This is a genomic window from Streptomyces sp. NBC_00829, from assembly GCF_045161795.1.
Lineage (GTDB): Bacteria > Actinomycetota > Actinomycetes > Streptomycetales > Streptomycetaceae > Streptomyces.
Map to the genome: position 1 here is coordinate 6018413 of NZ_CP108867.1, position 56917 is coordinate 6075329.

The 56917-nt window shown below is 70.2% G+C and carries 54 protein-coding genes and 1 riboswitch (2 of these 55 cut by a window edge); of the genes, 36 read left to right on the top strand and 18 right to left on the bottom strand.

What is annotated here, in order from left to right; translation table 11 throughout:
* Both OG293_RS26715 and OG293_RS26720 read left to right on the top strand, forming a co-directional pair.
* Positions 1–44: the 3' portion of a spherulation-specific family 4 protein gene (locus OG293_RS26715; protein ID WP_406001317.1), read on the top strand. It extends 589 nt beyond the left edge of the window; 44 of the gene's 633 nt are visible here — the last part of the coding sequence; its start codon lies off the left edge, out of view; it ends in the stop codon at positions 42–44.
* A complete protein-coding gene (locus OG293_RS26720) occupies positions 41–832 on the top strand; it encodes an endo alpha-1,4 polygalactosaminidase (RefSeq protein WP_406001318.1) in 792 nt (263 codons plus the stop codon). Before OG293_RS26715 ends, OG293_RS26720 begins: the two co-directional genes overlap by 4 nt.
* A 66-nt stretch (positions 833–898) precedes the next feature.
* On the opposite strand, the gene cobS is transcribed toward OG293_RS26720, so the two are convergent.
* The gene (cobS, locus tag OG293_RS26725) at positions 899–1681 is read right to left on the bottom strand and encodes an adenosylcobinamide-GDP ribazoletransferase (protein WP_406001319.1); all 783 of its coding nucleotides are present in this window, start codon (positions 1679–1681) and stop codon (positions 899–901) included.
* 68 nt (positions 1682–1749) lie between these two features.
* Between cobS and OG293_RS26730 the strand changes: the two genes are divergently transcribed.
* The gene (locus OG293_RS26730) at positions 1750–2505 is read left to right on the top strand and encodes a hypothetical protein (protein ID WP_406001320.1); all 756 of its coding nucleotides are present in this window, start codon (positions 1750–1752) and stop codon (positions 2503–2505) included.
* Here OG293_RS26730 and OG293_RS26735 read toward each other — a convergent pair.
* The 4 genes from OG293_RS26735 to OG293_RS26750 all read right to left on the bottom strand — a co-directional run bounded on the left by OG293_RS26735 (position 2454) and on the right by OG293_RS26750 (position 7330).
* The gene (locus OG293_RS26735) at positions 2454–3158 is read right to left on the bottom strand and encodes a hypothetical protein (protein WP_406001321.1); all 705 of its coding nucleotides are present in this window, start codon (positions 3156–3158) and stop codon (positions 2454–2456) included. The two genes, OG293_RS26730 and OG293_RS26735, sit on opposite strands and share 52 nt — an antisense overlap.
* The gene (locus OG293_RS26740; protein WP_406001322.1) at positions 3155–4930 is read right to left on the bottom strand and encodes a phosphatidylglycerol lysyltransferase domain-containing protein; all 1776 of its coding nucleotides are present in this window, start codon (positions 4928–4930) and stop codon (positions 3155–3157) included. Before OG293_RS26740 ends, OG293_RS26735 begins: the two co-directional genes overlap by 4 nt.
* A gap of 81 nt (positions 4931–5011) precedes the next feature.
* A complete protein-coding gene (gene cobT / locus OG293_RS26745) occupies positions 5012–6073 on the bottom strand; it encodes a nicotinate-nucleotide--dimethylbenzimidazole phosphoribosyltransferase (RefSeq protein WP_406003720.1) in 1062 nt (353 codons plus the stop codon).
* A gap of 54 nt (positions 6074–6127) precedes the next feature.
* Positions 6128–7330 carry a bifunctional adenosylcobinamide kinase/adenosylcobinamide-phosphate guanylyltransferase gene (locus OG293_RS26750; RefSeq protein WP_406001323.1) on the bottom strand — a complete coding sequence of 401 codons (1203 nt, stop codon included), beginning with the start codon at positions 7328–7330 and terminating at the stop codon, positions 6128–6130.
* A gap of 98 nt (positions 7331–7428) precedes the next feature.
* On the opposite strand from OG293_RS26750, the gene OG293_RS26755 reads away from it, so the two are divergent.
* Positions 7429–7638: a hypothetical protein gene (locus OG293_RS26755; RefSeq protein ID WP_406001324.1), complete on the top strand. Its 210-nt coding sequence runs from the start codon at positions 7429–7431 to the stop codon at positions 7636–7638.
* Between the two features lie 246 nt (positions 7639–7884).
* Here the strand turns inward: OG293_RS26755 and OG293_RS26760 are convergent, their stop codons facing one another.
* The gene (locus OG293_RS26760; protein ID WP_406003721.1) at positions 7885–8637 is read right to left on the bottom strand and encodes a class I SAM-dependent methyltransferase; all 753 of its coding nucleotides are present in this window, start codon (positions 8635–8637) and stop codon (positions 7885–7887) included.
* 41 nt (positions 8638–8678) lie between these two features.
* Positions 8679–9275: a DUF3043 domain-containing protein gene (locus OG293_RS26765; RefSeq protein ID WP_406001325.1), complete on the bottom strand. Its 597-nt coding sequence runs from the start codon at positions 9273–9275 to the stop codon at positions 8679–8681.
* Positions 9276–9568: 293 nt separating this feature from the next.
* On the opposite strand from OG293_RS26765, the gene OG293_RS26770 reads away from it, so the two are divergent.
* The 5 genes from OG293_RS26770 to OG293_RS26790 all read left to right on the top strand — a co-directional run bounded on the left by OG293_RS26770 (position 9569) and on the right by OG293_RS26790 (position 15990).
* On the top strand, positions 9569–10363 hold the full coding sequence (locus OG293_RS26770) for a PspA/IM30 family protein (protein ID WP_406001326.1): 795 nt from the start codon (positions 9569–9571) through the stop codon (positions 10361–10363).
* Positions 10364–10395: 32 nt separating this feature from the next.
* On the top strand, positions 10396–10674 hold the full coding sequence (locus OG293_RS26775; RefSeq protein ID WP_406001327.1) for a hypothetical protein: 279 nt from the start codon (positions 10396–10398) through the stop codon (positions 10672–10674).
* A gap of 122 nt (positions 10675–10796) precedes the next feature.
* Complete coding sequence (locus OG293_RS26780; RefSeq protein ID WP_406001328.1) at positions 10797–12017, top strand: sensor histidine kinase; 1221 nt, start codon at positions 10797–10799, stop codon at positions 12015–12017.
* Positions 12014–12700 carry a response regulator gene (locus OG293_RS26785; RefSeq protein WP_406001329.1) on the top strand — a complete coding sequence of 229 codons (687 nt, stop codon included), beginning with the start codon at positions 12014–12016 and terminating at the stop codon, positions 12698–12700. The genes OG293_RS26780 and OG293_RS26785 overlap by 4 nt, the downstream gene beginning before the upstream one ends.
* Before the next feature lie 158 nt (positions 12701–12858).
* A complete protein-coding gene (locus OG293_RS26790) occupies positions 12859–15990 on the top strand; it encodes an efflux RND transporter permease subunit (protein WP_406001330.1) in 3132 nt (1043 codons plus the stop codon).
* A gap of 248 nt (positions 15991–16238) precedes the next feature.
* On the opposite strand, the gene nadA is transcribed toward OG293_RS26790, so the two are convergent.
* Entirely contained in the window at positions 16239–17420 is a 1182-nt protein-coding gene (nadA, locus tag OG293_RS26795) for a quinolinate synthase NadA (protein WP_406001331.1), read from the bottom strand.
* A 252-nt stretch (positions 17421–17672) separates the two neighbouring features.
* On the opposite strand from nadA, the gene OG293_RS26800 reads away from it, so the two are divergent.
* The gene (locus OG293_RS26800; RefSeq protein ID WP_108148255.1) at positions 17673–18029 is read left to right on the top strand and encodes an iron-sulfur cluster assembly accessory protein; all 357 of its coding nucleotides are present in this window, start codon (positions 17673–17675) and stop codon (positions 18027–18029) included.
* Positions 18030–18185: 156 nt separating this feature from the next.
* On the opposite strand, the gene OG293_RS26805 is transcribed toward OG293_RS26800, so the two are convergent.
* Both OG293_RS26805 and OG293_RS26810 read right to left on the bottom strand, forming a co-directional pair.
* Complete coding sequence (locus OG293_RS26805) at positions 18186–19664, bottom strand: hypothetical protein (RefSeq protein ID WP_406001332.1); 1479 nt, start codon at positions 19662–19664, stop codon at positions 18186–18188.
* 166 nt (positions 19665–19830) lie between these two features.
* Positions 19831–20037 carry a hypothetical protein gene (locus tag OG293_RS26810; protein WP_406001333.1) on the bottom strand — a complete coding sequence of 69 codons (207 nt, stop codon included), beginning with the start codon at positions 20035–20037 and terminating at the stop codon, positions 19831–19833.
* 137 nt (positions 20038–20174) lie between these two features.
* Here OG293_RS26810 and OG293_RS26815 point away from each other — a divergent pair, with 137 nt between their 5' ends.
* A complete protein-coding gene (locus tag OG293_RS26815; RefSeq protein WP_406001334.1) occupies positions 20175–21149 on the top strand; it encodes a carbohydrate kinase family protein in 975 nt (324 codons plus the stop codon).
* Positions 21150–21282: 133 nt separating this feature from the next.
* Here OG293_RS26815 and OG293_RS26820 read toward each other — a convergent pair whose 3' ends face one another.
* Complete coding sequence (locus OG293_RS26820) at positions 21283–22665, bottom strand: cysteine desulfurase/sulfurtransferase TusA family protein (protein WP_406001335.1); 1383 nt, start codon at positions 22663–22665, stop codon at positions 21283–21285.
* Between the two features lie 249 nt (positions 22666–22914).
* Here OG293_RS26820 and coxB point away from each other — a divergent pair, with 249 nt between their 5' ends.
* From coxB to OG293_RS26840, 4 genes are all read left to right on the top strand, one after another.
* Positions 22915–23871: a cytochrome c oxidase subunit II gene (gene coxB, locus OG293_RS26825; RefSeq protein ID WP_406001336.1), complete on the top strand. Its 957-nt coding sequence runs from the start codon at positions 22915–22917 to the stop codon at positions 23869–23871.
* Positions 23868–25604: a cytochrome c oxidase subunit I gene (gene ctaD / locus OG293_RS26830; RefSeq protein WP_406001337.1), complete on the top strand. Its 1737-nt coding sequence runs from the start codon at positions 23868–23870 to the stop codon at positions 25602–25604. Before coxB ends, ctaD begins: the two co-directional genes overlap by 4 nt.
* Entirely contained in the window at positions 25601–25999 is a 399-nt protein-coding gene (locus OG293_RS26835) for a cytochrome c oxidase subunit 4 (RefSeq protein WP_406001338.1), read from the top strand. The genes ctaD and OG293_RS26835 overlap by 4 nt, the downstream gene beginning before the upstream one ends.
* Before the next feature lie 120 nt (positions 26000–26119).
* Complete coding sequence (locus tag OG293_RS26840; protein WP_406001339.1) at positions 26120–27373, top strand: Ig-like domain-containing protein; 1254 nt, start codon at positions 26120–26122, stop codon at positions 27371–27373.
* 17 nt (positions 27374–27390) lie between these two features.
* Here OG293_RS26840 and OG293_RS26845 read toward each other — a convergent pair whose 3' ends face one another.
* A complete protein-coding gene (locus OG293_RS26845; protein WP_406001340.1) occupies positions 27391–27792 on the bottom strand; it encodes a hypothetical protein in 402 nt (133 codons plus the stop codon).
* Positions 27793–27970: 178 nt separating this feature from the next.
* Between OG293_RS26845 and OG293_RS26850 the strand changes: the two genes are divergently transcribed.
* The 6 genes from OG293_RS26850 to OG293_RS26875 all read left to right on the top strand — a co-directional run bounded on the left by OG293_RS26850 (position 27971) and on the right by OG293_RS26875 (position 35185).
* Positions 27971–28591 carry a heme-copper oxidase subunit III gene (locus tag OG293_RS26850; RefSeq protein ID WP_406001341.1) on the top strand — a complete coding sequence of 207 codons (621 nt, stop codon included), beginning with the start codon at positions 27971–27973 and terminating at the stop codon, positions 28589–28591.
* 80 nt (positions 28592–28671) lie between these two features.
* Entirely contained in the window at positions 28672–29481 is an 810-nt protein-coding gene (locus tag OG293_RS26855; RefSeq protein ID WP_406001342.1) for a c-type cytochrome, read from the top strand.
* Complete coding sequence (locus OG293_RS26860) at positions 29478–30533, top strand: Rieske 2Fe-2S domain-containing protein (protein ID WP_406001343.1); 1056 nt, start codon at positions 29478–29480, stop codon at positions 30531–30533. Before OG293_RS26855 ends, OG293_RS26860 begins: the two co-directional genes overlap by 4 nt.
* The gene (locus OG293_RS26865; protein ID WP_406001344.1) at positions 30530–32155 is read left to right on the top strand and encodes a cytochrome bc complex cytochrome b subunit; all 1626 of its coding nucleotides are present in this window, start codon (positions 30530–30532) and stop codon (positions 32153–32155) included. The genes OG293_RS26860 and OG293_RS26865 overlap by 4 nt, the downstream gene beginning before the upstream one ends.
* Positions 32156–32281: 126 nt before the next feature.
* Positions 32282–33346 carry an anthranilate phosphoribosyltransferase gene (gene trpD, locus OG293_RS26870; RefSeq protein WP_406001345.1) on the top strand — a complete coding sequence of 355 codons (1065 nt, stop codon included), beginning with the start codon at positions 32282–32284 and terminating at the stop codon, positions 33344–33346.
* A 97-nt stretch (positions 33347–33443) separates the two neighbouring features.
* A riboswitch (SAM riboswitch) is annotated at positions 33444–33561 on the top strand.
* 205 nt (positions 33562–33766) lie between these two features.
* The gene (locus OG293_RS26875; RefSeq protein WP_406001346.1) at positions 33767–35185 is read left to right on the top strand and encodes an aminotransferase class V-fold PLP-dependent enzyme; all 1419 of its coding nucleotides are present in this window, start codon (positions 33767–33769) and stop codon (positions 35183–35185) included.
* 119 nt (positions 35186–35304) lie between these two features.
* Here OG293_RS26875 and OG293_RS26880 read toward each other — a convergent pair whose 3' ends face one another.
* Both OG293_RS26880 and OG293_RS26885 read right to left on the bottom strand, forming a co-directional pair.
* Complete coding sequence (locus OG293_RS26880; protein ID WP_406001347.1) at positions 35305–35586, bottom strand: Lrp/AsnC family transcriptional regulator; 282 nt, start codon at positions 35584–35586, stop codon at positions 35305–35307.
* Positions 35583–36305 carry a rhomboid family intramembrane serine protease gene (locus OG293_RS26885; RefSeq protein WP_406001348.1) on the bottom strand — a complete coding sequence of 241 codons (723 nt, stop codon included), beginning with the start codon at positions 36303–36305 and terminating at the stop codon, positions 35583–35585. Before OG293_RS26885 ends, OG293_RS26880 begins: the two co-directional genes overlap by 4 nt.
* 160 nt (positions 36306–36465) lie before the next feature.
* Between OG293_RS26885 and OG293_RS26890 the strand changes: the two genes are divergently transcribed.
* The 5 genes from OG293_RS26890 to OG293_RS26910 all read left to right on the top strand — a co-directional run bounded on the left by OG293_RS26890 (position 36466) and on the right by OG293_RS26910 (position 41951).
* Entirely contained in the window at positions 36466–36708 is a 243-nt protein-coding gene (locus tag OG293_RS26890) for a hypothetical protein (RefSeq protein WP_406001349.1), read from the top strand.
* 35 nt (positions 36709–36743) lie between these two features.
* Complete coding sequence (locus OG293_RS26895; protein ID WP_406001350.1) at positions 36744–38105, top strand: NYN domain-containing protein; 1362 nt, start codon at positions 36744–36746, stop codon at positions 38103–38105.
* A gap of 323 nt (positions 38106–38428) precedes the next feature.
* Positions 38429–39454 (top strand): NlpC/P60 family protein, encoded by a 1026-nt coding sequence (locus OG293_RS26900; RefSeq protein WP_406001351.1) that lies wholly within the window; start codon positions 38429–38431, stop codon positions 39452–39454.
* 195 nt (positions 39455–39649) lie between these two features.
* Positions 39650–40678, top strand: a complete 1029-nt coding sequence (locus tag OG293_RS26905) for an NlpC/P60 family protein (protein WP_406001352.1) — start codon at positions 39650–39652, stop codon at positions 40676–40678.
* Between the two features lie 40 nt (positions 40679–40718).
* Positions 40719–41951, top strand: a complete 1233-nt coding sequence (locus OG293_RS26910) for a hypothetical protein (RefSeq protein WP_406001353.1) — start codon at positions 40719–40721, stop codon at positions 41949–41951.
* Positions 41952–42066: 115 nt separating this feature from the next.
* Here OG293_RS26910 and OG293_RS26915 read toward each other — a convergent pair whose 3' ends face one another.
* A complete protein-coding gene (locus OG293_RS26915; protein WP_406001354.1) occupies positions 42067–43329 on the bottom strand; it encodes a glycosyltransferase 87 family protein in 1263 nt (420 codons plus the stop codon).
* A gap of 98 nt (positions 43330–43427) precedes the next feature.
* Here OG293_RS26915 and OG293_RS26920 point away from each other — a divergent pair, with 98 nt between their 5' ends.
* Together OG293_RS26920 and OG293_RS26925 are read left to right on the top strand one after the other, a co-directional pair.
* Positions 43428–44570, top strand: a complete 1143-nt coding sequence (locus OG293_RS26920) for a glycosyltransferase family 4 protein (RefSeq protein WP_406001355.1) — start codon at positions 43428–43430, stop codon at positions 44568–44570.
* A gap of 121 nt (positions 44571–44691) precedes the next feature.
* A complete protein-coding gene (locus OG293_RS26925) occupies positions 44692–46332 on the top strand; it encodes a GMC oxidoreductase (protein ID WP_406001356.1) in 1641 nt (546 codons plus the stop codon).
* A 52-nt stretch (positions 46333–46384) separates the two neighbouring features.
* On the opposite strand, the gene OG293_RS26930 is transcribed toward OG293_RS26925, so the two are convergent.
* The gene (locus tag OG293_RS26930) at positions 46385–48181 is read right to left on the bottom strand and encodes an AMP-dependent synthetase/ligase (protein WP_406001357.1); all 1797 of its coding nucleotides are present in this window, start codon (positions 48179–48181) and stop codon (positions 46385–46387) included.
* 302 nt (positions 48182–48483) lie between these two features.
* Between OG293_RS26930 and OG293_RS26935 the strand changes: the two genes are divergently transcribed.
* From OG293_RS26935 to OG293_RS26960, 6 genes are all read left to right on the top strand, one after another.
* Positions 48484–49239, top strand: a complete 756-nt coding sequence (locus OG293_RS26935) for a metallophosphoesterase (protein WP_406003722.1) — start codon at positions 48484–48486, stop codon at positions 49237–49239.
* 89 nt (positions 49240–49328) lie between these two features.
* Positions 49329–49778: an SRPBCC family protein gene (locus tag OG293_RS26940; protein WP_406001358.1), complete on the top strand. Its 450-nt coding sequence runs from the start codon at positions 49329–49331 to the stop codon at positions 49776–49778.
* Positions 49778–50956, top strand: coding sequence for an ArsA family ATPase (locus OG293_RS26945; protein WP_406001359.1), 1179 nt, complete (start codon positions 49778–49780; stop codon positions 50954–50956). The genes OG293_RS26940 and OG293_RS26945 overlap by 1 nt, the downstream gene beginning before the upstream one ends.
* A 64-nt stretch (positions 50957–51020) precedes the next feature.
* Positions 51021–51482, top strand: a complete 462-nt coding sequence (locus OG293_RS26950) for a DUF5304 domain-containing protein (protein ID WP_406001360.1) — start codon at positions 51021–51023, stop codon at positions 51480–51482.
* A 65-nt stretch (positions 51483–51547) separates the two neighbouring features.
* Positions 51548–52489 (top strand): ROK family glucokinase, encoded by a 942-nt coding sequence (locus OG293_RS26955; protein ID WP_406001361.1) that lies wholly within the window; start codon positions 51548–51550, stop codon positions 52487–52489.
* 119 nt (positions 52490–52608) lie between these two features.
* Entirely contained in the window at positions 52609–53361 is a 753-nt protein-coding gene (locus OG293_RS26960) for an endonuclease/exonuclease/phosphatase family protein (protein ID WP_406001362.1), read from the top strand.
* Positions 53362–53378: 17 nt separating this feature from the next.
* On the opposite strand, the gene OG293_RS26965 is transcribed toward OG293_RS26960, so the two are convergent.
* Complete coding sequence (locus OG293_RS26965) at positions 53379–53969, bottom strand: hypothetical protein (protein WP_406001363.1); 591 nt, start codon at positions 53967–53969, stop codon at positions 53379–53381.
* Positions 53962–54741 carry an alpha/beta hydrolase gene (locus OG293_RS26970; RefSeq protein WP_406001364.1) on the bottom strand — a complete coding sequence of 260 codons (780 nt, stop codon included), beginning with the start codon at positions 54739–54741 and terminating at the stop codon, positions 53962–53964. Before OG293_RS26970 ends, OG293_RS26965 begins: the two co-directional genes overlap by 8 nt.
* Before the next feature lie 279 nt (positions 54742–55020).
* On the opposite strand from OG293_RS26970, the gene OG293_RS26975 reads away from it, so the two are divergent.
* Positions 55021–55788: a lysophospholipid acyltransferase family protein gene (locus OG293_RS26975; RefSeq protein ID WP_406003723.1), complete on the top strand. Its 768-nt coding sequence runs from the start codon at positions 55021–55023 to the stop codon at positions 55786–55788.
* Between the two features lie 28 nt (positions 55789–55816).
* Positions 55817–56917, top strand: partial view of a MacS family sensor histidine kinase gene (gene macS, locus OG293_RS26980; protein WP_406001365.1) — the 5' portion only. 111 nt of this gene lie beyond the right edge of the window; the window shows 1101 of its 1212 coding nt (coding positions 1–1101); the start codon lies at positions 55817–55819; its stop codon lies beyond the right edge, outside the window.

Sequence of the window (56917 nt, forward strand, 5' to 3'; positions counted from 1 at the left end):
ATCCGTGGGGCACGCTCCCGCACGCCCTGGAGCCCGCGCCGTGAGACGTGCGCCGCTGCCGCTCGCGCTGCTCCTGCTCGTCCTCGCGGGCTGCATGGCCCCCGCGGACGACGAACCGCCTCCCGGCCGCTGGCGGCCGAAGCCCGGACTTGCCTGGCAGTGGCAGCTCAGCGGCCGACTCGACCCCACGGTGGACGTGCCGGTGTACGACATCGACGGCTTCGACCACCCGAAGTCCGCGGTCACCGATCTGCACCGCCGTGGCCGCAAGGTCATCTGCTATCTCTCCACCGGCGCCTGGGAGGACTTCCGTCCGGACGCCGGGCACTTCCCCAAGGCGGTCCTCGGCCGCGGCAACGGCTGGGACGGCGAGCGCTGGCTCGACATCCGCCGCACCGACGTCCTTGGACCGCTGATGGCCAAGCGCATGGACATGTGCAGGGAGAAGGGATTCGACGCGGTCGAACCCGACAACATGGACGCGTACGCCAACCGCACCGGCTTCCCCGTCACCGCCGCGGACCAGCTGCGCTACAACCGTCTGATCGCCCGCCTCGCCCACGACCGGGGGATGTCCGTGGGACTGAAGAACGACCTCGACCAGATCCCGCAGCTGGTGGGGGACTTCGACTTCGCGGTCAACGAGCAGTGCGCGGAGCACGAGGAGTGCGGGGCGCTGACGCCGTTCATCCGTGCGGGCAAGGCGGTGTTCCATGTGGAGTACGAGCTGGGGACCAAGGAATTCTGTCCCGGGGCGACGCGGCTGAAGCTCAGCTCGATGCTGAAGAAGTACGAGCTGGGGGTGTGGCGGGAGGCCTGCGGGGCGTCCTAGCCTTCCCGGTCAGGTCACGACCCTTTGCTCGGCCGCCGGGCCGCCCCTTTGCCGGTCACTGAATGATCAAACCCGGCCGAGCACCAGCGCGACCAGCGCGACCGTCGCCGCCGTCTCCGCGAGCGCTCCGAACACGTCCCCCGTCACCCCGCCGAAGCGGCGCACACAGTGCCGCAGCAGCAGCTCGGCCCCTGCCAGTGCGGCCAGGACCGCGAGCAGTTGGTGCACTGCCGTACCCGCGTCGGCCAGCAGCGCGCCCGCCCCGGCGCACAGCGCGGCGACCAGCGCGGCGACGGCGAGCCCCGTACGTACCGGGACAACCCCCGCGACCGCCGCGCCGAGGCCCTCCGGGCGGGCCGGGGGGACGCCCGTGCGGGAGGCGAGGGTGAGGGCGAGGCGGGCGGTGACCGCGGAGATCCCTGCGCCGGCCGCTCCGTACGCCCAGCCGTCCTCGTACAGCGCAGTCAGCGCGGCGATCTGCGCGAGCAGCACGAACAGCAGCGTGATGACCCCGAACGGACCGATGTCCGACTGCTTCATGATCCGCAGTGCGTCCTCGGCGGGCTTGCCGCTGCCCAGCCCGTCGGCGGTGTCGGCGAGGCCGTCCAGATGGAGGCCCCGGGTGAGCGCGGCAGGCACCGCGGCCGTGGCCACGGCCGCGAGCAGCGCGCCCGAGCCCAGCAGCGCCGCCAGTCCGCCGACGGCCGCGGCGAAGAGGCCCACGACCAGTCCGGCCAGGGGCGCGGCCAGCATTCCGGCGCGAGCTGCGTCCCGGTCCCAGCGTGTGACGCGGACCGGGAGCACGGTCAGGGTGCCGAAGGCGAAACGTATTCCGTCCACAGGAGTCATCGCGCGCAGGGTATCCGGACCGGAGTGACGGTAAATTGCGGATATCGGGTAAATCGGGAGCGGGTGGCATGGGTCACTGGTTTTACCGCAACATCATCGAGCCGGGGAAGCTCCCGATGCTGCTCGCGCTGGCCTCGTTCATCCTGACGTTCCTGCTCACGCGCATGGTCACCCGGATGATCAGGGCGGGCAAGGGGCCCTTTGGGAACGTCAACCCCGGCGGCCTACACATCCACCATGTGGTGCCCGGCGTCATCCTCATCGTTATCGGCGGTTTCGGGGCCGTCGGCAGCAGCCGGTTCGGGCCGGCCGCCGCAATCTGGGCGGTCGTGTTCGGCATGGGCGCGGGTCTCGTGCTGGACGAGTTCGCGCTCATCCTCCATCTCGACGACGTCTACTGGAGCGAGCAGGGCCGCAAGAGTGTGGAGATCGTGGTGCTGGCCGCGTCCCTGGCGCTGCTGGTGCTCGGCGGCTTCTCGCCGCTCGGCGTCGAGGACGTGAACGCCGACGAACGCCAGAGCCGCCTCTCGCTGGTACTGACCCTGGTGGTCAACTTCCTGCTGGTGATCATCACGCTCTTCAAGGGGAAGGCGCGGATGGGTCTCATCGGCATTCTCGTGCCGTTCGTGGCGATCTTCGGGGCGATCCGGCTGGCCAGACCGGGCTCGCCCTGGTCCCGCCGGTTCTACCGCAACCGCCCCAGGGCCCGTGCCAAGTCCAGGCTGCGCTCCTACCGCCACGACCGCCGCTGGGACCGGCCGCGCCGCAAGTTTCATGATCTGATCGGCGGCGCGCCCGACCGGCCGCCCGCGCGCAACCTGTGAAGCCTGCGCCGCCGCCTCAGCGAGGAGAGCCCGATCACCGCGAGCACCGCGGCGATCGCCGCCAGATGCTCCTTGCCGGCGAGGTTGTTCTTGACCAGCACCTCGACGATCATCGACACGATCACCACCGCGGCCGTGAACCAGGCGCCGTAGCGCCAGCAGACGAAGACCGCGAGACCGACGACGGCCGCCGACGGGCCCGTATCGACGATCTGGGCGTCCGACGCGGGCAGCCCGAAGACGCCGTCGGGACCGAGCGAGATGCCGATCCGTGCGTATATCGTCCCGGCCAGCGTCGACACATAGGCGATCACCAGCGTCCGCCATCGGCCGAGACAGATTTCCGCGATGCCGAGGACCAGCAGCACCTGGGCCAGCGCCCCCCACACCGGAAGATCGAGCGCGGGCACGAACAGCGACAGCGGAGTGCGCAGCAGCGACCTCCACAGCGGGTCCTCGGCCTGGACGAAGCCGAGGTCGCGGACGGGGCCGAAGCCCCAGGACTGGTTCTGCACGAGCTGGAAGAGCGCGGTCAGGAAGACCGCCCCGAGCGTCATCGGGATCGCGCGCCACTTCCGTGTGACGAGCGCCCGGTGCAGGGTCACGTACAGCGGCCCCCACTCGCGGCGCGCGAACGCGCTCGGTTTCCTCAACGCTTGGTCTCCAGATGCCTGCGGTGCATCCACTTGGGCAGACCGGGCGCCTCCAGGAAGCCCTCGGCGCGCCCGGCGGCGAGGCCGATGCGCAACAGGTCGGCGCTCTTCTCGAAGAGCATGAATCGGGGCTCCCAGATCGGTCGGTACTTGGCGTTGGCCCGGTAGAGCGACTCGATCTGCCACCAGCGGGAGAAGAAGCTGAGGAGCGAGCGCCACAGTCTCAGCACCGGACCGGCGCCGAGCTTCGAGCCACGTTCGAAGACCGATCTGAACATCGCGAAGTTCAGTGAGACCTGCGTGATCCCGATCTCTTTCGCACTCTGGAGCAGCTCGATGACCATGAACTCCATCAAGCCGTTCTCGGAGTCCCGGTCGCGCCGCATCAGATCGAGCGACAGACCCTTGGGACCCCAGGGCACAAAGCTCAGAACCGCCCGCAACGCGCCCTGGCCGTCGGTGCATTCGAGCATCACGCAGCGACCGTCGGCGGTATCGCCGAGCCGCCCCAGCGCCATCGAGAAGCCGCGCTCGGTGGCTCCGTCGCGCCAGTCGTCGGCCCGCTGCACCAGGACGTCCATCTCGGCGGGAGGGATGTCCTCGTGGCGGCGGATCCGTACCTCGTACCCGGCGCGCTTGACCCGGTTGTAGGCCTGGCGCACGGTCCGCATCGCGCGCCCGTCCAGGGTGAAGTCGTCGGTCTCGACGATCGCCTCGTCGCCGAGCTCCAGCGCGTCCAGGCCGTGCCGTGCGTAGATCGTGCCGGCCTCTTCGCTCGCGCCCATCACCGCGGGGATCCACCCGTGTTCGCGCGCCTCGGCCAGCCAGGGGTCGATCGCTCCTGGCCAGGCCTCCGGGTCGCCGATCGGGTCGCCCGAGGCGAGTGAGACCCCGCCGACCACGCGGTAGACGACGGCCGCCTTGCCGGTCGGGGACCAGACCACGCTCTTCTCGCGGCGCAACGAGAAGTAGCCCAGCGAGTCCCGGTCGCCCTGGCGCGCGAGCAGGGCGCGCAGCCGCTCCTCGTCGTCCTCGGTGAGCGGGTCGACGGCCCGGCGGGAGCGGAAGGCCGCGTACAGCACGGCGAGGAGCAGGAGCGTGGACAGGACATTGATGGTGACGTCGACCCAGCCGGGCGTGCTGATCCCGGTGAAGCGGGATTCGTCACCGGCGAGCGAGACGAGCCGCATGACGCCGTAGCGCCAGCGCTCCAGGAAGGTGGAGTGGCCACTGGAGGTGTTGGTGACGCTGACCAGGGCCGCGGCGAGCAGCGAGGTGACCAGCAGCCCGCCCGCGGCGACGCCCGCGGCCAGCTTCGGGTTGGAGCGGTCGCCCTTCGCGTAGAACTCCCGCCGTCCGAGCACCAGCGCGAGAACGAAGGCGGCCGTCAGCACGAGCGAGACCCAGTTCTGCGCATGGGCGCGGATCTCCGGGTCGACAGCGATCGCCAGGGCGAAGAGCAGCAGGAAGACCCAGGCCAGTACCGAATTGAGGATCCACGCGGCCCGCTTGCGGCGGCGCATGGTGATCGCCAGGAAGAGGGTGAAGGCGCCGGAGGCGAAGCCGGCGGTCAGCAGGTACGGCGTGAAGTAGTCATCGATGTTGTGGCGTCTCAGATCCTGCCCGAGGGAGACCCAGACCGCGCTCAGGAGGTTGATGAACGTGACGGCACGCAGGTACCAGACGGCGAACGCCGCGCTGCGCCGTGAGCGGTCGGTGCTGCGGCTCGTGCCTCGGATCGCCTCTTCGCTGGACAAACGGACCTCTCCCATGAAACGCGATGATATGGGGCATCGCGTATCAAGATGGGCGAGGTTGCGGCCGTCCCTTGAGTGGCGGCCGCACCTGGCGCGTCAGTCCGAGTCGCTCTCCACCGGCTCCGTACGCTCCGGCAGTTCGGCCGCGAGCGCGGCCGACGCCTGTACGAGGGGGAGGGCGAGCAATGCCCCGGTTCCTTCGCCCACAGTGACGCCGTGATCGAGCAACGGGTTGAGTGCCATCCGGTCCAGCGCCTTCGCCTGCGCGGGCTCACCGCTCACCTGGCCCGCCAGCCACCAGTCCGGCGCACGGAACGCCGCGCGCTGCCCCACCAGCGCACATGCCGCCGAAACCACCCCGTCGAGGATGACCGGCATCCGGCGCACGGCGCTCTGCAGCAGGAAGCCGGTGATCGCCGCCAGATCCGCGCCGCCCACCGCGGCCAGCAGCTCCAGCTGGTCGCCCAGCACCGGCCGGGCGCGCCGCAGCGCGTCACGGACGGCCGCGCACTTGCGCATCCAGGCCAGGTCGTCGATGCCCGCGCCACCGCGGCCGGTCACCACCGACGCGTCCGTGCCGCACAGCGCGGCGATCAGCGTGGACGCGGGCGTGGTGCCGCCGACACTCAGATCGCCGAGCACCACCAGATCGGTGCCGGAGTCCGCCTCCTCGTCGGCGACGGCCATACCCAGGCGTACGGCGGCCTCCGCCTCGTCGACCGTCAGCGCGTTCTCGATGTCGATACGGCCGCTGCCGCGCCGCACCCGGTGGCGTACGACCTCCGACGGCAGCAGCTCCGGGTCGCAGTCCAGAGCCACGTCCACGATCCGCACCGGCACGCTCATCCGGCGGGCCAGCACGGCCAGGGGGCTCGCGCCCTCCAGCGTGGCGCGCACGAGCTCGTGGGCGGTGCCGGACTCGCGGCCGGAGACGCCCAGTTCGGCCACCCCGTGATCACCGGCGAACAGCACGGCGCGCGGCTGCTCGATGGGCCTGACCGGCACGGAGGCCTGCGCGGCGCTGAGCCACTCGCCCAGCTCGTCGAGACGGCCGAGGGAGCCGGGCGGAACGATCAGCCGCTCCCGGCGTTCCTCGGCGTCACGCCGCATACCGCTGTCGGGGCGCTCGATCAGATCGGAGAAGTCGTCGAGATTCAACCTGCTCATTCGCCGAACAGTACCGGCAGCGCTGAGCCGGGAGGGCAGCGCCCGTCAGCCGCGCAGCACCAGTGCCTGGCCGGCGACGACAAGCAGGACGTGCTCGCACTCGGCGGCGAAGGCGGCGTTGAGGCGGCCCAGTTCGTCGCGGAAGCGGCGGCCTGACGCGGTGGCGGGCACAACACCGCCGCCGACCTCGTTGGTCACGGCGACGACGGTCCGCGAGGTAGCCCGTACGGCTCCGACGAGCTCGGCGGCCCGCTCCCGCAGCACACGTTCCCCGTCCGCCGCCCACGTCTCGTCGTCCCATGCCCCCGCGGTGTCCATCGCGTCGGTCAGCCACAGCGAGAGACAGTCGATCAGCATCGGCGGGCCGTCCTCGGTGAGGAGCGGAACGAGATCGCAGGTCTCGGCGGTACGCCACGACCCGGGCCGGCGTTCGCGGTGGAGCGAGACGCGCGAGGTCCACTCGGTGTCCCCGTCCCGGCGTCCGCCGGTCGCCACGTACAGCACGTCCGGGAAGGTCTCCAGCCTGCGCTCGGCCTCCAGCGACTTGCCCGAGCGGGCGCCGCCGGTGACCAGGGTGCGGCGGGGGAGATCCGGCACGGCGTGGTACTCCCCGACGGCCAGCGTCGTCCCGTCCGGCACGGCTCGCGCGCCCGCCGCCGCCAGCCGACGGGCCAGTTCGGGCCCTCCGCCGGGGACGTCGTGGTCCAGATGCACCGCGATGATGTCGGTGGCCGTGCCGATCGCCCCGGACGCACGCAGCCGGACGAAGGCGTCCGGGCGGCCGACGACGTCGCCGACGACCGCGTCGTACGCCGTGAGTCCCTCGGCCAGGCCCGCGGGTGCGCTGCCCGGCGGGAGATACAGCAGCCGCTCGCCCTCCGGCGCCGTCACCTCGTACCCCGTGCCCGGGTGGTCCATGGGAACGGCCCGCACCCGGTGCCCGCTGATGAGCGTCAGCTCCTGCCCGTCCGGCACCCGCCCGGCCGTCGGCAGCCCTGCCGGGAGATCGACCGCGGGCCCGTTGTGCGGATGTGTCAGCAGCACCTGCCGTACGCCCGCGAGGGAGTGCCCCGCCCGTGCGGCGGCGAGAGCGGCGCCGGGCGTGAGGTCGAGCAGCAGGGCCCCGTCCACGAGCAGCGCTGTGGCTGCCCGCGCCGAGGCACCGCGCGCGGTGGCGCAAACCGCGCACGGACAGTCGGGCCGGGGCAGTCCGGCAGGCGCGCCGGTCCCGAGCAGAGTGAGTTCCACGCAACTGATCCTCTCTCGTCGCCCCGGGGCGTGCGCGCCCGGCTACGCTGCGAGCAGCAAAGTGATCAGCTCGTGTGCCCTGGGAGTGGGAGGCGGACATGGCATGGACGTGGCGTTTCGAGAAGTCCGACGGAACGGAGGTCCAGCCGGCGGTGCAGCCGGAGGAGTTCACGACGCAGGGTGACGCGGAGTCCTGGATCGGCGAGGTCTGGAAGGACCTGCTGGAGGGCGGCGCGGACCAGGCGGTGCTGTCGGAGGACGGCACGAAGATCTACGGGCCGATGAGCCTGCACGCGAACGCGTCGTAATCCGAGGCCATCGGGGCCGAGCCCCGGTGGCCACGCCTCAGTCGCCGGCGGGCCTCACACGGTCGCCGCCCAGGCGGACGCTCGGACCGTCCGGCGGCTGAGGACTCCTGCGTTCAGGCAGGCGACCGACCGAGGGGTCCAAGTCCGGAGCATCGCCTTCGCCGCCGCGGCGCGGCCTTTGCCGGACGGCCGGTCAGGGGCCAAGCGGCTCGGGGCCATGAGCCGGCAGCGCTGCTGGCCGCGGGCTCAGCCGCGTACACCGCACAGATGAAGCAGCGCCGCGACCCGGCGGTACGGTTCCGTGCGCCCCGCGCGGTCCTCGACGGCGAGCACCCGCTCCAGGTCGGCGGCGTCCGGCAGCGCGGCGTCGTTCGGCACGTTGTCGGTGAAGACCCGCACGCCGTACCAGGTGTGCAGCGGTGCCGCGATACCCGCCAGCGTCGCCGTCAGGGCCTCAAGGCGGTCCGCGCGCACCGAGAGCCCGAGCCGGTTGGTGTACGCGTCCGAGTCGAAGGCGCCCAGCGCCCCGGGCCAGTCCCCGGCCAGCCCCGGCCGCATGGCCAGCGCGTCCGCGTTGCGCACCAGCAGCGAGAGGAGCCCACCCGGCGCCAGCATCCGAGCCATGCCCGCCAGCATCGCGTCCGGCTCCTGGACGAACATCAGTACGCCGTGGCAGAGCACCACGTCGAAGCTGCCGGGCAGGAAGTGGACGCCGGTGTCGCGGCCGTCGCCCTCGATCAGGCGGACCCGCTCACGGATCCCGGCCGGCTCGGTCGCCAGCGACTCACGGGCCGTGCTCAGCATTCCGGCGTCGGACTCCAGGCCCGTCACCGCGTGACCGGCCCGCGCCAGGCGCAGCGCCTGAGTGCCCTGGCCCATGCCCACATCAAGAATCCGCAGCCGCTGCCCGACCGGGTAGCGGGCGGCTATCTGCTCATCCAGCTGGCGGGCGACGAGCTCCTGGCGGACGGTGTTGCGCAGCCCTCCGAGCCCGGCCAGCCACTCGGCCGAGGCGCCTCCGAAACCGGAGACCTCCGTACTCAGGGCCGCTCTCCGCGCTTGACCTGCGGCTTCGGCAGTCGCAGTCGGCGCATCTGGAGCGTACGCATCAGGCCGTACGCGATGGCGCCGCGCTTGGGCTCGTTCGGGAAGCGCTCGTTCAGCTGTCGCTTCATGCGGAACGCGAGACCGATCGAGTCGACGACGATCAGCACGATCACACCGAGCCACAGCAGCAGCGCGATGTTCTGCAGGGAGCCGACCCGGACCATGCTCAGCACCAGGATCACCACCGCGAGCGGCAGGAAGAACTCGGCGATGCAGAATCGGGAGTCGACGAAGTCGCGCACGAAGCGGCGGACCGGTCCCTTGTCACGGGCCGGCAGATACCGCTCGTCGCCACTGGCGAGAGCCTCGCGCTGCTTGGCCAGATCGGATCGGCGGGCCTCGCGCTGACGCTTCGCTGCCTCCTTGCGGTCCATCGGCGCGCTGGAGGCACGGCGGCGCTGGGTCTGGGCCTCACTCCGCTTGGGAGTGGGCCGACCCTTGGGTGCCTCGGGGTCGCGGGGCTGCTTGGAGAGGTCCAGCGGCACCTTGGCGGTGGGGGACTTCTCTTCCTTGGAACGGCTACCAAACACAAAGCCCAAGGGTACGGGGTCAAACGCATGGACCCAACGCCGCCGGGGAACGATCCCGCAACGCCGTGCGTCTGAAGGGGACAGAACCTGGCCACAAGCCGGACAGAGCGGACGTCGCCCGAGGTTTCCCTGACGGTCACCTACTCCTTGCGCCGGATCGGCGCAGTGAAGCAGTCGTCCTTGGGGAGGAGCGCATCCGCTCCCGAACAGTGCGGTAATGGATGCAGGGCCCGTACTGTGGGTTCTGTTGGAGTGCTGAAGCTGAGTCCGTCAGAAGGGGGCGCGCGAAGCCCATGAGCGGTGTCATGAAGCGTATGGGGATGATCTTCCGCGCGAAGGCAAACAAGGCCCTCGACAGGGCCGAGGATCCGCGCGAAACCCTCGATTACTCGTACCAGAAGCAGCTGGAGCTGCTTCAGAAGGTGCGCCGCGGAGTCGCCGATGTGGCGACCTCCCGCAAGCGGCTCGAACTGCAGCTGAACCAGCTGCAGGGGCAGTCCACCAAGCTGGAGGACCAGGGCCGCAAGGCGCTGGCGCTCGGCCGCGAGGACCTGGCGCGCGAAGCGCTCTCCCGCCGCGCCGCCCTCCAGCAGCAGGTCACCGACCTGGAGGCACAGCACACCACGCTGCAGGGCGAGGAGGAGAAGCTCACCCTCGCGGCCCAGCGGCTCCAGGCCAAGGTCGACGCCTTCCGCACGAAGAAGGAGACCATCAAGGCCACCTATACCGCGGCGCAGGCGCAGACCCGGATCGGAGAGGCCTTCTCCGGCATCTCCGAGGAGATGGGCGATGTCGGCCTGGCCATCCAGCGGGCCGAGGACAAGACCGCGCAGCTTCAGGCCCGGGCCGGCGCGATCGACGAGCTGCTCGCCTCCGGCGCCCTGGACGACCCGTCCGGGATGGCGAAGGACGACATCGCCGCCGAGCTGGACCGGATCTCCGGTGGTACTGATGTAGAGCTGGAACTGCAGCGGATGAAGGCCGAACTCGCGGGTGGCCCGAGCTCCTCGCAGCAGGCCATCGAGGGCGGCAACGGAAAGCAGGACGCCGCCCCGCAGCAGAACACCCCGAAGTTCGACAAGCAGTGACACCCGGCTCGGACAGACAGTAGGGACTCGTCATGATCGTACGGATCATGGGGGAGGGTCAGCTTGAGGTGGCGGACAGCCACCTCACCGAACTGAACAAGCTCGACAACGAGCTGCTGGCCGAGATGGAGAGCGGTGACGAGGCCGGATTCCGGCGCACTCTCCACGCTCTGCTGGACAAGGTCCGCGACCTCGGCGAGCCGCTCGCGGACGACTCCCTGGAACCGTCCGAGCTGATCCTTCCCAGCCCCGACGCGACGCTTGAGAACGTGAAGGAACTGCTCGGCGACGACGGCCTGATCCCCGGCTGACCTCCGCACTCCAACACACGGACCGCCCCGCCCCCGGACTCCCGGGAGTGGGGCAGTCTGCTGTCTTCTGCTCTGTCCGGGGCAGTACGCCGCCGTCGCGGCACGCCGTACCGTTGCTCGATGTGACCTCCTTCGCCACCGGGTTCGCCCGCACCCAGAAATGGCTCCGCGCGCACCCCCTGGCGCTGGACGGCGCGATCGCCGCACTCGTTCTGCTCTGCATGGTCGCCGGGTCCTTCGCCGACCCGAACGGCGAGCACGGGCCCGAGTTCGGCACCCGGACCCCGGAGCCGCGCAGTGTGGTCCTGATGGTCGTGGTCGCCGGCGCTCTCGTCTTCCGCCGGCGCAACCCCATGGCCGTGCTCCTCTTCACGGGGGCCGTGTCCGTCCTCGAACTCGTCGCGGGCGATCCGGCCGCACCGGTCGCCATGGGCGCGGTGGTCGCGCTCTACACAGTGGCCTCCCGCACCGACCGGCCCACCACCTGGCGCGTCGGCCTGCTGACGATGACCGTGCTGACCTGCGCCGCGATGTTCTTCGGCTCGACCCCCTGGTACACCCAGGAGAACCTCGGCCTGTTCGCCTGGACCGGGATGGCCGCCGCCGCGGGCGACGCCGTACGCAGCCGCCGCGACTTCATCGACGCGATCCGTGAGCGGGCCGAGCGCGCCGAGCGCACCCGTGAGGAGGAGGCCCGCCGCCGGGTCGCCGAGGAGCGGCTGCGGATCGCCCGTGATCTCCACGACGTGGTCGCCCACCACATAGCGCTGGTCAATGTGCAGGCCGGGGTCGCCGCGCATGTCATGGACAAACGCCCCGACCAGGCCAAGGAGGCCCTCGCCCATGTGCGCGAGGCCAGCCGCTCCGCGCTCAACGAGCTGCGTGCCACGGTCGGCCTGCTGCGCCAGTCCGGCGACCCGGAGGCGCCCACCGAACCCGCCCCCGGTCTCGATGTCCTCGAAGATCTGGTCATCACCTTCCGGCAGGCCGGTCTGCCGGTCGAGGTGGCCCGCTGCGACGACGGCGTGCGGCTCCCGGCGGCCGTCGACCTCGCCGCGTACCGGATCATCCAGGAGTCGCTGACCAATGTGCAGAAGCACGCGGGCCCGGACGCGAAGGCGGAGGTGAGCGTGATCCGGGTCGGACCGACGCTTGAGGTCACCGTGCTCGACAACGGCGCCGGGGCCCACGGGCCGAAGGACGGCGGCGGCCACGGTCTGCTGGGGATGCGCGAGCGCGTCGGCGCGCTCGGCGGCTCCCTCACCGCGGGTCCCCGCTACGGCGGCGGCTTCCGGGTGCAGGCGATACTTCCCCTGAAGACCCGCACGGGGGAGGACACATGACAATCAGGGTGCTGCTCGCCGACGACCAGACACTGCTGCGCAGCGCGTTCCGGGTCCTGGTGGACTCCGAGGCAGACATGGAGGTCGTCGGGGAGGCCGCGGACGGCGCCGAGGCCGTCGCCCTCGCCCGCTCCGTCGAGGCCGACGTCGTACTGATGGACATCCGGATGCCCGGCACGGACGGCCTCGCCGCGACCCGCATGATCAGCGCGGACCCGGAGCTGACCCATGTCCGGGTCGTCATGCTCACCACCTTCGAGGTCGACGAGTACGTCGTGCAGTCGCTGCGGGCGGGGGCCTCGGGCTTCCTGGGCAAGGGCGCGGAGCCGGACGAGCTGCTCAACGCCATCCGGATCGCCGCCGCGGGCGATGCGCTGCTCTCGCCGGTCGCCACCAAGGGGCTGATCGCCAAGTTCCTGGCGCAGGGCCCCGACGGGGACGACGGCGAGGAGTCCCAGGCGTACTCCGAACGGCTCGGTGCCCTCACCGGCCGCGAGCGCGAAGTCCTCGTCCTGGTGGCCGGGGGGCACTCCAACGACGAGATCGCCGACCGCCTTGAGGTCAGCCCGCTGACGGTCAAGACCCATGTGAACCGGGCGATGGCGAAGCTGGGAGCCCGCGACCGCGCCCAACTGGTGGTCATCGCGTACGAATCGGGCCTGGTACGTCCAAGGGTGGAGTGAGCCGTCGGCGCGGTGTACTCCAGCTGCGGTATGCGCCGGATAAAGAACGGGACCTGGGGGCGAGGGGACCCCCCACTCTCATAGGTGATCGTATAAGCGGGCAGCTGACTGTGCCCTTCGAGTCCCTCCTGCCGCTTACGCCACAGAAGAGAGTCCCCATGTCCTGGCTGTCCAGATTCAGCCTGTCGCAACGAGCCCTGATCGGTCTGATGTCGATCGTCGCGATCGTCTTCGGGGCGATAGCGATCCCGCAGCTCAAGCAGCAGCTGCTGCCCTCCATCGAACTCCCGATGGTGTCGGTGCTCGCCCCCTACCAGGGCGCGTCCCCCGATGTGGTCGAGAAGCAGGTCGTCGAACCGCTCGAATCCACCATCAAGGCCGTCGACGGCATCAAGGGGATCACCTCCACGGCGAGCGAGGGCAACGCCCTGATCATGGCCAGCTTCGAGTACGGGGACGGCACCAAGCAGCTCGTCGCCGACGTGCAGCAGGCCGTGAACCGGGCCCGTACCCAGCTGCCCGAGGACGTAGACCCGCAGGTCGTGGCCGGTTCGACGGACGACATCCCGACCGTCGTCCTCGCCGTCAGCTCCGGCAAGGACCAGCAGTCGCTCGCCGACCAGCTGGAGCGCACCGTCGTCCCCGCCGTGCAGGACATCGACGGCGTCGGCCAGGTCACCGTGAACGGAGTCCAGGACCTCCAGGTCTCCGTCACCCCCGACGACAAGTTGCTCGCCGCGGCCGGACTGAACACCATGGCGCTCGGCGAGGCCCTCAAGGCGGGCGGCGCGACCCTGCCGGCCGGCTCGTTCTCCGAAGACGGCAAGAGCCGCACCGTCCAGGTCGGCGGCGGCTTCACCACGCTGAAGCAGATCCAGGACCTGCGGGTGCTCCCGCCGAAGGGCAAGCCGGTACGCCTCGGCGATGTCGCCACCGTGACGCAGGAGGAGTCCCCGCGGGTCTCCATCACGCGTACCGATGGCAAGCCGTCGCTCGCCCTCATGGTCACGATGGACAAGGACGGCAGCGCCGTCGCCATCTCCAACGCGGTCAAGGACAAACTTCCCGAGCTCCGCAAGGACCTCGGCTCCGGCGCCGAGCTGACCGTCGTCTCCGACCAGGGCCCGGCCGTCTCCAAGTCGATCTCCGGACTGACCACCGAGGGCGCGCTCGGCCTGCTCTTCGCGGTGATCGTGATCCTGGTCTTCCTGGCCTCGATCCGTTCCACCCTGGTCACCGCGGTCTCCATCCCGCTCTCGGTCATCCTCGCGCTGATCGTGCTGTGGACCCGCGACCTGTCGCTCAACATGCTGACGCTGGGCGCTCTGACCATCGCCATCGGCCGTGTCGTCGACGACTCGATCGTGGTCCTGGAGAACATCAAGCGGCACCTCGGCTACGGCGAGGAGCGGCAGAGCGCGATCGTCGCCGCCGTCAAGGAGGTGTCCGGCGCCGTCACCGCGTCCACGCTGACGACGGTCGCGGTCTTCCTGCCGGTCGGTCTGACCGACGGCATGATCGGTGAGCTGTTCGGCTCGTTCTCGCTGACCGTCACCGCGGCCCTGCTGGCCTCCCTGCTGGTCTCGCTGACCGTCGTGCCCGTGCTGTCGTTCTGGTTCCTGCGGGCGCCGAAGGCCGTCCGCGGCATCGACCCGGAGGAGGCCCGCCGCAAGGCCGAGGAGAAGGAGGCGCGCAGCCCGCTTCAGCGGCTGTACGTCCCGGTACTGCGCTTCGCGACCCGCCGCCGGCTCACCAGCGTCGCCATCGCGCTCGTGGTGCTCGTCGGCACCTTCGGCATGGCACCCCTGCTCAAGACGAACTTCTTCGACCAGGGCGAGCAGGAGGTCATGTCCATCAAGCAGGAACTGGCCCCCGGCACCAGCCTGGAGGCGGCCGACGCCTCCGCGCGGAAGGTCGAGAAGGTCCTCGACGGTATCGACGAGATCAAGGACTACCAGGTCACCGTCGGTTCCTCCGGCTTCATGGCGGCCTTCGGCGGCGGTACGGGCGCCAACCAGGCGTCGTACCAGCTGACCCTGAAGGACGCGTCCTCGTACGAGAAGACCCGTGACCGCATCGACGAGGAGCTCGGCAAGCTCAAGGGCATCGGCGACACGACGATCGCGGCGGGCGACGGCTTCGGCAACCAGGACCTCAGCGTCGTGGTGAAGGCGGCCGACGCGGACACCCTGAAGAAGGCGTCCGAGGCGGTACGGGCCGAGGTCGCCAAGCTGGACGACGTCACCGACGTACAGAGCGACCTGGCGCAGAGCATCCCGCGGATCTCGGTCCGCGCGAACGCCAAGGCGGCCGACGCGGGCTTCAACGAGAGCACCCTGGGCCTGGCCGTCGGCCAGGCGGTGCGCGGCACCCCCACGGGCAAGGCGATCCTGGACGACACCGAGCGCGATGTCGTCATCACCTCGGCGAAGCCGGCGAAGACGCTGGCGGAGCTCCGCAACCTGTCCCTGGGCCCGGTGAAGCTCGGCGAGATCGCCGATGTGAAGCTCGTTCCCGGCCCGGTCTCGATGACCCGGATCGACGGCGCGCGGGCCGCGACGATCACGGCGAAGCCGACCGGCGACAACACGGGCGCGGTCAGCGCCTCGCTCCAGAGCAAGCTGAAGTCCATCGATCTCCCCGAGGGCGCCACCGCGTCCATCGGCGGTGTATCGGAGGACCAGGACGACGCCTTCGCCTCGCTCGGCCTGGCGATGCTCGCGGCGATCGCGATCGTCTTCATGCTGCTGGTCGCGACCTTCCGTTCGCTGATCCAGCCGCTGATCCTGCTGGTGTCGATCCCCTTCGCGGCGACCGGCGCCCTGGGGCTGCTGATCGTGACGGGCACGCCGATGGGTGTCCCGGCGATGATCGGCATGCTGATGCTCATCGGCATCGTGGTCACCAACGCGATCGTGCTGATCGACCTCATCAACCAGTACCGCTCGCAGGGCCTGGGCGTGGTCGAGTCCGTCGTCGAGGGCGGCCGTCACCGCCTGCGCCCGATCCTGATGACGGCGCTCGCGACGATCTGCGCGCTGCTCCCGATGGCACTGGGCGTCACCGGCGAGGGCGGCTTCATCGCCAAGCCGCTGGCCGTGGTGGTGATCGGCGGCCTGATCACATCGACGCTGCTGACGCTGCTGCTCGTGCCGACGCTGTACGCGATGGTGGAGCTGCGCAAGGAGCGCCGCGCGAAGAAGAAGGCGGCGAAGCGCGCGAAGAAGTCGGGCGAGCCGCTGGAGCGGAACGAGGTGGACGCGCAGGAGCCGGCCGAGGCCAACGCGTAACCGAACCGCCGGCCCACCCGGTACGGGCCCCTTCGGGGGACCCGTACCGGGTGGGTCTTTTTGTGCCCGGTACGGGTCCCCCGAAGGTGCCCGGCCAGGTGCCCGGCCAGGTGCCCGGCCAGGTGCCCGGCCAGGTGCCCGGCCAGGTGCCCGGCCAGGGAGCTCGACGGGAGGAAGGCGCACACAACGGGGTGCCCCGGTCGCAAGGACCGGGGCACCCCGTCCCCCTCGGTGGCGGCTCGGCGCCCCTACGGCAGCGCCAGCATCCGCTCCAGCGCCAGCTTCGCGAAGCTCTCCGTCTCCTTGTCGACCTGGATCCGGTTGACCAGATTCCCCTCGGCCAGGGACTCCAGCGCCCACACCAGGTGCGGCAGGTCGATGCGGTTCATCGTCGAGCAGAAGCAGACCGTCTTGTCGAGGAAGACGACCTGCTTGTCGGGGTGGGCGGCGGCGACCCGTCGGACGAGGTTGAGCTCGGTGCCGATCGCCCACTTGGAGCCGGCCGGGGCCGCCTCCAGCGTCTTGATGATGTACTCCGTCGAGCCGACGTAGTCCGCGGCGGCCACGACCTCGTGCTTGCACTCGGGGTGGACGAGGACATTGACGCCGGGGATGCGCGCGCGTACGTCCTCGACCGAGTCCAGCGAGAAGCGGCCGTGCACCGAGCAGTGCCCGCGCCACAGGATCATCTTCGCGTCGCGCAGCTGCTCGACGGTGAGGCCGCCGTTCGGCTTGTGCGGGTTGTACAGCACACAGTCGTCGAGGGACAGGCCCATCTCACGCACCGCGGTGTTGCGGCCCAGGTGCTGGTCCGGCAGGAAGAGGATCTTCTCGCCCTGCTCGAAGGCCCAGTCCAGCGCTCGCCTGGCGTTCGACGAGGTGCAGATCGTGCCGCCGTGCTTTCCGGTGAACGCCTTGATGTCCGCTGAGGAGTTCATGTACGACACGGGCACGACCTGCTCGGCTATGCCGGCCTCGGTCAGCACGTCCCAGCACTCCGCGACCTGTTCGGCGGTGGCCATGTCGGCCATCGAGCAGCCCGCGGCCAGGTCCGGCAGGACGACCTTCTGGTCGTCGGAGGTCAGGATGTCCGCGGACTCGGCCATGAAGTGGACACCGCAGAACACGATGTACTCGGCCTCCGGCCGCGCAGCGGCGTCCTTGGCGAGCTTGAACGAGTCCCCGGTGACGTCGGCGAACTGGATGACCTCGTCACGCTGGTAGTGGTGTCCGAGGACGAAGACCTTGTCCCCGAGCTTCTCCTTGGCCGCGCGGGCGCGCTCCACCAGGTCCGGGTCGGACGGGGATGGCAGGTCGCCGGGGCACTCCACACCGCGCTCGCTCCTGGGGTCGGCCTCACGGCCTAGCAGCAGCAGGGCGAGCGGCGTCGGCTGGACGTCAAGCTCCGGACGGGCTTGGGCGGTGGTCACGACACGCACCCTTTCTTTTGTGCAGAGGCACTTCTCGTCTATATGACGCTATCTATCATAACCGCTTCACGTCACTTTGACGATGGCCATAACGTCGATGTGACGCACCCCCCGTTCGCAGGTGAGTGCCTCACTGCGGGCGGGTGTGCGAGCATGAACGGGAAAGACGCATCCCCGGTCCGGAATGAATCCGCGGCCACGCCGGTTGCAATCGTCCACAAGCAGTCTCCGTACAACCCGGGAGAGAAGCAGATGTCCGTATCGGACGAGACCACCACCGTGAGCGACGGCATCCTCCTGTCCGACGCCGCCGCGGCCAAGGTCAAGGGCCTGCTGGAGCAGGAAGGTCGCGACGACCTGGCACTGCGCGTCGCCGTTCAGCCCGGCGGCTGCTCCGGCCTGCGTTACCAGCTGTTCTTCGACGAGCGTTCGCTCGACGGCGATGTCGTCAAGGACTTCGGCGGCGTCAAGGTCGTCACCGACCGGATGAGCGCCCCGTACCTGGGCGGCGCCTCCATCGACTTCGTGGACACGATCGAGAAGCAGGGCTTCACGATCGACAACCCGAACGCCAGTGGGTCCTGCGCCTGCGGCGACTCGTTCAGCTAAGACAGCTGAGACCGCGCATCGGACGAAGGCGGCCGCCCCCGGTTCTCCCGGGGCCGCCGCCTTCGTCCGTCTGCCGTTCGTTTCCTTCGGCGGTCCAGACCCTGCCTCTCGGATCTTGCCGGGCAGGTGAGCCCGGCAAGATCCGAACGAGCGGTCCTAGCTCCGCGGGACGGCCTCACCCGTCTGGGCGTCCACGACCTTCCGGTCGCCCAGCGGCTTGCCCAGCGTCACCTTCTCGGTGAGCTCCTTGGCGATGGCGATGCAGACCCGCTTCGGATCGGGGTTCGTCTCGGTGATCGCGACCTTCACCGTTTCGCCGCTCTCGGTCGCCTTCGCCGCGTAGTCGCTGCACACACCGCCCCAGAATGTCACGGACAGGGTCCGGCCGTCCGCGCTGTAGGACTGGATGCGCCGGGTGGACGGTGCGACCGGGTCGTGCGGCGGCTTGGTCGGCCTGATGTCCTTCTTCGGCGGCGCGGGCTCCTTGAGGAACGCCGGGTCCACCGCCGACTGGGCGACCGTGAACGGCTGGGCGCCGCCCTTCGGCTCCACCTCGAACAGCCACGACGGCACGAGCGCCCGCTGACCGTCCACATACTGCGCGGCCAGCCCGAAGACCGCCTTGCCGACGTTCCGCTGCTCCTGGGCGGGGGTCTTGCCCTTCGGCACGCATGGGGCGGCCGGCTTCCGCTCGCCGTCCGGCACCGCGGTGGCGCATCCGCCGATCCCGGTGGGGCCGGTGCCCCGGGAGTCCTTGTTCAGCCGCTTCAGCGCCTCATCGGCAGAGATCACCGGGTACGTGTCGCCCTTCACGGGCTTCTTCAACTGCCCGCTGCCGCCCACCACATGACCGTCCGCACCGACCTGGATCCCGGTCTCCCAGCCATAGGTCGCAAGCCCGTCGATCACCGGGTCGGCGTTCACCACCCGTACGGAGCCCATCAGTTGGCGGGCGTCGAGGTCCGCGTCGCTCTGGTCGAGCGCCTTGAGCACCGGTGCGGCAGCCTTCTTCGCGGCCTTCTCGTCCACCGCCGTTCCTGCCCCGTCCCGCGCCGCGCCGCCCGCGCTGCCGGGGCCGCCCGCCGGACAGGGCTTGCCCTTCAGGCAGTTGTCGCCGCCGGGCGATGCCCCGAAGCGGGCGAAGGTCCAGGTGCCGGGCGCCTGCTTGTCGACCCGCAGCAGCGGACCCGCGCCGTCCTTGTCCGCCCCGATCTTCCAGGCGGGCCCGACCAGCCGCGGTGTGCCCGGTACGCCGAGCGCCTTCGCGAGCCGGGTCACCTCGGCCGCGGTGACCGCACCCCGGGCACGGTGGACGGCGGCCTTGTCCGGACCTTCGGGCAGCTTGCCCGTGGCCTTGTAGACGGCGCCGCCCGAGGGGTCCGGCTCGCCCGGTGCGATGCTTCCCGGGCCCGGGTCGCCCGGGGCGCCGACGGAGAGCGGCGGCGGTTTTGCGCCGTTGCCGGGCGCGCTGCCCTTGGCGTCAGGGCCGTCACCGCTGCCGCCGAAGCCCGATGTCGCGAAGTACGCACCGCCGCCGCCCGCGACCAGCACCGCCACGGCCACAGAGGCGACGACGAGCGGGGAACGCCGACGACGAGGGCTGTCCGAGCTGTTGGGAGGTTCCGTGCTGCTCACCGCATCGCTCCTTGTCTCCTGTCCCCTTCCGCGTGGGGACAAGGATGGGACGGAGCGGGGGAGCGCACGGTTCCCTCGCGCGCCGGGGCAGTGCTCCGAACGCGCCTGAGGGCCTGTCCTGCGGTCTGTGGAATCGGCTCGATCCGAAAGACGGGCCCCGGTCGCCTCAGTCGCCGTATTCGGACATTGAGTCGACCAGCCGCGCCGAAGCCGCCGACACCACGACACCATGGATGTGCGACGGCGACACCGGCGCGGGCGCGGCGACCGCAGGCACGACCCAGTGCGGAGCCATCCGCACGCAGTCGCCGCGCAGCTGGGCCAGACCGTACTCGGACTCCCGCGACTCGCGCGGGGCGATGGGCTTCGTCATATCCGCACCGTACGCACGAGTCGCTGCAGGGGAAAAGACCTACTATCGGGTAGTTTCCCCACTTCAGCCGGGTCCCCGGACCCGGTAGCGTAAAACGTCAACGCCACCCCGCACCCCGCCCCAGGAGTGTCTTCGCCGTGCGAATCGCAGTCACCGGCTCCATCGCCACCGACCATCTCATGACCTTTCCCGGCCGCTTCGCCGACCAGCTGGTCGCGGAACAGCTGCACACGGTCTCCCTCTCCTTCCTGGTCGACAACCTCGACGTGCGCCGGGGCGGTGTCGGCGCGAACATCTGCTTCGGCATGGGCCAGCTCGGCACCGGCCCGATCCTGGTCGGCGCGGCCGGCTCCGACTTCGACGAATACCGGGCCTGGCTCGACCGCCACGGTGTGGACACCGCGTCCGTCCGGATCTCCGAAGTGCTGCACACCGCCCGCTTCGTCTGCACCACGGACTCCGACCACAACCAGATCGGCTCGTTCTACACCGGAGCGATGAGCGAGGCCCGCCAGATCGAGCTCCAGTCGGTCGCCGACCGGGTCGGCGGCCTCGACCTCGTCCTGATCGGTGCGGACGACCCGGAGGCGATGCTCCGCCACACCGAGGAGTGCCGCTCCCGCTCGATCCCCTTCGCGGCCGACTTCTCGCAGCAGATCGCCCGGATGAACGGCGACGAGATCCGGATACTGGTGGACGGGGCGACCTACCTCTTCTCCAACGAGTACGAGAAGGGGCTCATCGAGTCCAAGACCGGCTGGAGCGACAGCGAGATCCTCGGCAAGGTCGGCCACCGTGTCACCACGCTCGGCGCGAACGGTGTCCGCGTCGAGCGCGCCGGTGAGGACCCGATCGAGGTCGGCTGCGCGCAGGAGGACGCCAAGGTCGACCCGACGGGCGTCGGCGACGCGTTCCGCGCAGGCTTCCTGTCCGGGCTGTCCTGGGGCGTGAGCCTGGAGCGCGCGGCGCAGGTCGGCTGCATGCTGGCGACACTGGTGATCGAGACGCTCGGCACGCAGGAGTACACGCTGCGGCGGGCGCACTTCATGGACCGCTTCACCAAGGCGTACGGGCACGAGGCGGGCACCGAGGTCCGCCAGCACCTGAAGTAAGTCACCGGGCTCCGCGCGGACCCCGCTCCCGGTCGCCGGAAGGGTGACTCAGCCCTTCCGGCGGCCGGGTCCGCACCGCCGGCTCACGACACGTGCCGCACCGCCGGATCAGGACACGTGCCGCACCGCCGGATCAGGACACGCGCCGCACCACATACGCCGCGCCCCGCTCCGCGGGCTCCTCCCCGACGTACTCCTGACCCCGCATCGCGCACCACGCCGGAATGTCCAGCCGGGCCGCCTCGTCGTCCGCCAGGACCGTGACCGTCCCGCCGATCGGGACATCGCCGATCACCTTCGCCAGTTCGATCACCGGGATCGGGCACCGCTTGCCGAGCGCGTCCACGACCAGGGACTCCCGCTGCCCGGACGCGGGTGCGGAGACCGGCGCGCCGAGCCGTTCCCGTACCTCGGCGACCACCCCCGGCAGGACCTCCAGGAAACGGTCGACCTCCTCGTCGGTCGTGCCGAGGGGGAGCGAGACACGGACGTTGCCCTCCGAGAGCACCCCCATCGCCCGCAGCACATGGCTGGGCGTGAGCGTGCTGCTCGTGCACGAGGAGCCCGACGAGACGGAGAAACCCGCCCGGTCCAGCTCGTGCAGCAGAGTCTCCCCGTCGACATAGAGGCACGAGAAGGTGACCAGATGAGGGAGTCGGCGCACCGGATCGCCGACCACCTCCACGTCGGGGACCAGCGCGGGCACGCGGGCGCGGATCCGGTCCACGAGGGCCCGCAGCCGGGCCGCCTCGTCCACGGCCTCGGCCCGCACCGCCCGGAGCGAGGCCGCCGCCGCCACGATCCCCGGAATGTTCTCGAAGCCCGCCGAACGGCCCGACTCGCGCTCGTCGGCGGGACCTTGAGCGGCGAACCGGACACCCTTGCGCACGGCGAGCAGCCCGACCCCCGCAGGGCCTCCCCATTTGTGGGCGCTTCCCGCCAGCAGCGACCAGTCCCCGGTCACCGGGCCCCAGGCCAGCGACTGCGCGGCGTCCACCAGCAACGGCACCCCGGCCGCGCGGCAGGCGTCGGCGACCTCGGCCACCGGCTGCTCGGTGCCCACCTCGTGGTTGGCGGACTGCAGACAGGCCAGGGCGGTGTCCTGCCGCAGCGCCCCGGCGAACGCGTCCGCGGACACGGCTCCCGCCCGGCCCACCGGGACCTCGGTCACCGTCCCGCCGTCCGTCGCCCGGAACGTGTCCGCCGTATGCAGGACGGAGGAGTGCTCGACCGCGGAGACGACCAGGTGCCGGCCGACACGCCGACGGCCCGCGAGAGCGCCGGAGACTCCGAGGTGAACCGCGCGCGTCCCCGAAGGAGTGAACACCAGCTCGTCCGGCCGGCAGCCCACGGCCTCCGCCGCGGCCTCCCTGGCGGCGTCCAACAGCAGCCTGGCGCGCCGCCCCTCTCGGTACAGCCGGGCGGGATCGGCCCAGCCCTCGTCCAGAGAGGCCTGCAGGGCCTGCCGGGCGACCGGGTGCAGAGGGGCGGAGGACGCGACGTCGAAGTAGGGCACACGACCACGCTAGCTCCGGCGCGCGGAGGGAGCGTCAGATGCCCCCCGGAGCGTGGGATTCCAGGGCGTTTCCATCCCTTCGGGGTGTCGGACGGCGCGTTGGGCACCCTCCCCGCGCGACCCCAAATAGCGTCCAGTAGGGTTTGGTCCGCATAAACATCCAAACCCCTGCCCGCGTCAGGGCCGGCGACCGACCAGCGAGACGGCCGCATCCCGTCGCGCGGGCCGAGACTCTCGGGAAGGCGCTACGTGAGTCCCAACGGCTCCGACCGCTCGTCGCGGCGCCCGATGCGGCGGAAGCTGCTCCAGGTGCTTACCGCGGGCGTGGTCCTGGCGACCGCCTCTGGTTGCACATACAAGGACTTCCCCCGCCTGGGGATGCCCACCCCGGTAACGGAGGAGGCCCCTCGGATCCTCTCCCTCTGGCAGGGCTCGTGGGCGGCAGCGCTCGTCACGGGCGCGCTGGTGTGGGGGCTGATCATCTGGAGCATCATCTTCCACCGGCGCAGCCGCACCAAGGTGGAGGTACCTCCGCAGACCCGGTACAACATGCCCATCGAGGCCCTGTACACCGTGGTTCCGCTCATCATCGTTTCGGTGCTCTTCTACTTCACCGCACGGGATGAGTCGAAGCTCCTCGCCCTCACCAAGCCCGCCCACACGGTCAACGTGGTCGGCTACCAGTGGAGCTGGGGCTTCAACTACATCGAGAACGTCGAAGGCTCCACGGGCGACGCCAGGACCAACAAGGACCTGGGCGCCATCCCCGACCGGTTCCGCGAGGACTTCCCCGCGGCGGCGGGCGGCGTCTGGGACGCCGGCGTCCCCGGCACCCGGAACCCGCAGACCGGCAACCCGGGCCCGACCCTGTGGCTGCCCAAGGGCGAGAAGGTCCGGTTCGTCCTGACCTCCCGCGACGTCATCCACTCCTTCTGGGTCGTCCCCTTCCTGATGAAGCAGGACGTCATCCCGGGGCACACCAACGCCTTCGAGGTGACCCCCAACCAGGAGGGCACCTTCTACGGCAAGTGTGCCGAGCTCTGCGGCGTCGACCACTCCCGGATGCTCTTCAACGTCAAGGTCGTCTCCCCGGAGCGCTACCAGCAGCACCTCAAGGAGCTGGCGAAGAAGGGTCAGACCGGCTACATCCCGGCCGGTATCGAGCAGACCGACCCGGCCCGGAACTCGGAGACGAACAAACTGTGAGCATCCTCAACGAACCTCAGGGTGCCGCCGCAGCAGCTGACGACTCGTACGAGAACGAGCTGCCGGTACGGCGCAAGCGGCCGGGGAGCGTGGTGGTCAGCTGGCTGACCACCACGGACCACAAGACCATCGGCACGTTGTACCTGGCCACGTCGTTCGCGTTCTTCTGCATCGGCGGCGTGATGGCGCTCTTCATGCGCGCCGAGCTGGCCCGTCCCGGCACGCAGATCATGTCGAACGAGCAGTTCAACCAGGCGTTCACGATGCACGGCACGATCATGCTGCTGATGTTCGCGACGCCGCTGTTCGCCGGATTCGCGAACTGGATCATGCCGCTGCAGATCGGCGCGCCCGACGTGGCGTTCCCGCGGCTGAACATGTTCGCGTACTGGCTGTACCTCTTCGGCTCGCTCATCGCGGTGGCCGGCTTCATCACCCCGCAGGGTGCGGCCGACTTCGGCTGGTTCGCCTACTCCCCGCTGTCGAACGCGGTCCGCTCGCCGGGCATCGGCGCCGACATGTGGATCATGGGTCTGGCCTTCTCCGGCTTCGGCACGATCCTCGGCTCGGTCAACTTCATCACCACGATCATCTGCATGCGCGCTCCCGGCATGACGATGTTCCGGATGCCGATCTTCGTGTGGAACGTGCTGCTGACCGGTGTGCTGGTCCTGCTGGCCTTCCCGGTGCTGGCCGCCGCGCTCTTCGCGCTGGAGGCCGACCGCAAGTTCGGTGCGCATATCTTCGACGCCTCGAACGGCGGCGCGTTGCTGTGGCAACACCTCTTCTGGTTCTTCGGCCATCCAGAGGTGTACATCATCGCCTTGCCCTTCTTCGGGATCGTCTCCGAGGTGATCCCGGTCTTCAGCCGCAAGCCGATGTTCGGTTACATCGGACTGGTGGGCGCGACCATCGCGATCGCCGGTCTGTCCGTGACGGTGTGGGCCCACCACATGTACGTCACAGGCGGCGTGCTGTTGCCGTTCTTCTCCTTCATGACCTTCCTGATCGCGGTACCGACCGGTGTGAAGTTCTTCAACTGGATCGGCACCATGTGGAAGGGCTCACTGTCCTTCGAGACACCGATGCTCTGGACGATCGGCTTCCTGGTCACCTTCGTCTTCGGTGGTCTGACCGGCGTCATCCTGGCCTCGCCCCCGATGGACTTCCACGTCTCCGACTCGTACTTCGTCGTCGCGCACTTCCACTACGTCGTCTTCGGCACCGTGGTCTTCGCGATGTTCGCCGGCTTCCACTTCTGGTGGCCGAAGTTCACGGGCAAGATGCTGGACGAGCGGCTCGGCAAGATGACCTTCTGGACGCTGTTCATCGGCTTCCACGGCACGTTCCTGGTGCAGCACTGGCTGGGCGCCGAGGGCATGCCGCGTCGTTACGCGGACTACCTGGCGGGCGAAGGCTTCACCACGTTGAACACGATCTCCTCGATCAGCTCGTTCCTGCTCGGCATGTCGGTGCTGCCGTTCTTCTACAACGTGTGGAAGACGGCGAAGTACGGCAAGAAGGTCGAGGTCGACGACCCGTGGGGCTACGGCCGTTCGCTCGAATGGGCGACGTCATGCCCGCCGCCGCGGCACAACTTCCTCACCCTTCCGCGGATCCGCAGCGAATCCCCGGCGTTCGATCTGCACCACCCGGAGATCGCCGCGCTCGACCAGCTCGAGCACCACGGCCCGGACCGCGCCGTCACGGGCGACAAGGAGGAGGGCAAGTGAAGATCCAGGGCAAGATGTTCCTGTGGCTGAGCCTCTTCATCCTCGTCATGGCCATTGTCTACGGCGTGTGGTCGAAGGAGCCGGCCGGTACCACGGCGCTCTTCCTCGGGTTCGGCCTGAGCATCATGATCGGCTACTACCTGGCCTTCACGGCCCGGCGAGTGGACGCCATGGCGCAGGACAACAAGGACGCCGACGTGGCGGACGAGGCCGGCGAGGTGGGGTTCTTCTCCCCGCACAGCTGGCAGCCGCTGTCGCTGGCGGTCGGCGGAGCCCTCGCCTTCCTCGGCATCGCGATCGGCTGGTGGCTGCTGTACTACGCGGTGCCGCTGATCATGGTCGGCCTCTTCGGCTGGGTGTTCGAGTACTACCGCGGTGAGAACCAGAACCAGTAACACCGCGTCGGCAACGCACGGGCCGGGCCCGGATCCCCCTCACTCCTGAGAGGGATCCGGGCCCGGCCATTTGCAGTCTCCCGGCGCGCCGCTACCGAATGATCTTCATAACGTGTGCTTATGAACCACACGCCGCACATCCGTACCGTCCTCAGCTGCACCCTGCTGGCCGTCTCCCTCGGGGCGGGCGCAACCGCGTGCGGCGATTCAGACGGCGATCCGCTCGCCTCGAAGCCCTTCGACGCGGCCGAGCAGGTGTCCTTCAACACGCCCTCGGGGGATGTGAAGGTGGACCCGGACAAACCGCTCGAAGTCACCGCCGACGGCGACGACGGCCGCATCACCGACGTGACCGTCATAGACGAGGCCGGCCACTACCTCGCGGGCGAGCTGAACGCCGACGGCACACGCTGGCGGTCCACCTCGCCCCTGTCGGCCGGCGCCAAGTACACCGTGAAGGTCTCCACGGAGGACGCGGACGGCGCTCCTGGTGTCCATACGCTCACCTTCGAGACCGCGCCCGCCTCATCGCTCCTGACGGTCAAGTTCGGCCCCAAGGCGGGCACGTACGGCGTCGGGCAGCCCATCACCGCGGAGCTCAGCGCCCCGGTGAGATCCAAGGAGGCCAGGGCGGTCGTCGAACGCGCCCTGAAGGTTGAATCCAGCCCCGCCGTGGAGGGCGCCTGGTACTGGGTGGACGACAAGAGCCTGCACTTCCGCCCCAAGGAGTACTGGCCGAGCGGCGCGGCCGTGAACGCCACCAGCAACCTCCAGGGCGTCAAGGTCTCCGACAAGCTCTACGGCGGCTCGTCGAAGGGCCTGAAAATCACCATCGGCGACCGTATCGAGGCCATCACCGACGCCGGATCGCACCAGATGACGGTCATACGCAACGGAGAAGTGATCAACACCATCCCGGTGACCACCGGCAAACCGGGCTTCTCCACGCGCAACGGGATCAAGGTCGTGCTCGGCAAGGAGTACTTCGTACGGATGCGCGGTACCAGCATCGGCATAGCCGAGGGCAGCGCCGACTCGTACGACCTGCCTGTCTACTACGCCACACGCGTCACCTGGAGCGGTGAGTACGTCCACGCCGCACCCTGGTCCGTCGGCTCGCAGGGATACGCCAACGTGAGCCACGGCTGCACCGGAATGTCCACCGGCAACGCTGCCTGGTTCTACGAGACCGTCCGCGAGGGCGACATCGTCAAGGTCGTCAACAGCGCGGGCGACGAGATGGACCCGTTCGGGAACGGCTTCGGCGACTGGAACCTGGACTGGGACAAGTGGCGCAAGGGCAGCGCCCTGGTGGCCGACACCCGAGACGGCAGCAGCCCGTCCGACGCGGCGCGCCTGCGCCCCCAGGTCTGACCGTCACCGGCCCTGTCTCACGCCTGAACGGCGAGCCGGCCGCGCAGCAGAGCGGCCAGGGCGTCCGCGAACTCGACCGGCTCGACCGGAAGGGTCACCGCGGCCTCCGCACGGCTCCAGGTGGCCAGCCAGGCGTCCTGCGGGCGGCCGATCAGCAGCAGCACGGGCGGGCAGTTGAAGATCTCGTCCTTGATCTGCCGGCAGACGCCCATGCCGCCCGCGGGAACCGTCTCCCCGTCCAGCACACAGGCGTCGATGCCGCCCTGGTCCAGCTGCTTCAGCACGGCGGGCAGGGTGGCGCACTCGACGAACTCGAGCGGAGGAACATCGGCCGCGAGCCTGCGCCCGGCCGCCAGGCGCACCTGCTCGCGCGTACTGGCGTCGTCGCTGTAGACCAGGACCGTGGCGCTCGACTGCATTGTTCCTCCGAATCGACGGCGGCACTGCATCAGGAACCGATGCGCGGATGCTACTCCGTCCGACTCCCTGTCAACAGCGGTTCGGACGGGGCTTCGATGGGCCGTTCGGGCTGGACAGGGCCCACTGACACACCGAACGGCACCCCCCGGAGTGAGGGCGGGATAAGCGACCGACATAATGTCGGTCGTGGCGACAGCAACGACAGTAGAAACCGGGCACGCGCACCCGTCGGTCAATCGGCCGAACCTCACCAGCGTCGGAACGATCATCTGGCTGAGTTCCGAGCTGATGTTCTTCGCGGCCCTCTTCGCGATGTACTTCACCCTGCGATCGGTGACGGGCGCCGAGCACTGGAAGGAAATGGCTTCGGCCCTGAACTTCCCGTTCTCGGCGACGAACACCACGATCCTGGTGCTCTCCTCCCTCACCTGCCAGCTCGGCGTATTCGCCGCGGAGCGGGGCGATGTGAAGAAGCTCCGCAGCTGGTTCGTGATCACCTTCGTGATGGGTGCGATCTTCATCGGCGGTCAGGTCTTCGAGTACACCGAACTGGTCAAGAAGGACGGCCTCTCGCTGTCCTCGGATCCGTACGGCTCGGCGTTCTACCTGACCACCGGCTTCCACGGCCTGCACGTGACGGGCGGTCTCATCGCCTTCCTGCTGGTCCTCGGCAGGACGTACGCAGCGAGGAGATTCACGCACGAGCAGGCAACCGCCGCCATCGTCGTGTCCTACTACTGGCACTTCGTCGATGTCGTCTGGATCGGCCTCTTCGCCACGATCTACATGATCAAGTAATGGCGAGGGCGGCTGACGCCGCCCGAAGCAGACACAGTCCAGAAGCATCGACGCAGAAGATCCTGACACCGGGGTAATCCGTGAAAAAGCTCTCCTCACGACGACGCCATCCGCTGGCGGCGGTCGTCGTCCTACTCCTCGCGCTGGCGGCCACTGGGGGGCTGTACGCCGCGTTCGCACCCGCGGACAAGGCGCAGGCCGATGAAACCGCCCAGTCCCTTGCCATCAAGGAGGGCCAGAAGCTCTACACCGTCGGCTGCGCCAGCTGCCACGGAACCGGCGGTCAGGGAAGTTCTGACGGCCCGAGCCTCGTCGGCGTGGGCTCCGCCGCCGTCGACTTCCAGGTCGGCACGGGCCGGATGCCGGCCCAGCAGCCAGGCGCCCAGGTGCCGAAGAAGCCGGTCACCTACACGCAGAGCCAGATCGACCAGCTCGCGGCGTACGTCGCCTCCCTCGGCGCGGGTCCCATCACGCCGACGAAGGAGCAGTACAACCCCGAGCACGCGGACATCGCCAAGGGTGGCGACCTGTTCCGTACGAACTGCGCCGAGTGCCACAACTTCACGGGTGAGGGTGGCGCGCTGACGAACGGCAAGTACGCCCCGAGCCTTGAAGGCGTGGACCCCAAGCACATCTACGAGGCCATGCAGACCGGCCCGCAGAACATGCCCTCCTTCCCCGACACCACGCTGCCGGAGAAGCAGAAGCAGGACATCATCAAGTACATCCAGACCGTGAACGGCGGCGACTCGGCAAGCCCCGGCGGCCTCAACCTCGGCGGCCTCGGCCCCGTCAGCGAGGGCCTGTTCGGCTGGATCGTCGGTCTGGGTGCGCTGATCGCAGTTGCCATCTGGGTCGCGGCCCACACCGCTAAGGCCAAGAAGTCATGAGTAGCCAAGAGATTCCAGAAGAGAACCTGCCCACAGAGCAGGACAAGGCCGCGCACGGCGCGGTACAGGTCGCGGAGGACCCGTTCGCCGACCCGGGACTGCCGGTCCACAAGCCGCGCGTCCAGGACATCGACGAGCGGGCCGCCAAGCGCTCCGAGCGCACGGTCGCCCTCCTGTTCACGCTGTCGATGCTGGCCACGATCGGCTTCATCGCCTCCTACGTGATCTTCCCGGTCACCGAGATCGTCTACATCTGGCCCATCGGCCATGTGAGCTCGCTGAACTTCGCGCTCGGTACGACGCTCGGCATCGCCCTCTTCTGCATCGGCGCGGGCGCGGTCCACTGGGCCCGCACCCTGATGTCCGACCAGGAGATCGCCGACGAGCGTCACCCGATCGAGGCCGAACCCGAGGTCAAGGCGAAGGTCCTGGCGGACTTCCAGGCCGGCGCGGAGGAGTCCGGCTTCGGCCGGCGCAAGCTGCTCCGCACCACCCTGTTCGGCGCGCTGGCCATGGTGCCGCTCGCCGGTGTGATGCTGCTGCGCGACCTCGGTCCGCTGCCGGAGAAGAAGCTGCGCTCGACGCTGTGGGCCAAGGGCAAGCAGCTCATCAACATGAACACCAACGAGCCGCTGCGTCCCGAGGACGTCATCGTCGGTTCGCTGACCTTCGCCATGCCCGAGGGCCTGGAGGAGGACGCCGAGGACTTCCAGAAGGAGATCGCCAAGGCGGCCCTGATGATCGTCCGGCTCCAGCCGGACGACATCAAGGACAAGCGCGAGCTCGAGTGGTCGCACGAGGGCATCGTGGCGTTCTCGAAGATCTGCACGCACGTCGGCTGCCCGATCAGCCTGTACGAGCAGCAGACGCACCACGTTCTCTGCCCGTGCCACCAGTCCACCTTCGACCTCTCCGACGGCGCTCGTGTCATCTTCGGCCCGGCCGGCCACCGCCTGCCGCAGCTGCGGATCGGCGTGAACGCCGAGGGCAACCTCGAGGCGCTCGGCGACTTCGACGAGCCTGTCGGTCCTGCCTTCTGGGAGCGCGGATGAGTACTACAGCCGATAGCAAGCGCAAGGCGCCCGCCGGCGAGCGGGTGGCCGACTGGGCCGATGGCCGACTGGGCATCTACGGCCTGGCCAAGGCCAATATGCGCAAGATCTTCCCGGACCACTGGTCCTTCATGCTCGGTGAGATCTGCCTCTACAGCTTCATCATCATCATCCTCACGGGTGTGTATCTGACGCTGTTCTTCCACCCGTCGATGAACGAGGTGGAGTACCACGGCACGTACGTCCCGTTGCAGGGTGTGCGGATGTCGGAGGCGTTCGCCTCGACGCTGCACATCAGCTTCGACGTCCGCGGCGGTCTGCTCATCCGGCAGATCCACCACTGGGCGGCCCTGATCTTCGTGGCGGGCATGCTCGTCCACATGATGCGTGTCTTCTTCACCGGCGCGTTCCGCAAGCCCCGCGAGGTCAACTGGCTGTTCGGGTTCCTGCTGCTGGTGCTCGGCATGTTCACCGGCTTCACCGGCTACTCGCTCCCGGACGACCTGCTCTCCGGCACGGGTGTGCGCTTCATGGAGGGCGCGATCCTGTCGGTGCCGGTCGTGGGCACGTACCTGTCGATGTTCCTCTTCGGCGGGGAGTTCCCCGGCGGGGACTTCGTGGCCAGGTTCTACTCGGTCCACATCCTGCTGCTGCCCGGCATCATGATGGGCCTGCTGGTGGGCCACCTGATCCTGGTCTTCTACCACAAGCACACGCAGTTCGCCGGTCCCGGCCGGACGAACAAGAACGTCGTGGGCATGCCGCTGCTGCCGATCTACATGGCCAAGGCCGGAGGCTTCTTCTTCCTGGTCTTCGGTGTCATCGCGGTCGTCTCGGCGATCGCCTCGATCAACCCGATCTGGGTGCTCGGACCGTACCGGCCGGACCAGGTGTCCACCGGCGCACAGCCCGACTGGTACATGGGCTTCTCCGAAGGCCTCATCCGGGTGATGCCCGGCTGGGAGATCAACGCCTGGGGTCACACGCTCGTCCTGGGCGTGTTCATCCCGCTGGTGATCTTCCCGCTGGTGCTGGCGGCGATCGCGGTCTACCCGTTCATCGAGTCCTGGGTCACCGGGGACAAGCGCGAGCACCACATCCTGGACCGCCCGCGCAACGCCCCGACGCGTACCGCGTTCGGTGTGGCCTGGCTGACCTGGTACTTCATCCTGCTGATCGGTGGTGGAAACGACCTCTGGGCCACCCACTTCCACCTCTCGATCAACGCGATCACCTGGTTCGTCCGGATCTTCTTCTTCATCGGACCGGTCATCGCCTTCATCATCACCAAGCGGATCTGCCTGGGTCTGCAGCGGCGCGACAGGGACAAGGTGCTGCACGGTCGCGAGAGCGGCATCATCAAGCGCCTGCCGCACGGTGAGTTCGTCGAGGTCCACGAGCCGCTCAGCCAGGGTGACCTGTTCCAGCTCACGGCGCACGAGCAGTACGAGCCGCTTGAGATCGGCCCGACGGTCGACGAGAACGGCGTCGAGCGCAAGATCGGCCGCATCCAGAAGCTGAAGGCGAAGCTGAGCAAGAGCTACTACGGCGAGGCGAACCAGATTCCCAAGCCCACCAGCGAGGAGTTCAAGAAGATCACCAGCGGCCACGGCCACCACTGATCCTTCCGACCTCCGAGGTCGCCACAGCGGGAGCCCCGTCCATTCGTCGGACGGGGCTCTTCGCCGTCCGCCGCGCTGGATAGGGTGGGACCCATCCCTTATCGGCTGTGGACCCTGGAGCGGACCATGAACGTTGTGACCCCGGTTGGCGGCGACAGCGTGGCGGACCTCTCCTGGCCCGGTGTGCTGAACGCCCTCCTCGACAACCGGGACCAGAGCGCCCACTCCACCGCGTGGGCGATGGACCGCATCCTCAGCGGCGAGGCGACGAACGCCCAGATCGCCGGCTTCGCGGTCGCGCTGCGCGCCAAGGGCGAGACGGTCGAGGAGATCTCCGGTCTCGTACGGACGATGTACGCCCACGCGAACCTGATCTCGGTCCCCGGGCCCAGTGTCGACATCGTCGGCACGGGCGGCGACGGCGCGAAGACGGTGAACATCTCGACGATGTCCGCGATCGTGGTCGCGGGGACCGGCGCGAAGGTCGTCAAGCACGGCAACCGCGCCGCGTCGTCGGCGAGCGGTGCCTCCGACGTGCTGGAGAAGCTCGGCGTCAATCTGGAGCTGACGCCGAAGCGCGTTGCCGAGGTCGCCGAGGAGGCGGGCATCACCTTCTGCTTCGCGGTGAAGTTCCACCCGGCGCTGCGGCATGTGGCCGCCGCCCGCAAGGAGCTCGGCATCCGCACCACGTTCAACTTCCTCGGCCCGCTCACCAATCCGGCCCAGGTCAAGGCCCAGGCCACCGGTGTTGCGGACGCGAGGATGGCGCCGATCATGGCCGGGGTGCTGGCCGAGCGCGGCTCGTCGGCCCTGGTCTTCCGGGGCGACGACGGCCTGGACGAGCTGACGACGACGGCCACGTCCAAGGTGTGGGTGGTCCGGGACGGCGCGGTGCGCGAGGAGGCGTTCGACCCGAGGGACATCGGCATCGACCTGGTGCCGGTGGAAGCCCTCAGGGGCGCGGACGCGTCCTTCAACGCGGATGTGGCCCGCCGGCTGCTGAGCGGCGAGACCGGGCCCGTACGGGACGCGGTGCTGCTGAACTCCGCGGCGGCACTGGCTGCGCTGGAGCCGACCGACGGCACGCTGAACGAACAGCTCGCCGCGGGCATCGCCCGGGCGGCCCGGGCGATCGACTCGGGTGCGGCCAGAGCCGCGCTTGAGCGATGGGTCGCCGTCAGCAACGCCTGAGGTTTCTGAGGTGTGAGGCAAGGCGTGGTGTGGTTTCTGTCTCAGGAACTGGACCTCGCCTTGCACACCGTGGGACCTATGGCAGGATGCTCACCAAGGTCATGAGTGACAGCGATTACGGCCCCGGCTCGCTGTCCGGCAACCCTCCGTCCGTGGCGGGGTGCCCCGGGTGAAGACCAGGCCGTGGGCAGCGAGGTCCGCGGCAAGCGCGGACCCCTGCAGCCCTGGGGTCCTGGTCCTCAAGGGAGCAGTCTCGTGAGCAAGCGAATGCGATAGGGCTTCTCAGCCCCTTCTTCAGTACGCCTCCGTGCGGCCACCGCCGTGCGTTCGAGGCAACCCCCGTGCGGTGTGCGGCCGTTGAGTCGCCGTGCCCACGGGTCTGCCGAAGCCATTCTGTTTGTCCTGCCGGGAGATACCGCCATGTCCGCACGCTCGAACACCGCCGCACCCATCGCCTCCGCCCCCGTCGTTTCCTCCTCCGCCGCGGCCCCCGAGTCCGAAGACCCTCTCTGCGCGGCCCCGCTGCCGGTGCTCGGCCGCGATGTGACCGTGCCGCTCGTCACCGGCGGTGAGGTCACCTACGCCGCGCTCGACTACGCCGCGAGCGCGCCCGCCCTCCAGCGGGTGTGGGACGACGTCGCCGCCTACGCGCCGTACTACGGCAGCGTGCACCGCGGTGCGGGCTACCTCTCGCAGCTGTCCACCGACCTGTTCGAGAACAGCCGTGTGACGGTCCACGAGTTCCTCGACTGCCGCGACGGCGACCAGGTCGTCTTCACCCGTTCCACCACCGACTCCCTGAACCTGCTCGCCGCGGCCCTCCCCGCCGACTGCCGGGTCTTCGTCTTCGAGACCGAGCACCACGCCTCGCTGCTGCCGTGGCGCGGCGCGCAGGTCACCTACCTGGACGCGCCGCGTGACCCGGCCGAGGCCGTCGCCACGCTGGAGCGGGCGCTGGCCGGCCGTGAACCCCACGGTCCCGCCCTGGTCTGCGTGACCGGCGCGTCCAACGTCACCGGCGAGCTGTGGCCGGTGAAGGAGCTCGCGGCGGCGGCCCACGCGCACGGCGCGCGGATCGTCCTCGACGCGGCACAGCTCGCGCCGCACCACCCTGTCTCCGTGCGCGACCTCGACGTGGACTGGGTCGCTTTCTCAGGGCACAAGCTGTACGCGCCGTTCGGCTCGGGCGTGCTCGCCGGCCGCGCGGACTGGCTGCAGGCAGCGGAGCCGTACCTGGCGGGCGGCGGGGCGTCGCGGAAGGTGGCCCGTCGTACGGACGGCGGTGTGGACGTCGAGTGGCACACCACGGCCGCCCGTCACGAGGCCGGCTCGCCGAACGTCATCGGCGTCCACTCCATCGCCTCCGCCTGCAAGGCGCTCACCGAGGCCGGCTTCGACCGGCTCGTCGCCCGTGAGCAGCAGCTGGTGGCGAAGGTCCGCGCGGGCCTCGCCGAGGTCCCCCAGGTGAAGGTCCTCTCCCTCTTCGGCGATGACGCCCCGAGAGTCGGCGTCATCTCCTTCGTCGTCGAGGGCTGGAACAGCTCGCACTTCGCGGCGGCCCTGTCGGCGGAGTACGGCATCGGGGTCCGCGACGGCCTGTTCTGCGCCCACCCGCTGGTCCGCACGCTGCTCGGCACCGACCCGCAGGACCCGGGCGAGTGCGGCGCCCCGGAGGCCGAGCCGGGCGAGCGGTCACTGAACGCGATCCGGGTCAGCTTCGGCGCGGGTACGCCCGATGAGCACGTGGAGCGTTTCGTCGGGGCGGTGAAGGAGCTGGTCACCGACGGCGCGAGGTGGAACTACCACACGGAGGACGGCCGCTGCGTCCCGGCGGTCTGATTCCCGCGTCCTGTCACCGGGCCCGCGCCGCGACGGCGCGGGCCCGCGTGCTGCCGCGGGCGCGCGGCGATAAGGGAGGGGTGCTACGTGTCGCAGAGGCGCTACGGGTCGGAGGGGTGCTACGCGTCGAGGCCGATCGCGAATGCAGCCTCCAGATCGTGCTGGGAGTAGGTGCGGAACGCGACATGTGTGTCCGTCCCCTCGACACCCTGGATCTTGCTGATGCGGCCCGGGATGACGTCCGCCAGATCATCGTGCCTGGCCACCCGCACCATCGCGATCAGGTCGTATGTACCGGTGACCGAGAAGACCTCGCTGACGCTGTCCAGCGCCGCGATGGACTCCGCGATCTCGGGGATGCGGTCCACGCTGGTCTTGATGAGCACGATCGCGGTGATCACGGTTGGTGTTCTCCCTCGGTGGCCCCTGTTTGCGCCTTCACTCTAGTACCACGTCCGCATCGTCCCCAGGCGAAGAGAAAGCCTGCCCCGAATCCCACGAGGTGCGCGAGGTAGGCGACTCCGGGCCCGCTGCCCGCCCCCTGGGCCGCCAGCCACTGCAGGACGAACCAGAAGATCAGGACGATCCAGGCGGGGAAGCGCAGCGGCAGGAAGAAGAGGAACGGGAAGAGACTGGTGACCCGTGCCTTCGGGAAGAGGTAGAGGAACGCGCCGAGCACGCCCGAGATGGCCCCTGACGCTCCCACCAGGGTCTGCTCGGAGTCGGCGTTGGCCGCCGCGTAGGCGAGCAGCGCGAGGTAGCCGCAGCCCAGATAGAACAGGGCGAACTGAAGCTGCCCCATGCGCTTCTCTGCCATCGCTCCGAAGACGTAGAGGAAGAGCATGTTGCCGAGCAGGTGGAGCCAACTGCCGTGTACGAAAAGGGCGGTGAGCGGGGTGATCAGGGCGCCGGGGGAGCCGCTCATCAGCTCGGCGGGGACGACGCCCCAGCGCTCGAAGTACCGGCTCTGCGCGGTGAGCAGTGCGTCACCGGTTCCGTACGCCGGGTCGAGGCCCGATACCGGACTGATCACGAAGGCCGCACAGCAGAGGGCGATCACGCCGTATGTCACCGCTGGACCGGTCACCGCGTCCCGGAGCGCAGTCCGCCAACTGATCATGGACAGAGCATGGCGTAGTGGGACCGAACGGTACAGGATGCCTCGCCGCGTCATGGGACACCTGCGAGGCCGTAGGGTTACAGGGAGTACACCCGCAGTCCGACGGCGCACAGCGGCATCCGCACTCGTACAACGAAAAAGAACGAAAAAGGACGGCACGATGACGACGGTTCCTTCGCCGACCGCCGAGACCCGCTGGCGCTGCACGCTCTGCGGAAACCTCACCCGCTTCGATGTCACACGCTCCTCCAAGGTCGTCGAGTACGTCCATCTGGACCTGGCCGGCGAGCCGACGGTCGAGGAGCGCGAGGTGGTCAGTGAGACCATCGAGTCGGTCCGCTGCCGCTGGTGCAGCGCGGTGGACCAGATCGAGCTGGTGGACAGGCCGGGCGCCGGCTCCTGAGGGAGCGGCCCGAACGGGTAGTGGGGTGACGGATCGTGGAGCAGCCTGAAGACGGCGGTGAGCCGGCCGGTGCGGCCGATGACGCCGCCGAGGCGCTCGACCGCCCGCTGCCGGAAGGTGTACGGCGCAGGGTCGTGGCGCTGGTCTCGGACGCCTTCGGCGGCCTGACCGTCGCCGAACTTCCCGCCCAGCTGCGGCAGTACGCCCGTTTCACCCCGACCCGTCGTGCCAAGTTCGCGGGGAACGCGATGGCCGCCGCGCTGGAGAACGACCCCGTCTTCCGCCAGCGCATCGCCGAGCGGCTCAGCCACGCGCAGCCGGAGCTCGCCGGCGCGCTGGAGGCCGGATCGCCCCCGGCCGCCGCCGATCCCGTCGATGTGGCCGCCGCCGCCTATGTGCTGAGGCCCGCCGGATGGGTGAAACTAGTCGCCGCCGCGGGCGAGGAGGCCCAGCGTGCGGACGCCGAGCGTGCGGACGAGGCCGGACGGCGTGAGCTGGAGCGGCTGCGCGCGGAGCTGACCGAGGCGCGCGGCCTGACCAAGAGCGAGACGGAGCGGCTGCGCACGGAGCTGGAGACGGCCCGCAAGGAAGCCGAATCGCTTCGCCGCAAGCTGCGCAGCGCCCTGAGTGACGTGAAGCGCGGCGAGGCGGCCCTGCGCCGCAGGGCCGCCGACATCGAGGCCGTCCGCTCGGAGTCCGCGGCGCAGGTCTCGGCCGCGGAGAGCGAGAGCCGGCGGCTCAAGGCGCGCCTGGGCGAGGCCGAGGCGGCCGTCGAGGCGGGCCGGCGGGCCGCCCGGGAGGGCCGCTCGATCGAGGACATGCGGCTACGGCTGCTGCTCGACACCGTACTCGACGCCGCATCGGGGCTGCGCAGGGAACTGGCCCTGCCGCCCGCGACACTCCATCCCGCCGACACGGTCGACGCGGTCGAGCCCGGCCGGATGTCACCGAAGGACATCGCGGCCCGCGCGCTCTCCGAGAACGACCCCGCTCTGCTGGACCAACTGCTCGCCCTGCCGCAGGCCCACCTGGTGGTGGACGGCTACAACGTCACCAAGACCGGCTATCCGACGATGCCGCTGGAGAGGCAGCGGCTGCGGCTGCTCGGCGGGCTCTCGGTGCTGGCGGCGCAGACCGGCGCCGAGATCACCTGTGTCTTCGACGGGGCGGAGCTGGCGGCGCCGGTGCTGCTGGCGCCGCCGCGCGGGGTGCGCGTGCTGTTCTCCAAGCCCGGTGTGACCGCCGACGAGCTCATCCGTCAGCTGGTGCGGGCGGAGCCGCTGGGCAGGCCCGTGGTCGTGGTCTCCACCGACCGCGAGGTCGCCGACGGAGTGGCGAAGGCGGGCGCGAGGCCCGTCGCGTCCGCCTTGTTGCTGAAGCGGCTTTCGCGGGTCTAAGTAACTACCGCGCAGAATGCCCGAATTCGTGCATGTATTGGCGGGACGTTGCGTCAAGTGGCCGCTACTACGCGTGTGATGTGAGTAAAGAAACCGCTCCGTGCCGAGATTTTTCTCGACAGGATTTGAACTGATCACAAGAAGGTCACTAGGGTCGGGCCTCGAACCTTCGCGCGGTTGATCGTCCATCCGGGGCGAACAGCGAAGGAACCGCCGAGTCTGCGCACTTCAGCCCTTTTGTCCGGGGGTGCTGCCTGCGCGGAGCCGGGGATTCAATCCCCCACAGCCCGGTAGGCGGCTCGAGGAAGAAGGAGCTCGCCTTCGTGGCGTCCCACCGTCGACCCAAGCAGCCGAGCCGCGCCCGCGTGACCGTGCTCACCGCGACCGCCGCCGCGGCCGTAGCTCTGACCTCCCAGGCCGCCCAGGCTGAGCCGACGCCGAGCAAGAGCGAGGTCAAGGAGAAGGTCGAAAAGCTCTACGAAGAGGCGGAGAAGGCCACCGAGACCTACAACGGGGCCAAGGAGCAGCAGAACAAGCTCGAGAAGCAGGTCGACGCGCTTCAGGACAAGGTCGCCCGCGGTCAGGACGAACTCAACACCCTGCGCGACAGCCTCGGTTCCGTGGCGAGCGCACAGTACCGCTCCGGCGGTATCGACCCCGCGGTGCAGCTCTTCCTCTCCTCTGACCCGGACACCTACCTGGACAAGGCCTCCGCGCTGGACCAGCTCGGCGCCAAGCAGACCGAGGCGCTGTCGGAGATCCAGTCCAAGCAGCGCACGCTCGCGCAGCAGCGCAAGGAGGCCCAGGACAAACTGGGCGATCTGGCCGACACGCGCAAGCAGCTGGGCGTCAAGAAGAAGGAAGTCCAGACCAAGCTCGCCGCGGCGCAGAAGCTTCTCAACTCCCTCACCGCGAAGGAGCGCGCCGCGCTCTCCGCCGACGAGAGCCGCGCCAACCGCGCCGACTCGCGTGCGGACCTCGGCAACGCGGTCCCGGCCTCGCAGCGCGCGGGAGCGGCCTTCGCCGCAGCGCAGAGCAAGATCGGCGCCCCGTACGTCTACAGCGCCTCCGGCCCCAACGCCTTCGACTGCTCCGGACTGACCTCCTGGGCGTACGCGCAGGCCGGTGTCTCCATACCCCGGACCTCCCAGTCGCAGGCCAACGCCGGCACCCGCATCTACTCGCAGAGCGGCCTCCAGCAGGGCGACCTGGTCATCTTCTACGGCGACATGCACCACGTCGGCCTCTACGCGGGCAACGGCCAGGTGCTGCACGCCCCGAAGCCCGGCGCCAACGTCCGCTACGAATCGATCGGCAACATGCCGTTCCAGTTCGGCGTGCGTATCTGACACGCGCGTCGCGCCCGCCCAAACGGGCGAATTACGTCAACTCCCGCTGACGTCGCGCCCCGCCGGTGACCTGTGGTCTCCGGCGGGGCGTCACTTTGTGTGCCCATCGCGGTCTTTGGCCGCTGTGTGGTCGCCCGGCTACTGTCTGCCGCGCAACATCCCGTACATCTCGTACAGCGGAAGGGAGCGCGGCCCGTGGCGTCCCATCGACGGCCCTCACACCCCGGCCTCACTCAGAGTGCCCGGGTCACCGTCCTGTCCGCGGCGGCGGCAACGGCCGCGGCAGCACTCGGTGCCGCGCCGGCGACCGCCGACCCCCAGGACACCGCGGAGTCCGCCCGCGGCAGGGTCGACCGCCTCTACGAGGAGGCGGAGAAGGCCACCGAGGAGTTCAACCGGGCCGGTGAGCGTGTGTCGCGGCTGCGGGAGCAGGTGTCGAACGCCCAGGACCGCGTGGCCCGCGGCCAGGAGCGCATCAACCGGATGCGGGGCGCGCTCGGTTCGGTGGCGAGCGCGCAGTACCGGTCGGGAGGCATGGACCCCGCGCTCGACCTGCTGCTCTCCTCGGACCCGGACAGCTATCTCGAGGGCGCCGCAGCCCTGGACCGCGTCAGTGAACGGCAGGCAACCGCGCTGAACGATCTGCGGCGGGCGCAGCGCGGGCTCGGCCAGGAGCGCGCGGAAGCCACCCGCGACCTCGCCGAACTGGAACGCAGCCGGGTCGCCGTGGCCCGACACAAGCGCACCGTCGAGCGCAAACTCGGCGAGGCGCGGCGGCTGCTGAACTCCCTGCCCTCCGAGGAGCGCGCGGCCTATGACCGGGCCTCCCGCTCCGGGCGCGACTGGGGGCCGGAACTCTCCGGTCTCGGACCCGCCTCCTCGCGTGCCGCCGCCGCGATGACGGCTGCCCGCAGCGCGGTCGGCCGCCCGTATGTCTGGGGCGCCAACGGCCCCTCCGGCTTCGACTGTTCGGGGCTGACGCAGTGGTCCTACGCGCAGGCGGGCGTCGGGCTGCCGCGCACCTCGCAGGCGCAGCGGTACGCGGGCCGGCAGGTGCCCCTGTCGCAGGCGCGGCCCGGTGACCTCGTCGCGTACCGCAGCGACGCCAGCCATATCGGGATGTACGCGGGCAACGGGCAGGTCATCCACGCGCCCTACCCGGGAGCGCCGGTGCGCTACGACCCGGTCGGCATGATGCCCGTCTCCTCGGTCACCCGCATCTGAGCCGCTCCGCTTCCCGGCGGCGTTCCGTACGATCGGCCGTGTGGCAGGTCAGAGGCGCGCGGGGCGCCGGGCGATACGGCGTACGGCGGGGCTCGGCCTCGCCGCCGCCCTGCTGGCGTCCGGCTGCTCCGCCCCCGAGGCGACCGACCCCGCCGTGACGGACATCCGGCGCACCCTGGACGGCCGCGCAGCCGCCGTCCTCCGGCACGACGAGAGCGCCTATCTGGCGGCCGTGGATCCCGGTGCCACGCGGCTGCGGGCAACGGAGAGCCGGGAGTTCCGCAACCTCGCGGACATTCCGCTGCGCTCCTTCGAGTACCGGCTGGGGGATGTGAAGCGCAGCGGCCCGCGGGCGGTCGCCGAGGCCGACCTGCGCTACCGGGTCGACGGCTACGACACCGCGCCGGTGACCGCCCGCCGCACGCTGGAGCTCGCCGAGCGGGACGGCCGCTGGTACGTCACGGCCGACCGGGCGGCCGAGAACGGCGCCCGGCAGCTCTGGGAGCAGGGAGACGTCCAGGTGGTCCGGGGCCGGCGGAGCCTGGTCCTCGCCGTCGGACAGGGCGGCCCACGGCTGCGCGCCGTCGCGGCGACCGCGGACCGTGCCGTGCCCGCCGTCTCGGGCGCCTGGCCGTCCCCCTGGTCCGGGCGCCTGGTGGTCCTCGTCCCCGCCTCGCTGTCCGCCATGGGGCAGCTGCTGGGCGCGCCCTCGTCCGCGTACCGGGGGATCGCCGCGGTCACCACGGGCGAGACGGGTCCGGCCGGGACGACCCCCGCGGACCGGGTGATCGTGAACCCGCAGGCGTACTCGGTGCTCGGCGACTACGGCCAGGGCGTTGTGCTCACCCACGAGACCACTCATGTGGCCACCCGCGCGCACACCTCCAAGGCCACCCCGATGTGGCTCTCGGAGGGCTTCGCGGACTGGGTCGCGTACCGGGACACGCGCAGCACGGCGGGACAGATCGCCCCCGAACTCCGGCAGGCGGTCCGCCGGGGAGATGTGCCGGCCGAGTTGCCCGCCGACGCCGACTTCGCCTTCGGCGGCGACGCGGGCGCCCTGGCGCGCGCGTACGAGGGCGGCTGGCTGGCGTGTGAGCTGATCGCCGAGCGCTGGGGCGAGCGGAAGCTGACCGCCTTCTACCGTGCGGTCGGGGAGGGCGGACACCGGGCGGGCGCGGTCGAGAAGGCGCTGGCCGACGTGCTGGGGACGACACCGCAGGAATTCACGGTGCGCTGGCGGGACCATCTGCGCGAGCGGCTGCAGGGCTGAGCCGGGCGTTCAGCCCTCCGGCTCCTCGATCGCCTCGTCGGGCCGGCGCTTGTCCTCCGTGCCGGTGGCGCGCGATTCGGAGCATGCCCCGGCGGCCCCGCACACAGCCGGAGCGTCAGGAGGAGAGCAGGGCGTTGTTCCGGGTCGGCTGAGCGGGCAGCAGTCCGCGGCGGCCCGGCTCGGTCACCGTCTGACGCCACAGCCGCAGGCACGCGGTGAGTGCCGCCGCCACCAGCAGCCCGTTGCGTACCGCGATCAGCGCCACCCCCAGGGCGTCGCTCGCCACCACATGCGCGAACCAGACGGGGAACTCCAGCACGGTGACCGCGGTCGCGGCCAGCACCAGCCGGGCGGGCAGTGCCATCCGGCTTCCCCGGAAGGCGAGCGAGGCCGCCGCCAGGCCGACCAGCCAGAGAAGGTACTGGGGGCTGATCACCCGGCTCGTGGTGGTGAAGAGCAGGACGGCCGTGAAGGCCGCGTCGCACGGGGTGCTCGGCGCGAACTTCAGCGCCCGCAGCCGCCACAGCGCCAGCCAGCCGAAGGCGATGAGGGTGAGGGCGACGGCGGCTGTGGAGACGAGCGGGACGTACGGGCCGAGGAACTCCACCGAGCCGTAGTTGAACTGCGTCCGTCCCTGCCAGCCGAGGTGGCGCCCGGCATGGAAGACCAGGGCGCCCAGTGACTCGATCTCGGTGCCCCGGTCCCGCTGGAAGCTGAGGAAGGCGAGCGCCCCCGGCATCATCGCCGAGAGCAGCAGCGTCAGAAAGAGCCCGGTCGCCGCCGCGGTGAGCCAGGAACGGCGGGTCGCACGGCCGCGCGGGGTACCCGCGAGCGCCAGCAGCGGCCAGACCTTGAGCATCGCGCCGAAGGCGGCCAGCGCGCCGAGCGTGCGCGGATGGCGTGCGCCCGCGAGGAGGGCGCAGACGGCGACGGCCGTGACCATCAGGTCGTAGCGGGCGTACGCGGTCGGGCCGAGCAGCGGCACACCGGCCACCCAGACCCAGCTGCCGCGCTGGGACTTGCCGGGCCGCCGGCCCGCGTAGAGCAGCAGTCCGGCGACGAGCGCGTCGCAGACCAGGACGAGGACGAAGAAGGCGGTGGCGTAGCCGAGGAACGGCAGCAGGCGGGGGGAGAGGATCGCGAACGAGGCGGCGGGCGGGTACTGCCAGGTGACGTCGTCCAGCGGATAGACGCCGGTCCTCAGCACCTCGTGCCAGCCGCGGTAGATGACCGATACGTCGGTGGTGACATCGGGGCCGGGGAAGGGGACGAGTCCCAGGACGCAGATGAGCAGTGCGGCCCTGGTGAGGATCCACACCAGGGCAGGAAGCCGCGTTCCCCCGCCGTGCGAGCCGTCACTGCCACTTACGACCGCCATGAGCACCTCGCACGTTCTGTGCCGATTTTGGTGCCCATGATGCCCGGCGAGGCGGCTCGGGAGCGGTGAGGCAGGGCCGTTCGGTACTGTCGGCGGCGATGCACAAGACCTTGATCGTGACCAATGACTTCCCGCCCAGGCCCGGCGGCATCCAGGCGTTCCTGCACAACATGGCGTTGCGTCTGGACCCGGAGCAGCTCGTCGTCTACGCCTCCACCTGGAGGCACGGCCGCGAGGGGCGCGAGGCGACCGCGGCCTTCGACGCCGAGCAGCCGTTCACGGTGGTGCGCGACCGCACGACGATGCTGCTGCCGACTCCGCGTGTCACCCGAAGGGCGACCCAGCTGCTGCGCGAGCACGGGTGCGAGTCCGTGTGGTTCGGGGCGGCGGCGCCGCTCGGGCTGATGGCCCCGGCCCTCCGCCGGGCGGGCGCGCGCCGCCTCGTGGCCACCACGCACGGCCACGAGGCCGGCTGGGCACAGCTCCCGGCCTCCCGGCAGCTGCTGCGGCGGATCGGCGAGGGCACCGACACGATCACCTATCTCGGCGAGTACACCCGCTCGCGGATCGCCGCCGCGCTGACGCCCGGGGCGGCCCGGCGCATGGTCCAGCTCCCGCCCGGCGTCGACGAGAAGACCTTCCACCCCGCCTCGGGCGGCGCCGAGGTCCGTGAGCGCCTCGGCCTCGCCGACCGGCCCGTCGTGGTCTGTGTGTCCCGGCTCGTGCCGCGCAAGGGGCAGGACACGCTGATCGAGGCGATGCCCGCGATCCTGGCGAAGGTCCCGGAAGCGGTGCTGCTGATCGTCGGCGGCGGTCCCTACGAGAAGGAGCTGCGGAAGCTGGCCCGGGATGCCGGGGTCGCCGCGTCCGTGCGCTTCACGGGTGCCGTTCCCTGGACGGAGCTGCCCGCGCATTTCGGTGCGGGCGACGTCTTCGCCATGCCCTGCCGTACCCGCAGGGGCGGTCTCGATGTCGAGGGCCTCGGAATCGTGTATCTGGAGGCATCGGCGACCGGTCTTCCGGTCGTCGCGGGCGACTCGGGCGGCGCCCCCGACGCCGTGCTCGACGGGGAGACGGGCTGGGTGGTCCGCGGCGGATCGGCCGAGGAGTCGGCGGAGCGGATCGTGGCCCTGCTGGAGGATCCCGAGCTGCGCCGGCGGATGGGGGAGCGCGGCCGTGACTGGGTCGAGGAGAAGTGGCGCTGGGACCTGCTGGCCGAGAAGCTTCGAACGCTTCTCTGAACCGCCGATCGGGCCCGGACCGGACACTTCGCTGAGCTGCGTACACCCTTTTTTGAGGGGCCGTCAGTTTTGAGCCGCGCGGGATATGGGCGGACGGTTGAATTCCGCCCATGCTCCGGACATGACATCTCATGTAACGCGCCGTCAACTGCTGGGCCTCGCGGCCCTGCAGACCGCCGCCGCGCTCGGCTTCACCCGCATCGGTCTCTCCCCGGCCGCCGCCGCACCCGCGACGGCGCTCGCCGAGGAACCCGCCCCCGCCGACTACGCCCCCGCCGTCGTGATCGGCTCCGGCTACGGCGCCTGCGTCGCCGCACTCCGCCTCGCCGAGGCCGGAGTGAACACCCTGGTCCTGGAGATGGGCCGGCTCTGGGACGCCCCGGGCCAGGACGGCAAGATCTTCTGCAGCACGTCGGCACCCGACCGGCGCTCCATGTGGTTCCGCACCCGCACCGAGGCGCCGCTGGCCACCTTCCTGTGGCTGGACGTCGTCAACAAGAACATCAGCTCCTACCCCGGAGTGCTCGACCGGGTCCGCCACGCCGACATGTCCGTCTTCGTCGGCCGGGGCGTCGGCGGCGGATCGCTGGTCAACGGCGGAATGGCGGTGACCCCGCCGCGCGCGTACTTCTCCGAGGTCCTGCCCCAGGTCGACGCCGCGCAGATGTACGACACCTACTTTCCGCTCGCCCGCCGGATGCTCGGCGTCAACAGCGTCGACGCGGCCTGGTTCGAGTCCACCGAGTGGTACCGCTTCTCGCGGATCTCCCGCAAGCACGCCCACAACGCGGGACTGAGGACCGTCTTCGTGCCGAACGTCTACGACTTCGGCTACATGCAGCGCGAAGCGGCCGGCCAGGTCACCAGATCGGCGCTCGCCGGCGAGGTGATCTACGGCAACAACCACGGCAAGCGCAGCCTCGACAAGACCTATCTGGCAGCCGCCCTCGGCACCGGGAAGGTCACCGTCCAGACCATGAGCCGGGCCAGAGGCATCCGCAGAGAACCGGACGGGACCTATGTCCTGACCGTCGACCGTACGGACACCTCCGGCCGGGTCGTCGAGACCGGGGAGATCGGCTGCCGGCAGCTCTTCCTCGGTGCGGGCAGTCTCGGCAGCACCGAACTCCTCCTGCGCGCACGGGAGAAGGGCACCCTGCCCGCTCTCAGCGCCGAGGTCGGCAGGGGCTGGGGCCACAACGGCAACGTGATGACCGCCCGTGCCAACCACATCTGGGACACCGTCGGCGCGAACCAGGCGACCATGCCCACCCTGGGCATCGACGACTGGTCCAACCCCACGAACCCCGTCTTCGCCGAGATCGCCCCGCTGCCCATGGGCTTCGAGCACTGGATCAGCCTCTACCTGGCGATCACCAGGAACCCTGAGCGGGGCACGTTCTCGTACGACGCGGCCACCGACTCGGCGAAGCTCAACTGGACCCGCTCGCAGAACCAGCCCTCCGTCAACGCGGCCAGATCGCTCTTCGACCGCATCAACAGAGCCAACGTCACCATCTACCGGTACGACCTGTTCGGCGGCAACAGGACCTTCGCCGACGACTTCACCTACCACCCGCTGGGCGGCTGCGTACTGGGCCGGGCCACCGACGACTACGGCCGCGCCCAGGGGTATGAGGGGCTGTACGTCGTCGACGGCGCCCTGGTCCCCGGCTCGATCGGCGTCAATCCGTTCATGACGATCACGGCGCTCGCCGAACGGAACATGGCGCGGATCCTGGCCGAGGACCCCAGCGGCTGACGCCTCAACGACCATCCAGGCAGGAGAACCGCGAGGACCGCCGGCGTGGCGCTCAGCCGCGGTAGATCGCCTCGATCTCGTCGGCGAAGTCCTTCGCCACCACAGTGCGCTTCAGCTTCAGGGACGGCGTGATGTGCCCAGCCTCCTCAGTGAACTGGGAGGAGAGAATACGGAATTTCCGCACCGATTCCGCCTTGGAGACGGCCGCGTTGCCGTCGTTCACCGCCTGCTGGACCTCCGCCAGCAGATCCGCGTCGTCGCGCAGCGACGCGGCGGTCGAACCGGCCGGCTTGCCGTGGTCCGAGGCCCAACGCCCGAGGAACTCCTCGTCGATGGTGACCAGCGCGCCCACGAACGGCCGCCCGTCGCCCACCACCATGCACTCCGCGACCAGCGCGTGTGCGCGGATGCGGTCCTCTATCACCGCGGGAGCGACGTTCTTGCCGCCCGCGGTGACCAGGATCTCCTTCTTGCGGCCCGTGATCGCGAGGTAGCCGTCCTCGTCCAGGGTGCCGATGTCACCCGTGTGGAACCAGCCGTCGGCCAGCGCCTCCGCCGTCGCCGCCTCGTTGTTCCAGTACCCCTGGAAGAGATGCTCGCCGTGCAGCAGCACCTCGCCGTCGTCGGCGATCCGCACGACCGAGCCCGGCAGCGGCTGACCGACCGTGCCGATCTTCTGCCGGTCCCACGGGTTGAACGCGGTCGCCGCACACGACTCGGTCAGGCCGTAGCCCTCCAGAACCGTGAAGCCGATACCGCGGAAGAAGTGGCCGAGCCGCTCGCCCAGCGGAGCGCCACCGGACACCGCGTACTCGCCGCGCCCGCCCAGCACCGCACGCAGCTTGCTGTAGACGAGCCGGTCGAAGACCTTGTGCTTGAACTTGAGGCCGATCGAGGGGCCCTCGGGGGTGCCCAGCGCACGGCTGTACGTGATGGCCGTCTGCGCGGCCTTGTCGAAGATCTTGCCCTTGCCGTCGGCCTGGGCCTTGGCGCGCGCCGAGTTGTAGACCTTCTCGAAGACCCGCGGGACACCGAGGATGAGCGTCGGCCGGAAGGAGGCCAGCTCGTCGGTGAGGTTCTTGATGTCCGGCACGCAGCCGAGCTTGATCGGGGCCATCACGGCGGCGAGTTCGACCATGCGCCCGAAGACGTGCGCGGCGGGCAGGAAGAGCAGCACGGAGCTCTCGCCCGTCCGGAACAGGGGCTTGAGACGCTCGACCAGGTTGCCGCACTCCGCGAAGAAGCTGCGGTGTGTGAGCACACAGCCCTTGGGGCGGCCGGTGGTGCCCGAGGTGTAGACGATGGTCGCCGGGTCGTCGGCCTTGGCGGACGCGCTGCGCTCGTCGACCGTCGCGTCGGCGATCTCGGCGCCCGAGGCGATCAGCTCGTCGACCGCGCCACCGTCGATCTGCCAGACGTGCTGGAGGGCGGGGATACGGTCGCGCACGGAGTCCACGGCCGCGACATGGGCGGCGCTCTCGACGATCAGCCCGACAGCGCCCGAGTCCCCGAGGATCCACTGGATCTGCTCGGCGGAGCTGGTCTCGTACACCGGAACCGTGACGCCGCCGGCGCTCCAGATCGCGAAGTCGAGCTGCACCCACTCGTAGCGGGTGCGGGACATCAGACCGACCCGGTCGCCGGGCAGGACGCCGGCGGCGATCAGGCCCTTCGCGGCAGCCCGGACCTCGGCGAGGAACTGCTTGGCGGTGACGTCCGTCCAGACGCCGGCCACCTTTCTTCCCATCACCGCCACATCGGGATGCTGCGTGGCATTGCGGCGGATCAGATCCGTCAGGTTACCGTCCGAAGGGACCTCGTACAGGGCCGGAAGGCTGAACTCGCGCAAGACTGCTGCTCCTCATCGGGCGCCGGCGCCACGGCTCTGTGTGATGCACCGGCTGCGGTCCAAGATCGGGCAGGTGCTCATGGCTGGTGAGCACGACTGGACCGCTCGGACGTTACCCACCAGTACTTGGTTCCGGATAGGGGGTTCCGGCCAGATGTTCCCTGCGTCACACGCGTATGGCAGTGCATTGCGCAGAGTAGTCCACCCCTGTGGCGACCCGGTAGAACGGCTGCTCCGCCTGGTCTACCCAGCCGCGACACCCGCGCCCTAGGGTGATCGTCATGCGCGGTTTCCGAGTCAACGTGGTCAGTGACGTGCACGGCAACGCCAGGGATCTCGCCCAGGCGGGGGCCGGCGCGGACGCGCTCGTCTGCCTCGGTGACCTCGTGCTCTTCCTCGACTACGCCGACCACTCGCGCGGCATCTTCCCCGACCTCTTCGGTGTCGAGAACGCCGATCTGATCGTCGAACTGCGCACCGCACGCCGCTTCGAGGAGGCCCGCGACCTGGGGCGCAGACTCTGGTCCGAGCTCGACATGGACCGGGAGAGCGCCATCGAGTCCGCCGTACGACGTCAGTACGCCGAGCTGTTCGCGGCCTTCCCCGCACCGACGTACGCCACCTACGGCAATGTCGACATCCCGGCCCTCTGGCCGGAGTACGCGCGGCCGGGCGTCACCGTCCTCGACGGAGAGCGCGCCGAGATCGGCGGGCTCGTCTTCGGCTTCGTCGGCGGCGGACTGCGCACCGTGATGCGCACTCCGTACGAGATCTCCGACGAGGAGTACGTCGCCAAGGTCGAGGCGCTCGGCGAGGTCGACGTGCTCTGCTCGCACATCCCCCCGGAAGTGCCCGAGCTGACCTACGACACCGTCGCCCGCCGCTTCGAACGCGGCAGCCACGCCCTGCTCGACGCCATCCGGCGCACCCGTCCCAGGTACGCGCTGTTCGGCCATGTCCACCAGCCACTCGTCCGCCGGATGCGGGTCGGGGCGACGGAGTGTGTCAACGTCGGGCATTTCGCCTCGACGGGGCAGCCGTGGGCCCTTGAGTGGTGAGAGAGGCCCCGCACCGGTGACCAGCCGGGCCGCGATAGCCTGCACACCACACAACCCCCGGTCGTACCGCACTGTGAGGAGCCGCAGCGATGGCGGAACACACCAGCTCGAGCATCACGATCGAGGCGGCGCCGGCCGACGTGATGGGCGTGATCTCCGACTTCACGCGCTACCCGGAGTGGACGGGCGAGGTGAAGGAGGCCGAGGTGCTCGCCGCCGACACCAAGGGCCGTGCCGAGCAGGTCAGGCTGGTCCTCGACGCCGGCGCGATCAAGGATGACCACACCCTCGCGTACACCTGGAACGGCGACAACCAGGTCAGCTGGACGCTGGTGAAGTCCCAGATGCTGCGTGCCCTCGACGGCTCGTACACCCTGGACGCCGTCGGCGGCGGCGACCGCACCGAGGTCACCTACCAGCTGACCGTCGACGTCAAGATCCCCATGCTCGGCATGATCAAGCGCAAGGCCGAGAAGGTCATCATCGACCGCGCCCTGGCCGGTCTGAAGAAGCGCGTCGAAAGCGGGCCCGCCGCCTGATGCGCACGGTCCTCGTCACCGGCCTCGGCGGCGCGGGCCGCACCACCGTCGCCGCCGCCACCGCGCTCGCCGCGGCCCGGCGCGGCAGCCGGACCCTGTTTCTCTCCGCGGAGCCGGGCGGCGTGCTCGGCACACCCCCGGCCACCCGGGCCACGCAGGTCACGGACGGTCTGTGGGCCGCCCGCATCGACTCCGCGGCCGACTTCCGCGCCGAACTGCTCTCGCTCCAGGAGCGCGCCGGCACCGCCCTGGACCTCCTCGGCGCGGCCCGCCTGGAGGACGAGGAGCTGACCGAGCTCCCCGGAAGCGACCAGTTCGCGCTGCTGCGCGCCCTCAAGAGTGCCACCGAAGGCGGCTGGGACGAGGTCGTGGTCGACATGCCGCCGCTGCGCGAGAGTGTCGCCGTACTCGCCCTGCCCGAACAGCTGCGCCGCTATCTGCGCCGTCTGCTGCCGCCGGAGCGACAGGCCGCCCGCACCCTGCGCCCGATGCTCGCCCAGCTCGCCGGGGTGCCGATGCCCGCGCAGTGGCTGTACGAGACGGCGGCCCGCTGGGACGCCGAACTGGCCGCCGTCCAGCAGGTCGTCGAGGCCCCCACCACCTGTCTGCGGATGGTCGCGGAACCAGGCCCCGCCGCGGCGGACGCCCTGCGCGCCGCCCGGCTCGGCATCGCGCTCCAGGCGCTCCCTCTCGACATGATCGTCGCCAACCGGGTGCTGCCCGCCGAGACCCCCGACCCCTGGCTCGCCGGACTCGTCGCCCAGCAGGACAAGCACCTCGAAGAGCTGCGCGCCGAGTACGGGGCCGTGTGCGAACTGCCGCACCTCGGCCGCGAGCCGCGCGGCACCGACGACCTCGCCCTCCTCGCCGGCCGGGCACTCCTCGGCGGCACCGGTGAGACGCCGCTGCCGGGCTGCGGCGCCGACTGGAGTGTCGAGGACCGGCGCGAGAGCGACGGCGTCCTCGTGTGGCACCTGCCGCTGCCCGGAGCCGTCAAGGAGGAGATCGGGCTTGTCCGCCGTGGGGACGAACTCCTGATCACGGTCGGCCCGTTCCGCAGGATCGTTCCGCTCCCTTCCGTGCTGCGCCGCTGCACCGTGTCGGGGGCGGCATTGACGGACGGAGCGCTGCGGGTCCGATTCACGCCGGACCCCGCACTGTGGCCGCAGGGCCGCTGAACGCGGTCCTCCGTTCAGGTAACGTCGAGCGTACAAACCCTCAGTCCTGCCGCAGGAGTACGCCATGAGCGATGCCACCGAGCGTCCCGTCGACGACGACGCCTGGGCGAGCGCGTGCGCCGAGGACCTGGAGGCGGAGAAGGCACGCCGCCGCGCCCAGTACGGGACGCCGCCCGGCTCCGCCGCCGAGGAGCTGCGCAGGCTCCTCGACGCCGTCGCCGACAAGGTCTCCTCGTTCCAGACGTCGGTGCCCGGCATTGCCGCGCAGAGCGCCGTCCAGCAGCTGGTCAGCCAGGCGAAGTCCGCCGTCGAGCCGGTCATCGAGCGCAACCCGGAGATCTTCGACCATCTCGCGGCCGCCGGTGGTGAGCTCCTCGCCGCCTATCGATCAGCCGTCGAGGGCCATGAGCGACGCTGGGCCCAGAGGCCGTACGACTCCGCGGGCGGCACGTCCGGAACCTCCGAGGACGGCAGCGACCCGCGCGACGAGGGCCCTGGGGCGAGCGAGCACATCGACCTGGACTGAGCCGGGGCGTGCTCGCCCTCGGGTACGGTTGGCTTAGCGGGGCTCGACCGAATACTGAGGGACACATGGGACTCACCATCGGCGTCGACATCGGCGGCACGAAGATCGCGGCGGGCGTCGTCGACGAAGAGGGCACCATCATCGAGACGGCAACGGTGCCCACCCCGTCGACCCCCGAAGGCATCGTGGACGCGATCTCCTCCGCCGTGGCCGGAGCCGGCAAGGGGCACGACATCGAGGCCGTCGGCATCGGCGCCGCCGGATACGTCGACGACAAACGTGCCACCGTCCTGTTCGCACCGAACATCCACTGGCGCCACGAACCCCTGAAGGACAAGGTCGAGCAGCGCGTCGGCCTCCCGGTCGTCGTCGAGAACGACGCGAACGCCGCGGCCTGGGGCGAGTACCGCTTCGGCGCCGGCCAGGGACACGAGGACGTCATCTGCATCACGCTCGGCACCGGACTGGGCGGCGGCATCATCATCGGCAACAAGCTGCGTCGCGGACGCTTCGGCGTGGCCGCGGAGTTCGGCCACATCCGGGTGGTCCCGGACGGCCTGCTGTGCGGCTGCGGCAGCCAGGGCTGCTGGGAGCAGTACGCCTCGGGGCGCGCCCTCGTGCGGTACGCCAAGCAGCGAGCCAACGCCACCCCCGAGAACGCCGAGGTGCTGCTCGCCCTCGGTGACGGCACCGTCGAGGGCATCGAGGGCAAGCACATCTCTTCGGCCGCCCGGCAGGGTGACCCGGTCGCGATCGACTCGTTCCGCGAGCTGGCGCGCTGGGCCGGCGCCGGTCTGGCCGACCTGGCCTCGCTCTTCGACCCGTCCGCGTTCATCGTCGGCGGCGGGGTCTCGGACGAGGGCGAACTGGTCCTCGACCCGATCCGCAAGTCCTTCCGGCGCTGGCTGATCGGCGGAGAGTGGCGCCCGCACGCGCAGGTCCTGGCGGCGCAACTGGGCGGCAGGGCCGGTCTGGTGGGCGCGGCGGACCTGGCCCGCCAGGGTTAGCCCGAGCTGATACCCGGCCGTCACCGGTCGCCGGAGGGGTCTCGAAGCACCTCCGGCGGCCGGGGCCGGGCCGCGGCGCGGAGCCGCCGAAAAGCCCCGTACTGTCGTATCTTGACCGCATGGCGATCACCGCGCTGCCCAACTCCCGCACCGAGCCGGACGGTTCGGCCGTGATCCGGGTCCTCAGCTACAACATCCGCTCGATGCGCGACGACGAGGACGCCCTCGCCCGGGTGATCCGTGCCTGCAAGCCCGATCTGGTCTTCGTCCAGGAGGCCCCGCGCTTCTTCCGCTGGCGCAAGCACGCCGCACGGCTTGCCTCCAAGAGCGAGCTGGTGGTGCTGACCGGCGGGGCGCCCACCACAGGACCGCTGCTGATGTGCTCGCTGCGCGCGACCGTCGAGCGGACCGAGGACGTGCTGCTGCCGCTCACCCCGGGACTGCACCGCCGGGGCTTCGCCACCGCGGTGGTACGGATCGCGGGCGCCCGGATCGGTCTGCTCAGCTGCCATCTGAGCCTGCGCGCCGACGAACGCTACACGCAGGCGGGAATGGTGCTGGAGCGGATGCGCGCGATGGACGTGCCGTACAAAATCGCGGCGGGCGACCTCAACGACCGGCCGGCCGGCCGCAGCTTCCGCAGGCTCACCACGGAGCTCCAGGACTGCTGGGCGGTCGCGCCCTGGGGCGGCGAGAACACCTGGAAGCAGGACGACCCGCACAAGCGGATCGACGCGATCTTCGCCACTCGGAGCGTGGAGGTACTGGGCTGCGGTGTCCCGCTGGAGCTCCCCGGCATCACCGCGGCCGATCTTCGGGCGGCCACCGATCATCTTCCGGTGCTGGCCGCGCTGCGGATGCCCGCGCTCTGACCCCCGCCGCCCCGCAACTACACCACCGCGCCACGGCCCGGGTCGTCGTCCTCGTCGTCGCCTTGCGTCATCCGGGCCACCAGGGTGACGAAGCCGCCCAGGAAGCCGCCGACGCAGAGCGTGGTCAGCCACCAGGTCATGTCCCACTGGAGCAGCACCGCGACCAGCATCAGCACCGGCCCGCCGACCACGGCGAGCCAGGCGAACCGGGCCGTGACATCCGCCTCGGGCAGCGGCGGCGGCTCCGGCGGCACGAAGTGGCCCTCGTCGTCGTCGCTGTCGTCGACATCGTCACCGGGCTCGCTCACCGCGTAGTCCCGCGGACCGCCGACGCCCGGCGCGAACGTGATGGAGCTGCCCAGCGCGGGCCTGTCCGCCTCCCCTTCCCCCTCCGGATCCGCCTCGGGATCGGGCTCCTGCCCGCCCGTCCGGTCCTTCGGTGTCTCGTTCACCTCGCTCTCCAGCAGGGCGAGATCCTCCACCGACTTGAACGGCTTGGCACCCGGCGGGTCGGCCGGCTCCTCGCCGTACCCGGCGACGATGGCCGCCCAGGCGGCCTCCTCGTCGATCGGCTGCGGCTCGCGGTCCGCGTCGTGCTGCTCAGCCACCGGTCGTGCTCCCCTTCTTCCCGACACTCGGAGCGAGCCGGCCGATGAACGCGTAACTCTCCTCGAAAACCCGCTCCGCATCGTGGTCCAACGTCGCCACGTGGTAGCTCTGTTCCAGCAGGATCTCGGTGACGTCCGTGGAGGAGACCCGGCTGAGGACCCGGGCCGAGTCCACCGGCGGGACCACATGGTCCTGGGGGCTGTGCAGCAGCATCATCGGCTGGGTGACCTGCGGCAGCTCGCCGTCGACCAGCCGGAGGAAGTTCCGCAGGGAGTGCGCGGCGTGCAGCGGGACGCGGTCGTACCCGACCTCCTCGGCACCTTCGAGGGCGATGTCGCTGGCCACGCCCTTGGTCGTGCGCACGAGGTGACGGGCGACCGGCAGGGCGTATGCCGAGAGGCCGTGGACCTTGTTCGCCGGGTTCACCACGACGATGCCGCTCACCGTGTCGCCGTGCTTCGCGGCCAGCCGCAGCGTGAGCGCGCCGCCCATCGAGAGGCCGAAGACGAAGACCTGGCTGCACCGCTCCCGCAGCAGGCGCAGTTCGCGGTCCACCTCCGCGTACCAGTCCTGCCAGCCGGTGAGCTGCATGTCCTGCCAGCGGGTGCCGTGCCCGGGGAGCAGCGGCAGGGACACCGTCAGCCCCCGCTCGGCCAGATACTCGGCCCAGGGGCGCAGTGACTGGGGGGAACCGGTGAATCCGTGACAGAGAAGGACGCCGACCTCTCCGCCTTCGTGGCGGAACGGCTCGGCTCCAGGAAGGACCGGCACCGGGGTCTCCTGTTCGTGAGGGTCTGACTCGTCAGATGCGAAGGTGTACTTCACCGTACGCGACCGGACTGACACCGACCAGATCCGCAGAGCACCCGGCGTGCACCGGGCGCGCGCCCGCCACGCGCCCGGCGCGGACCCGCCACGGTCGCCGGGCGACCGCGCCCGCCACGCGCCTGACGCGTGACCGGCACCGACCGGAGCGGGAACCCCGGGCCCCCCACGGGTTAAGGTCTGTTCGACAGCACACAGGAGGCATTCGAGTTGATCTACGGCGCCATGAAGTTCTCCCTCGGAGGCTCGCTGAAGCTTGCCTTCAGGCCCTGGGTGGAGGGTCTTGAGAACATTCCCGCCGAGGGACCCGCGATCCTCGCGAGCAACCACTTGTCCTTCTCGGACTCGTTCTTCCTCCCGGCGGTCCTCGACCGCAAGGTCACGTTCATCGCCAAGGCGGAGTACTTCACCTCGCCCGGTGTCAAGGGCAAGCTCACCGCCGCCTTCTTCAAGGGCGTCGGGCAGCTCCCGGTGGACCGGTCCGGCGCACGCGGCGCCGGTGAGGCGGCGATCAAGGCCGGCATCGACGTCATCGAGGGCGGCGGTCTCTTCGGTATCTACCCGGAGGGCACCCGCTCCCCGGACGGCCGCCTCTACCGCGGCAAGCCCGGTGGCCTCGCGCGCGTGGCGCTGGCCACCGGCGCTCCCGTCATCCCGGTCGCGATGATCGACACCGAGAAGATCCAGCCGCCCGGCAAGGTGGTCCCCAAGCTGATGCGCCCGGGGATCCGGATCGGCAAGCCGCTCGACTTCAGCCGCTATCACGGCATGGAGAGCGACCGGTTCATCCTGCGGTCGGTGACCGACGAGGTCATGTACGAGATCATGAAGCTTTCGGGCCAGGAGTACGTCGACATCTACGCGACCGCGGCCAAGCGCCAGATCGCGGAGGCGGAGAAAGCCGAGAAGGCGGCGGCGAAGGCGGCCGAGAAGGCCTCGGGGAGCGCCGGGGATGCCGGCACGGCAAAGACGACGGACCGGCCGGCCGCGTAGCCGCGCCGTCGGTCGTGGGGTGGGGGAGATGGCCAAGCGCGAGCGTGTCGTGCGGATGTCGGTCGAGCTGCCGCTGTGGCGTGCGCTGACCGCCTACCGCGTTCTGACCATGACGTACGCGGTGCTGCTGTTCGTCTTCACCCGCGGCAAGTTCGAGCGCCCCTGGGTGGCGGTCGCCTTCCTGGCGGTGATGAGCGTGTGGACGCTGATCACGCTGCCGAAGGTGGCCAACGCGGCCCGCTGCACCAAGCGCTTCCTCGTCGCGGACCTCACCATCGCGCTGACCGGAATCCTGCTCACCCCGCTCGCCGACGCGCAGGCCCAGTCGGTCGACGGGCCCACCCTGCCGTCGATATGGACCGCCGGGTCCGTCCTCGCCTTCGCCATCAAGGGCGGCTGGCGCTGGGCGGCCTTCGCCTCGTCCTTGGTCGCCGTCGCCAACATCGTCGAGCGCGGCCACCCCAGCCGGGACACGTTCCACAACGTGCTGCTGGTCTGGATCGCCTCCATCGCCATCGGCTATGTCGTCGAGGTCGCACGCGCCTCCGAGCGCACCCTGGCCCGCGCCCTGGAGATCGAGGCGGCCACCCGCGAGCGCGAGCGGCTGGCCCGGGACATCCACGACAGCGTGCTCCAGGTGCTGGCGATGGTGCAGCGGCGCGGTACGGAGCTGGGCGGCGAGGCGGCTGAGCTGGGCCGGATGGCGGGGGAGCAGGAGGTCGCCCTGCGCACCCTCGTCTCCAGCGGTCTGGTGCAAACGACACGGGCCTCGGAGGACGTGGCGCAGGGTGCCGTGATCCGGAGCGTCGACGTCGAGGACGAACCGTCCGGCGAGCCTGGGGTCCACGATCTGCGGTCGCTGCTCGCCCGGCACGCCGGGTCGAGGGTGACGTTCTCGGAGCCGGGTGCTCCGGTGCTCCTTCCCGCTGCCGCGGCCACCGAGCTGGCCGCGGCTGTCAGTGCCGCACTGGACAATGTCACCAGACATGCGGGGGCGGCGGCGCAGGCCTGGATCCTGGTCGAGGACTGGCCGGACGAGGTGGTGGTGACGGTGCGGGACGACGGGCCGGGCATTCCCGAGGGCAGGCTGGCGCAGGCGGAGGGGGAGGGGCGGCTCGGAGTCGCCCTC

Bases quoted from the DNA above. Each gene is read 5' to 3' on its own strand.
- cobS (WP_406001319.1), bottom strand. From the start codon at position 1,681: ATGACTCCTGTGGACGGAATACGTTTCGCCTTCGGCACCCTGACCGTG.
- OG293_RS26730 (WP_406001320.1), top strand. From the start codon at position 1,750: ATGGGTCACTGGTTTTACCGCAACATCATCGAGCCGGGGAAGCTCCCG.
- OG293_RS26740 (WP_406001322.1), bottom strand. From the start codon at position 4,930: ATGGGAGAGGTCCGTTTGTCCAGCGAAGAGGCGATCCGAGGCACGAGC.
- OG293_RS26755 (WP_406001324.1), top strand. From the start codon at position 7,429: ATGGCATGGACGTGGCGTTTCGAGAAGTCCGACGGAACGGAGGTCCAG.
- OG293_RS26770 (WP_406001326.1), top strand. From the start codon at position 9,569: ATGAGCGGTGTCATGAAGCGTATGGGGATGATCTTCCGCGCGAAGGCA.
- OG293_RS26775 (WP_406001327.1), top strand. From the start codon at position 10,396: ATGATCGTACGGATCATGGGGGAGGGTCAGCTTGAGGTGGCGGACAGC.
- OG293_RS26785 (WP_406001329.1), top strand. From the start codon at position 12,014: ATGACAATCAGGGTGCTGCTCGCCGACGACCAGACACTGCTGCGCAGC.
- OG293_RS26790 (WP_406001330.1), top strand. From the start codon at position 12,859: ATGTCCTGGCTGTCCAGATTCAGCCTGTCGCAACGAGCCCTGATCGGT.
- OG293_RS26800 (WP_108148255.1), top strand. From the start codon at position 17,673: ATGTCCGTATCGGACGAGACCACCACCGTGAGCGACGGCATCCTCCTG.
- OG293_RS26810 (WP_406001333.1), bottom strand. From the start codon at position 20,037: ATGACGAAGCCCATCGCCCCGCGCGAGTCGCGGGAGTCCGAGTACGGT.
- OG293_RS26840 (WP_406001339.1), top strand. From the start codon at position 26,120: ATGAACCACACGCCGCACATCCGTACCGTCCTCAGCTGCACCCTGCTG.
- OG293_RS26845 (WP_406001340.1), bottom strand. From the start codon at position 27,792: ATGCAGTCGAGCGCCACGGTCCTGGTCTACAGCGACGACGCCAGTACG.
- OG293_RS26850 (WP_406001341.1), top strand. From the start codon at position 27,971: ATGTCGGTCGTGGCGACAGCAACGACAGTAGAAACCGGGCACGCGCAC.
- OG293_RS26860 (WP_406001343.1), top strand. From the start codon at position 29,478: ATGAGTAGCCAAGAGATTCCAGAAGAGAACCTGCCCACAGAGCAGGAC.
- OG293_RS26865 (WP_406001344.1), top strand. From the start codon at position 30,530: ATGAGTACTACAGCCGATAGCAAGCGCAAGGCGCCCGCCGGCGAGCGG.
- trpD (WP_406001345.1), top strand. From the start codon at position 32,282: ATGAACGTTGTGACCCCGGTTGGCGGCGACAGCGTGGCGGACCTCTCC.
- OG293_RS26875 (WP_406001346.1), top strand. From the start codon at position 33,767: ATGTCCGCACGCTCGAACACCGCCGCACCCATCGCCTCCGCCCCCGTC.
- OG293_RS26885 (WP_406001348.1), bottom strand. From the start codon at position 36,305: ATGATCAGTTGGCGGACTGCGCTCCGGGACGCGGTGACCGGTCCAGCG.
- OG293_RS26890 (WP_406001349.1), top strand. From the start codon at position 36,466: ATGACGACGGTTCCTTCGCCGACCGCCGAGACCCGCTGGCGCTGCACG.
- OG293_RS26915 (WP_406001354.1), bottom strand. From the start codon at position 43,329: ATGGCGGTCGTAAGTGGCAGTGACGGCTCGCACGGCGGGGGAACGCGG.
- OG293_RS26920 (WP_406001355.1), top strand. From the start codon at position 43,428: ATGCACAAGACCTTGATCGTGACCAATGACTTCCCGCCCAGGCCCGGC.
- OG293_RS26925 (WP_406001356.1), top strand. From the start codon at position 44,692: ATGACATCTCATGTAACGCGCCGTCAACTGCTGGGCCTCGCGGCCCTG.
- OG293_RS26940 (WP_406001358.1), top strand. From the start codon at position 49,329: ATGGCGGAACACACCAGCTCGAGCATCACGATCGAGGCGGCGCCGGCC.
- OG293_RS26945 (WP_406001359.1), top strand. From the start codon at position 49,778: ATGCGCACGGTCCTCGTCACCGGCCTCGGCGGCGCGGGCCGCACCACC.
- OG293_RS26950 (WP_406001360.1), top strand. From the start codon at position 51,021: ATGAGCGATGCCACCGAGCGTCCCGTCGACGACGACGCCTGGGCGAGC.
- OG293_RS26955 (WP_406001361.1), top strand. From the start codon at position 51,548: ATGGGACTCACCATCGGCGTCGACATCGGCGGCACGAAGATCGCGGCG.
- OG293_RS26960 (WP_406001362.1), top strand. From the start codon at position 52,609: ATGGCGATCACCGCGCTGCCCAACTCCCGCACCGAGCCGGACGGTTCG.
- OG293_RS26975 (WP_406003723.1), top strand. From the start codon at position 55,021: ATGAAGTTCTCCCTCGGAGGCTCGCTGAAGCTTGCCTTCAGGCCCTGG.